At 62.5% G+C, this 54,425-nt stretch carries 57 protein-coding genes, 1 tRNA gene and 1 pseudogene (2 of these 59 running past the window's edge); 28 read left to right on the top strand and 31 right to left on the bottom strand.

Annotated elements, in window-relative coordinates:
• From secY to AC07R0_RS16610, 8 genes are all read left to right on the top strand, one after another.
• Positions 1–227: the 3' portion of a preprotein translocase subunit SecY gene (secY, locus tag AC07R0_RS16575; RefSeq protein WP_495076791.1), read on the top strand. 1,090 nt of this gene lie to the left of the window's left edge; only the last 227 of its 1,317 coding nucleotides appear in the window; its start codon lies off the left edge, out of view; its stop codon occupies positions 225–227.
• Between the two features lie 99 nt (positions 228–326).
• Entirely contained in the window at positions 327–440 is a 114-nt protein-coding gene (gene rpmJ / locus AC07R0_RS16580) for a 50S ribosomal protein L36 (protein ID WP_028820150.1), read from the top strand.
• Positions 441–463: 23 nt separating this feature from the next.
• Complete coding sequence (rpsM, locus tag AC07R0_RS16585; RefSeq protein WP_483302262.1) at positions 464–829, top strand: 30S ribosomal protein S13; 366 nt, start codon at positions 464–466, stop codon at positions 827–829.
• 18 nt (positions 830–847) lie between these two features.
• Positions 848–1,252: a 30S ribosomal protein S11 gene (rpsK, locus tag AC07R0_RS16590; RefSeq protein WP_092757621.1), complete on the top strand. Its 405-nt coding sequence runs from the start codon at positions 848–850 to the stop codon at positions 1,250–1,252.
• Positions 1,253–1,361: 109 nt separating this feature from the next.
• The gene (rpsD, locus tag AC07R0_RS16595) at positions 1,362–1,985 is read left to right on the top strand and encodes a 30S ribosomal protein S4 (protein WP_495076790.1); all 624 of its coding nucleotides are present in this window, start codon (positions 1,362–1,364) and stop codon (positions 1,983–1,985) included.
• A 108-nt stretch (positions 1,986–2,093) separates the two neighbouring features.
• Complete coding sequence (locus AC07R0_RS16600) at positions 2,094–3,086, top strand: DNA-directed RNA polymerase subunit alpha (RefSeq protein ID WP_490591325.1); 993 nt, start codon at positions 2,094–2,096, stop codon at positions 3,084–3,086.
• Between the two features lie 83 nt (positions 3,087–3,169).
• Positions 3,170–3,568 carry a 50S ribosomal protein L17 gene (gene rplQ, locus AC07R0_RS16605; RefSeq protein ID WP_490591324.1) on the top strand — a complete coding sequence of 133 codons (399 nt, stop codon included), beginning with the start codon at positions 3,170–3,172 and terminating at the stop codon, positions 3,566–3,568.
• A 21-nt stretch (positions 3,569–3,589) separates the two neighbouring features.
• Positions 3,590–3,666, top strand: a tRNA-Met gene (locus tag AC07R0_RS16610).
• Positions 3,667–3,814: 148 nt separating this feature from the next.
• On the opposite strand, the gene AC07R0_RS16615 is transcribed toward AC07R0_RS16610, so the two are convergent.
• Complete coding sequence (locus AC07R0_RS16615; RefSeq protein ID WP_495105669.1) at positions 3,815–4,495, bottom strand: ProQ/FinO family protein; 681 nt, start codon at positions 4,493–4,495, stop codon at positions 3,815–3,817.
• Positions 4,496–4,746: 251 nt separating this feature from the next.
• On the opposite strand from AC07R0_RS16615, the gene AC07R0_RS16620 reads away from it, so the two are divergent.
• A complete protein-coding gene (locus AC07R0_RS16620; protein ID WP_495105670.1) occupies positions 4,747–4,911 on the top strand; it encodes a hypothetical protein in 165 nt (54 codons plus the stop codon).
• Here AC07R0_RS16620 and AC07R0_RS16625 read toward each other — a convergent pair.
• Positions 4,908–6,992 (bottom strand): molybdopterin-containing oxidoreductase family protein, encoded by a 2,085-nt coding sequence (locus AC07R0_RS16625; protein ID WP_495105671.1) that lies wholly within the window; start codon positions 6,990–6,992, stop codon positions 4,908–4,910. The genes AC07R0_RS16620 and AC07R0_RS16625 overlap by 4 nt on opposite strands.
• 32 nt (positions 6,993–7,024) lie before the next feature.
• On the opposite strand from AC07R0_RS16625, the gene AC07R0_RS16630 reads away from it, so the two are divergent.
• Both AC07R0_RS16630 and AC07R0_RS16635 read left to right on the top strand, forming a co-directional pair.
• Complete coding sequence (locus AC07R0_RS16630) at positions 7,025–8,161, top strand: ABC transporter substrate-binding protein (RefSeq protein ID WP_495076787.1); 1,137 nt, start codon at positions 7,025–7,027, stop codon at positions 8,159–8,161.
• 12 nt (positions 8,162–8,173) lie between these two features.
• Positions 8,174–9,382 (top strand): M20 aminoacylase family protein, encoded by a 1,209-nt coding sequence (locus AC07R0_RS16635; protein WP_495099274.1) that lies wholly within the window; start codon positions 8,174–8,176, stop codon positions 9,380–9,382.
• 47 nt (positions 9,383–9,429) lie between these two features.
• Here the strand turns inward: AC07R0_RS16635 and AC07R0_RS16640 are convergent, their stop codons facing one another.
• From AC07R0_RS16640 to AC07R0_RS16650, 3 genes and pseudogenes are all read right to left on the bottom strand, one after another.
• Positions 9,430–10,203 (bottom strand): type III pantothenate kinase, encoded by a 774-nt coding sequence (locus AC07R0_RS16640; RefSeq protein ID WP_495105672.1) that lies wholly within the window; start codon positions 10,201–10,203, stop codon positions 9,430–9,432.
• A 63-nt stretch (positions 10,204–10,266) separates the two neighbouring features.
• Positions 10,267–10,743: a rhodanese-like domain-containing protein gene (locus AC07R0_RS16645; RefSeq protein WP_495105778.1), complete on the bottom strand. Its 477-nt coding sequence runs from the start codon at positions 10,741–10,743 to the stop codon at positions 10,267–10,269.
• A gap of 138 nt (positions 10,744–10,881) precedes the next feature.
• A pseudogene (locus AC07R0_RS16650) lies at positions 10,882–11,382 on the bottom strand (MBL fold metallo-hydrolase); the annotation flags it as partial.
• Between the two features lie 353 nt (positions 11,383–11,735).
• Here AC07R0_RS16650 and AC07R0_RS16655 point away from each other — a divergent pair.
• Genes AC07R0_RS16655 through AC07R0_RS16665 form a run of 3 tightly spaced genes read left to right on the top strand, consistent with a single transcriptional unit; the run spans position 11,736 to position 15,309 of the window.
• Entirely contained in the window at positions 11,736–13,544 is a 1,809-nt protein-coding gene (locus tag AC07R0_RS16655) for a TonB-dependent receptor plug domain-containing protein (protein WP_495105673.1), read from the top strand.
• Positions 13,544–14,068, top strand: coding sequence for a YfiR family protein (locus tag AC07R0_RS16660; RefSeq protein WP_495099271.1), 525 nt, complete (start codon positions 13,544–13,546; stop codon positions 14,066–14,068). The genes AC07R0_RS16655 and AC07R0_RS16660 overlap by 1 nt, the downstream gene beginning before the upstream one ends.
• 59 nt (positions 14,069–14,127) lie before the next feature.
• On the top strand, positions 14,128–15,309 hold the full coding sequence (locus tag AC07R0_RS16665) for a diguanylate cyclase domain-containing protein (RefSeq protein WP_495105674.1): 1,182 nt from the start codon (positions 14,128–14,130) through the stop codon (positions 15,307–15,309).
• 6 nt (positions 15,310–15,315) lie between these two features.
• Here the strand turns inward: AC07R0_RS16665 and AC07R0_RS16670 are convergent, their stop codons facing one another.
• From AC07R0_RS16670 to AC07R0_RS16685, 4 genes are all read right to left on the bottom strand, one after another.
• On the bottom strand, positions 15,316–16,977 hold the full coding sequence (locus tag AC07R0_RS16670; RefSeq protein ID WP_495105675.1) for a hypothetical protein: 1,662 nt from the start codon (positions 16,975–16,977) through the stop codon (positions 15,316–15,318).
• Positions 16,978–17,135: 158 nt separating this feature from the next.
• Positions 17,136–18,842 carry an NAD(P)/FAD-dependent oxidoreductase gene (locus AC07R0_RS16675; RefSeq protein WP_495105676.1) on the bottom strand — a complete coding sequence of 569 codons (1,707 nt, stop codon included), beginning with the start codon at positions 18,840–18,842 and terminating at the stop codon, positions 17,136–17,138.
• 63 nt (positions 18,843–18,905) lie between these two features.
• On the bottom strand, positions 18,906–19,250 hold the full coding sequence (locus tag AC07R0_RS16680) for an antibiotic biosynthesis monooxygenase family protein (RefSeq protein WP_495105677.1): 345 nt from the start codon (positions 19,248–19,250) through the stop codon (positions 18,906–18,908).
• Positions 19,247–19,594, bottom strand: coding sequence for an NIPSNAP family protein (locus AC07R0_RS16685; protein ID WP_495105678.1), 348 nt, complete (start codon positions 19,592–19,594; stop codon positions 19,247–19,249). The genes AC07R0_RS16680 and AC07R0_RS16685 overlap by 4 nt, the downstream gene beginning before the upstream one ends.
• Before the next feature lie 73 nt (positions 19,595–19,667).
• On the opposite strand from AC07R0_RS16685, the gene AC07R0_RS16690 reads away from it, so the two are divergent.
• Positions 19,668–20,345: an ArsR/SmtB family transcription factor gene (locus AC07R0_RS16690; protein ID WP_495076777.1), complete on the top strand. Its 678-nt coding sequence runs from the start codon at positions 19,668–19,670 to the stop codon at positions 20,343–20,345.
• A gap of 15 nt (positions 20,346–20,360) precedes the next feature.
• On the opposite strand, the gene AC07R0_RS16695 is transcribed toward AC07R0_RS16690, so the two are convergent.
• The 3 genes from AC07R0_RS16695 to AC07R0_RS16705 form a co-directional block, all read right to left on the bottom strand.
• Positions 20,361–20,879 carry a superoxide dismutase family protein gene (locus AC07R0_RS16695; RefSeq protein ID WP_495105679.1) on the bottom strand — a complete coding sequence of 173 codons (519 nt, stop codon included), beginning with the start codon at positions 20,877–20,879 and terminating at the stop codon, positions 20,361–20,363.
• A 129-nt stretch (positions 20,880–21,008) separates the two neighbouring features.
• Positions 21,009–22,763: a chloride channel protein gene (locus AC07R0_RS16700; RefSeq protein ID WP_495105680.1), complete on the bottom strand. Its 1,755-nt coding sequence runs from the start codon at positions 22,761–22,763 to the stop codon at positions 21,009–21,011.
• Position 22,764: 1 nt separating this feature from the next.
• On the bottom strand, positions 22,765–23,958 hold the full coding sequence (locus AC07R0_RS16705) for an HPP family protein (protein ID WP_495105681.1): 1,194 nt from the start codon (positions 23,956–23,958) through the stop codon (positions 22,765–22,767).
• A 70-nt stretch (positions 23,959–24,028) separates the two neighbouring features.
• Between AC07R0_RS16705 and AC07R0_RS16710 the strand changes: the two genes are divergently transcribed.
• A complete protein-coding gene (locus AC07R0_RS16710) occupies positions 24,029–24,457 on the top strand; it encodes a MarR family winged helix-turn-helix transcriptional regulator (protein ID WP_495076773.1) in 429 nt (142 codons plus the stop codon).
• 202 nt (positions 24,458–24,659) lie between these two features.
• Positions 24,660–24,932 (top strand): hypothetical protein, encoded by a 273-nt coding sequence (locus AC07R0_RS16715; protein ID WP_495105682.1) that lies wholly within the window; start codon positions 24,660–24,662, stop codon positions 24,930–24,932.
• Positions 24,933–24,963: 31 nt separating this feature from the next.
• Here AC07R0_RS16715 and acnA read toward each other — a convergent pair whose 3' ends face one another.
• The 11 genes from acnA to AC07R0_RS16770 form a co-directional block, all read right to left on the bottom strand.
• On the bottom strand, positions 24,964–27,702 hold the full coding sequence (gene acnA / locus AC07R0_RS16720) for an aconitate hydratase AcnA (RefSeq protein ID WP_495105683.1): 2,739 nt from the start codon (positions 27,700–27,702) through the stop codon (positions 24,964–24,966).
• A 142-nt stretch (positions 27,703–27,844) separates the two neighbouring features.
• A complete protein-coding gene (locus tag AC07R0_RS16725) occupies positions 27,845–29,212 on the bottom strand; it encodes a lactonase family protein (RefSeq protein WP_495105684.1) in 1,368 nt (455 codons plus the stop codon).
• Positions 29,213–29,328: 116 nt separating this feature from the next.
• A complete protein-coding gene (locus AC07R0_RS16730) occupies positions 29,329–29,853 on the bottom strand; it encodes a 2'-5' RNA ligase family protein (RefSeq protein WP_495105685.1) in 525 nt (174 codons plus the stop codon).
• Positions 29,854–29,857: 4 nt separating this feature from the next.
• A complete protein-coding gene (locus AC07R0_RS16735) occupies positions 29,858–30,685 on the bottom strand; it encodes an ABC transporter permease (RefSeq protein WP_495105686.1) in 828 nt (275 codons plus the stop codon).
• A complete protein-coding gene (locus AC07R0_RS16740; protein WP_495105687.1) occupies positions 30,682–31,530 on the bottom strand; it encodes an ABC transporter permease in 849 nt (282 codons plus the stop codon). The genes AC07R0_RS16735 and AC07R0_RS16740 overlap by 4 nt, the downstream gene beginning before the upstream one ends.
• A 12-nt stretch (positions 31,531–31,542) precedes the next feature.
• Positions 31,543–32,697, bottom strand: coding sequence for an ABC transporter substrate-binding protein (locus tag AC07R0_RS16745; RefSeq protein ID WP_495105688.1), 1,155 nt, complete (start codon positions 32,695–32,697; stop codon positions 31,543–31,545).
• 35 nt (positions 32,698–32,732) lie between these two features.
• Positions 32,733–33,809, bottom strand: coding sequence for an ABC transporter ATP-binding protein (locus tag AC07R0_RS16750; RefSeq protein WP_495105689.1), 1,077 nt, complete (start codon positions 33,807–33,809; stop codon positions 32,733–32,735).
• Positions 33,810–33,933: 124 nt separating this feature from the next.
• Positions 33,934–36,057 carry a protein-disulfide reductase DsbD family protein gene (locus tag AC07R0_RS16755; RefSeq protein ID WP_495105690.1) on the bottom strand — a complete coding sequence of 708 codons (2,124 nt, stop codon included), beginning with the start codon at positions 36,055–36,057 and terminating at the stop codon, positions 33,934–33,936.
• Between the two features lie 55 nt (positions 36,058–36,112).
• On the bottom strand, positions 36,113–36,424 hold the full coding sequence (locus AC07R0_RS16760) for a DUF167 domain-containing protein (RefSeq protein WP_495076763.1): 312 nt from the start codon (positions 36,422–36,424) through the stop codon (positions 36,113–36,115).
• A gap of 40 nt (positions 36,425–36,464) precedes the next feature.
• Positions 36,465–37,472, bottom strand: a complete 1,008-nt coding sequence (locus AC07R0_RS16765) for a CE1 family esterase (protein ID WP_495105691.1) — start codon at positions 37,470–37,472, stop codon at positions 36,465–36,467.
• A 133-nt stretch (positions 37,473–37,605) separates the two neighbouring features.
• Positions 37,606–38,244, bottom strand: coding sequence for a LysE family translocator (locus tag AC07R0_RS16770; RefSeq protein WP_495076761.1), 639 nt, complete (start codon positions 38,242–38,244; stop codon positions 37,606–37,608).
• Positions 38,245–38,522: 278 nt separating this feature from the next.
• On the opposite strand from AC07R0_RS16770, the gene AC07R0_RS16775 reads away from it, so the two are divergent.
• Positions 38,523–39,110 (top strand): CBS domain-containing protein, encoded by a 588-nt coding sequence (locus AC07R0_RS16775; RefSeq protein ID WP_495105692.1) that lies wholly within the window; start codon positions 38,523–38,525, stop codon positions 39,108–39,110.
• Between the two features lie 29 nt (positions 39,111–39,139).
• Here AC07R0_RS16775 and AC07R0_RS16780 read toward each other — a convergent pair whose 3' ends face one another.
• Positions 39,140–39,745, bottom strand: a complete 606-nt coding sequence (locus AC07R0_RS16780; protein ID WP_495105693.1) for an isochorismatase family protein — start codon at positions 39,743–39,745, stop codon at positions 39,140–39,142.
• A gap of 69 nt (positions 39,746–39,814) precedes the next feature.
• Positions 39,815–40,642, bottom strand: coding sequence for a pirin family protein (locus AC07R0_RS16785; RefSeq protein ID WP_495105694.1), 828 nt, complete (start codon positions 40,640–40,642; stop codon positions 39,815–39,817).
• A gap of 107 nt (positions 40,643–40,749) precedes the next feature.
• Between AC07R0_RS16785 and AC07R0_RS16790 the strand changes: the two genes are divergently transcribed.
• The gene (locus tag AC07R0_RS16790; protein WP_495105695.1) at positions 40,750–41,640 is read left to right on the top strand and encodes a LysR family transcriptional regulator; all 891 of its coding nucleotides are present in this window, start codon (positions 40,750–40,752) and stop codon (positions 41,638–41,640) included.
• 195 nt (positions 41,641–41,835) lie between these two features.
• Here the strand turns inward: AC07R0_RS16790 and AC07R0_RS16795 are convergent, their stop codons facing one another.
• A complete protein-coding gene (locus tag AC07R0_RS16795; RefSeq protein ID WP_495076756.1) occupies positions 41,836–42,240 on the bottom strand; it encodes a RidA family protein in 405 nt (134 codons plus the stop codon).
• A gap of 130 nt (positions 42,241–42,370) precedes the next feature.
• Between AC07R0_RS16795 and AC07R0_RS16800 the strand changes: the two genes are divergently transcribed.
• Positions 42,371–43,297 (top strand): LysR family transcriptional regulator, encoded by a 927-nt coding sequence (locus tag AC07R0_RS16800; RefSeq protein WP_495105696.1) that lies wholly within the window; start codon positions 42,371–42,373, stop codon positions 43,295–43,297.
• A gap of 186 nt (positions 43,298–43,483) precedes the next feature.
• Here the strand turns inward: AC07R0_RS16800 and AC07R0_RS16805 are convergent, their stop codons facing one another.
• From AC07R0_RS16805 to AC07R0_RS16815, 3 genes are read right to left on the bottom strand one after another with little or no spacing between them, the layout of a single operon-like run.
• The gene (locus AC07R0_RS16805) at positions 43,484–44,206 is read right to left on the bottom strand and encodes an alpha/beta fold hydrolase (protein WP_495105779.1); all 723 of its coding nucleotides are present in this window, start codon (positions 44,204–44,206) and stop codon (positions 43,484–43,486) included.
• Between the two features lie 10 nt (positions 44,207–44,216).
• The gene (locus AC07R0_RS16810) at positions 44,217–44,747 is read right to left on the bottom strand and encodes a CBS domain-containing protein (protein ID WP_495105697.1); all 531 of its coding nucleotides are present in this window, start codon (positions 44,745–44,747) and stop codon (positions 44,217–44,219) included.
• A complete protein-coding gene (locus AC07R0_RS16815) occupies positions 44,744–45,070 on the bottom strand; it encodes a plasmid stabilization protein (protein ID WP_495098556.1) in 327 nt (108 codons plus the stop codon). The genes AC07R0_RS16810 and AC07R0_RS16815 overlap by 4 nt, the downstream gene beginning before the upstream one ends.
• 337 nt (positions 45,071–45,407) lie before the next feature.
• On the opposite strand from AC07R0_RS16815, the gene argG reads away from it, so the two are divergent.
• Positions 45,408–46,757, top strand: coding sequence for an argininosuccinate synthase (gene argG / locus AC07R0_RS16820; protein ID WP_495105698.1), 1,350 nt, complete (start codon positions 45,408–45,410; stop codon positions 46,755–46,757).
• A 40-nt stretch (positions 46,758–46,797) separates the two neighbouring features.
• Here argG and AC07R0_RS16825 read toward each other — a convergent pair whose 3' ends face one another.
• Together AC07R0_RS16825 and AC07R0_RS16830 are read right to left on the bottom strand one after the other, a co-directional pair.
• Positions 46,798–47,178: a hypothetical protein gene (locus AC07R0_RS16825; protein WP_495076750.1), complete on the bottom strand. Its 381-nt coding sequence runs from the start codon at positions 47,176–47,178 to the stop codon at positions 46,798–46,800.
• 159 nt (positions 47,179–47,337) lie between these two features.
• Complete coding sequence (locus AC07R0_RS16830; RefSeq protein ID WP_495076749.1) at positions 47,338–47,775, bottom strand: universal stress protein; 438 nt, start codon at positions 47,773–47,775, stop codon at positions 47,338–47,340.
• Between the two features lie 104 nt (positions 47,776–47,879).
• On the opposite strand from AC07R0_RS16830, the gene AC07R0_RS16835 reads away from it, so the two are divergent.
• The 7 genes from AC07R0_RS16835 to ccoG form a co-directional block, all read left to right on the top strand.
• Positions 47,880–50,162 (top strand): heavy metal translocating P-type ATPase, encoded by a 2,283-nt coding sequence (locus tag AC07R0_RS16835; RefSeq protein WP_495105699.1) that lies wholly within the window; start codon positions 47,880–47,882, stop codon positions 50,160–50,162.
• Positions 50,163–50,393: 231 nt separating this feature from the next.
• Complete coding sequence (gene ccoS, locus AC07R0_RS16840) at positions 50,394–50,531, top strand: cbb3-type cytochrome oxidase assembly protein CcoS (protein WP_495076747.1); 138 nt, start codon at positions 50,394–50,396, stop codon at positions 50,529–50,531.
• A gap of 222 nt (positions 50,532–50,753) precedes the next feature.
• Positions 50,754–52,202 (top strand): cytochrome-c oxidase, cbb3-type subunit I, encoded by a 1,449-nt coding sequence (gene ccoN / locus AC07R0_RS16845; protein ID WP_495076906.1) that lies wholly within the window; start codon positions 50,754–50,756, stop codon positions 52,200–52,202.
• 12 nt (positions 52,203–52,214) lie between these two features.
• Positions 52,215–52,925: a cytochrome-c oxidase, cbb3-type subunit II gene (gene ccoO, locus AC07R0_RS16850; protein WP_495098553.1), complete on the top strand. Its 711-nt coding sequence runs from the start codon at positions 52,215–52,217 to the stop codon at positions 52,923–52,925.
• Positions 52,926–52,940: 15 nt separating this feature from the next.
• Positions 52,941–53,078: a cbb3-type cytochrome oxidase subunit 3 gene (locus tag AC07R0_RS16855; protein ID WP_490591282.1), complete on the top strand. Its 138-nt coding sequence runs from the start codon at positions 52,941–52,943 to the stop codon at positions 53,076–53,078.
• Between the two features lie 18 nt (positions 53,079–53,096).
• Positions 53,097–54,011 carry a cytochrome-c oxidase, cbb3-type subunit III gene (gene ccoP / locus AC07R0_RS16860; protein ID WP_495105700.1) on the top strand — a complete coding sequence of 305 codons (915 nt, stop codon included), beginning with the start codon at positions 53,097–53,099 and terminating at the stop codon, positions 54,009–54,011.
• Between the two features lie 9 nt (positions 54,012–54,020).
• Positions 54,021–54,425, top strand: the beginning of a protein-coding gene (gene ccoG, locus AC07R0_RS16865) for a cytochrome c oxidase accessory protein CcoG (RefSeq protein ID WP_495105701.1). The gene runs 1,035 nt beyond the window's last position; 405 of the gene's 1,440 nt are visible here — the first part of the coding sequence; its start codon is at positions 54,021–54,023; the stop codon falls past the right edge of the window.

The raw sequence follows: 54,425 nt of genomic DNA on the forward strand, positions 1-54,425 counted from the left end.
TGCTCCGCCTGACTTTGGCTGGCGCTGTCTATATCACCTTTGTTTGTTTGATCCCTGAAATACTGGTGCTTAAATACAATGTGCCGTTTAATTTTGGTGGTACTTCGCTGTTGATTATTGTTGTAGTGACCATGGATTTCATGGCCCAAGTGCAGAACTACATGATGTCGCAGCAATATGAGTCATTGCTGAAAAAGGCAAATTTCAAATCTTCAGCAGGTACTTGATAAGAGTATTTGTAGGTGATGCCCTACGATTTTTCGCAGGCTCGTATTGTGTTCTGCCCGATATAGGTAGGACTGGCAAAAAAGTTTTAGGAGAGTTATATGAGAGTTTCAGCTTCGGTTAAGAAAATATGCCGTAACTGTAAAGTCATCCGCCGCAAGGGTGTGGTTCGTGTGATCTGTACAGATCCCCGTCACAAACAGCGTCAAGGTTGATAGAAAAGTTTTAGAGGACGCACATGGCACGTATCGCTGGTATTAATATTCCGCCGCAACAGCATGCAGAAATTGGCTTGACGGCCATTTTCGGCATCGGTCGCACACGCGCTCGCAAGATTTGCGAAGCATGCGACATTGCATATTCCAAGAAGGTCAAGGACTTGACCGACGCAGATCTGGAAAAGATCCGCGACCAGATCGCTCAATTCACCATTGAAGGCGATTTGCGTAGAGAAACCACGATGAACATCAAGCGATTGATGGACATCGGTTGCTACCGTGGTTTCCGCCACCGTCGCGGTTTGCCTATGCGTGGTCAGCGTACCCGTACCAACGCCCGCACCCGTAAGGGTCCGCGTAAGGCTGCGGCGTCCCTGAAGAAATAAAGAGATTGAGAGATCACTATGGCAAAAGCTCAGCAAAGTAATGCATCGCAGCGCGTGCGTAAGAAAGTTCGCAAGAACGTTTCCGATGGCGTGGCCCACGTGCATGCTTCTTTCAATAACACCATCATCACGATTACCGATCGCCAAGGCAATGCCTTGTCCTGGGCTTCGTCCGGTGGTCAGGGTTTCAAGGGTTCGCGTAAATCTACACCGTTTGCTGCCCAGGTTGCATCGGAAGTGGCTGGTCGTGCTGCCATTGAGCAAGGTATCAAGAACCTGGATGTAGAAATCAAGGGTCCTGGACCTGGTCGTGAATCGTCTGTCCGTGCATTGGGTGCCCTCGGTATCCGTATCACGTCCATCGCGGATGTGACGCCTGTGCCGCACAACGGTTGCCGCCCTCAAAAGCGTCGTCGGATCTAATTCCAGATCAACATTTCTGGGTACGTTTCTAAATAAGCCCACCGCCGTCTGTATTGATCAGACGGCTCCCGCGGATTTTTCGCGGAAGATAATATAAAAGGAAGCTCAAGTGGCACGCTATCTCGGCCCCAAGGCCAAACTCTCTCGCCGTGAAGGCACCGATCTGTTCCTGAAGAGCGCACGCCGTTCGATCAGCGACAAGGCTAAGTTCGACTCCAAACCTGGTCAGCACGGTCGTACCTCTGGTGCGCGTACTTCTGACTTCGGTCTCCAACTGCGCGAAAAACAAAAAGTAAAGCGCATGTATGGTGTTCTGGAGCGCCAGTTCCGTCGCTATTTCGAAGAAGCAGATCGTCGCAAGGGCAATACCGGTGCAAACCTGTTGTTCCTGCTGGAGTCCCGTTTGGACAACGTCGTGTATCGCATGGGTTTTGGTTCCACGCGTGCTGAAGCACGTCAGTTGGTGTCCCATAAGGCTATCACGGTAAATGGTCAGTCGGTGAACATCCCTTCTTACATGGTTAAGACTGGCGACATCGTCTCCGTTCGCGACAAGTCCAAGAAGCAGAACCGTATTGTTGAAGCCCTGCAATTGGCACAACAAGTTGGTTTGCCTGCCTGGGTGGAAGTGAGTGTCGAGAAAGCTGAAGGTACCTTCAAGAAGGTTCCTGATCGCGACGAGTTTGCTGCTGACATCAACGAATCTCTGATCGTTGAGTTGTATTCGCGTTAATTCCGCATTTTTCGTTTGATTTTGTTCCTAGGCTGCGGGGCACTGCAGTCTAGAACCAACACTTGCCTTACCGGTGTAACGAGCTGGGGGTATTGAGAGGAAGCATGCATGCAAACTAATTTGCTGAAACCCAAAGCCATCAATGTTGAGCAATTGGGACACAACCGTGCCAAAGTAGCGCTGGAGCCATTTGAACGTGGTTACGGGCACACGCTGGGCAATGCGTTGCGTCGTGTGCTGTTGTCGTCTATGGTGGGCTATTCAGCGACTGAGGTGACGATTGCAGGTGTTTTGCATGAGTATTCTTCGATCGATGGCGTTCAAGAAGACGTTGTCAACATTCTGTTGAATCTCAAGGGCGTGGTTTTCAAATTGCACAACCGTGATGAGGTTACGCTGAGTCTGCGCAAGGACGGTGACGGTGTTGTTACCGCTGCCGACATCCAAACTCCGCATGACGTGGAAATCATCAATCCAGAACATGTCATTGCGCACCTGTCGCAGGGCGGCAAGCTGGACATGCAAATCAAGGTTGAAAAAGGCCGTGGTTATGTTCCAGGTAGCATGCGCCGTTATGCGGATGAGCAGACTAAGTCGATTGGCCGCATTGTTCTGGATGCATCTTTCTCCCCAGTGAAGCGCGTAAGCTACACGGTGGAAAGCGCCCGCGTTGAACAACGTACCGATCTGGATAAGCTGGTGGTTGAGATCGAAACCAATGGTGCGATCTCTGCAGAAGATGCTGTGCGCGCATCGGCTAAAATCTTGGTCGAACAACTCGCGGTGTTTGCGCAGTTGGAAGGTAGCGAGTTGGCCGGCGTATTTGAACAGCCTGCACCACGCGGTAGCACTCAATTCGATCCTATCTTGTTGCGTCCTGTAGACGAGCTGGAATTGACGGTTCGCTCTGCAAACTGCCTGAAAGCTGAAAACATCTACTACATCGGTGATCTGATTCAGCGCACCGAGAATGAGTTGTTGAAGACTCCCAATCTGGGGCGTAAGTCCTTGAATGAGATCAAGGAAGTTTTGGCTTCCCGCGGTCTGACTTTGGGAATGAAGCTTGAAAGCTGGCCACCTGCTGGCCTCGACAAGCGTTAATTTAAAAATGTCCTGCAAAGGACAACGTGCAACGCGCAGTACCTGATCCGGCTGCGCGTCAAAATAATTGAAAGGAATGCACCATGCGCCACGGACACGGACTTCGTAAACTTAACCGCACTAGCTCGCACCGCCTAGCTATGCTGCGCAACATGATGAATTCGTTGATTGAACACGAAGTCATCAAGACCACTTTGCCCAAGGCCAAGGAATTGCGCCGCGTGATCGAACCCATGATCACTTTGGCCAAGGAAGCAACTGTTGCGAACCGCCGTCTGGCGTTCGACCGCCTGCGCGATCGCGATAGCGTGACCAAGCTGTTCAATGATCTGGGCCCGCGTTTCAACGCCCGTCCAGGTGGTTACACCCGTATCTTGAAGATGGGTTTCCGTGTGGGCGATAACGCGCCTATGGCATTGGTCGAGCTGGTCGATCGTGCTGAGACAAAAGAAGTTGTAGAAATATCAGCTGACCAAGAATAAGCTGCTATAATAGAAAAATACCGCGCGATGGAGCAGCCTGGTAGCTCGTTGGGCTCATAACCCAAAGGTCGTAGGTTCAAATCCTACTCGCGCAACCAGTTTCGACAAGTATTTGTCGTGAATGAAAAAACCCACCTTGAGTGGGTTTTTTCATTTCTGGATCTTTCAGTTTCTAACGCCATCCAGCAGCGATTTGTAGTCTCAAAAGTACAGAGCTCACAGCAGGGAATGTCCCGCTGCATGCTTTTAATTACCTTGTTTGCATGCACGCTCTTGCTGCGCAAGCTCCAAAGACTTTTCTGTAGTTTGGGCATCCATGCCGTAGCTGTCCGCAAATTGTGCAGGGGTTTGGCCGCTACCTTCAAATGCTTTCAGCAAAGCTTCTCGTTTGGCGGCTTCAGCGCCATGCTCTGTGTAAGCCTCATCTAACAATGCATTCCAGGCTTCCAGCGGTGGCTTGACGCGCTCTGCATAGTCGCCACGGCTGAGTCCTGATGCTTCAAAGGCATTTCGTAGCCGTAAGCGCAGTTTGGCTTGGGAGGCCGCGCTCTGGCTGTTGCGGTCCCGGCGAGCGACTTCCATGATGGCCTGGTGCACGTGTTCTGGAGCCATCTCTTCCACAGCTTGGCCATCCAGGCCGTGGCGTGGTAGGCCGCTAGCCATCCGGTCCAGATAACGCGTGGAACGTGTGTGTTGGCCCAAGGCCTCACGTAAGGCCTTGGCTTCCAAGGCCTCAGGATGGGCTGCGACCAATTCATGGAAGATGCCTAGCTTGAGGGGCACTACGCGGTCGCCAAAAACCTGGGGATACAGATTGCGCAGTACATCCAGCAGTGGGTGCACGGTGCGGCTGGGTTGTGGGGCACGTGCGGGGCGTGGCTTTCGTGCGATCTTGGAGGCAGGCGACGGAGCGAGGGGAGTGGTCACAGGAAATGGAGTGTTCTGAAAGTGGAAGGGCGCCAGTCTGCGTGCCCCGAGGCCCCTTATTTTCAACCATAAGCTGGATAGTCGCAGGCGACCGTTTGGTGAGGTCCATCGGTAGGGCTCAGATATATGTTGCATGGGGGCAACATTTATGCTCGGCGAGTGGGTGTTGTCATGGTTTTCAGATGCCCCGCAATGCGGAACGTCGCTCCGTAGCTGCGACAATCGGCGCTCTCGAAAATTTGAAAGTATTCATGGCTAAGAAAGCACCCGTGGTTCCCGCAGCGCCCGTAGAGGCAGAACGTACCCAACCCCTGCCCATTCCTGAAACCAAGTTCAAGACTATTTGGCAGGTAGTCGGTGCACCAGCTGCCACTGCGGCTAAAAGCAAGTCGGAGAAGAACGCCGTCGCTGCCTAAGCGATTGGGGTTTCAGGCATTTCAGCTGGGATGTCCAACGCGACTTCCACCCAGCAATCGTAAAACGTTGGCGCGCGTCCCAGGTCGGTCAGCTTTTGGCTGGTGAGCTGGTTCACGTTGCTGCCGTCCAGGCCTAGTTTGCGCCACCAGATACCCAGCCCGTTGACGACTCCGTGACGGGCTCGGGGCGATACCTTCGCCTTGCAGCGGTACATCCCACGCTGGTTGAAGACACGGACGACCGCTCCGTTGCTGATGCCGCGTGCCCGTGCGTCATCCGCATGGATTTCCAGCAAGGGTTCGCCTTCGATGTCGCGCAGGCTGGTGACGTTGACGAAGCTGGAGTTGAGAAAATTGCGTGCCGGCGGCGAAATCATGGCCAGCGGATAGTCTGCAGAGGCGCCTGCAGCCTCGTAGTTCGGCAGGTAATCGGGCAGGCCATCCAGGCCCTGCGCGGCCAGGCGTGCGCTGTAGAACTCGCATTTGCCCGAAGGCGTGGGGAATTGCCCTTGCGTAAACGGCGCGTCCGGTAGCGCGATGGTGGCAAAACCTTGCTCCAGCAAGAGCTGAAAATCAAGCTGCTCGCCGTAGGCGGTGCGGCACAAGGTTTCGTCGCTGTCGCTGAAGCAGGGCTCGTCAAAGCCCATGCGGGCCGCCAGCTCGCGAAAGATTTGTGTATTGGGTTTGGACTGCCCCACGGGTGCGATGGCCGGCCGGTTCAGCAGCGCATCGGTATGGCCGTAGCCGCTGTGTACGTCCCAGTGCTCCAGCTGCGTGGTGGCTGGCAGGATGTAGTCGGCGTAGTCGGCCGTGTCCGTCTGGAAGTGTTCCAGCACCACGGTAAACAGGTCCTCGCGCGCGAAGCCTTGCACCACCTTGCCGGATTCGGGGGCCACGGCCACCGGGTTGCTGTTGTAGACCAGCAGGGCCTCGATGGGTGCTGCAGACGTGTCTAGCAAGGCGTCGCCAATCGTGCTCATATTGATGGTCCGGGGTTGCCGGCCGGCCAGTAGGTCAGGGCGTTGCAACGCGGTGCGTTGTACCGGGAACAGCCCCGAGCTGCTCATCAGCACGCCGCCGGCTCGATGCCGCCAGGCGCCAATCAACGCGGGCAGACTGACCACGGCCCGCGTGGCATTGCCACCGCCCCGGGTGCGCTGCATGCCGTAATTCAGGCGGATAGCGGCGGGCTGCCCGTCCAGAAAGCATTGGCCGTAATCACGGGCCAGCGCCTGGATTTGCTCCACAGGTATGCCGCAGACTTCGGCGGCGCGCTCTGGCGGCCATTGCAGTGCGCGTTCGCGCAGCCCCGGCCAGCCCAACGTGTGGTCGGCCAGATAGGCGTGGTCCAACCAGTCGTGGGTGATCAGCTGGTGCATTAAGGCCAGGGCCAGGGCCGCGTCGGTACCCGGGCGCAGGGCAATGTGTTCATGGCACTTTTCTGCGGTTTCGGTTTTGCGTGGGTCTATGCAGACCAGGCGTGCGCCGTTGCGTTTGGCTTGCTGCACATAGCGCCAGAAATGCAGGTTGCTGCCGATAGAGTTGCTGCCCCAGATTAGGATCAGCTTGGACTCGGCAAAGAACTCCACCCTCATACCCACCTTGCCGCCCAGCGTCTGCAGCAACCCTTCGCCGCCGGCGGATGCGCAGATGGTGCGGTCCAGCAGCGAGGCGCCCAGTTTGTGGAAAAAGCGTGCGGCAATGCTTTCGCCTTGTACCAGGCCCATGGTGCCGGCGTAGCTATAGGGCAATATGGCCTCGGGGTTGCGGGCGGCGATGGACTGCAGGCGTGCGGCGATGTCCGCCAGCGCCTCGTCCCAGCTGACGGGGGCAAACTGGCCCGATCCCTTGGGGCCCGTGCGCTTGAGCGGTTGCAGCAGGCGTTCGGGGTGGTAGGTGCGCTCGGTATAGCGCGACACCTTGGCGCACAGCACTCCGTCGGTGTGCGGGTGCGCCGGATTACCCTGTACCTTGAGGGCGATGCCATCCTGCACCGTGGTTAGCAGGGAGCAGGTGTCCGGGCAGTCGTGGGGGCAGGCGCCGCGCACCTGGTGGGTGCTGCTGGATTCGGGTACGTGCATGATGGTTAATTCGCTTCTGACAGAATGGACCCATGATAAATCGCCGACATTTTTCTATTGCCGCTGGGGTTGCTGCCATGGCGGGCAGCCCCATGGTGCGTGCCCAGTCCAGCGGGAAAATCGTGTTGGGCCAATCTGCAGCACTCAGCGGGCCTGCAGCCCAGCTGGGTATCCAGTATGCGCAGGGTGCCCAGCTGTACTTTGACCACGTGAATGCCCAAGGGGGGATTGCCCAGCGGCAGATCGAGCTGCGCTCGCTGGATGACGGCTACGAGCCTGACCGCTGCCTGGAAAACACCCGCAAACTATTGGCTGCCGACGTGCTGTCTCTGTTTGGCTACGTAGGTACGCCCACCAGCCTGATGGCGTTGCCGCTGGCGATCCAGGCCAAAACGCCTTTCGTGGCGCCGCTGACCGGCGCCATGTCGCTGCGTGATCCATTCAGCAGATATGCTTTCCATGTGCGGGCCTCGTACCAGGACGAAACCGCCCGCATCGTCAAGCAGCTGACCCAGCTGGGCCTGGACCGTATCGCGGTGTTTTACCAAAACGACGCTTACGGCAAGGCCGGGTTGGACGGCGTGAATCTGGCCCTGTCCAAGCTGGGCCGCAAGCCGGTGGCTACCGCCACGGTGGAGCGCAATTCCGTCGATGTGGCGCGTTCGGTGGAGATACTGCGCGCCGCCACACCGCATGCGATTGTGCAGATCAGTGCCTACAAATCCTGTGCCGCTTTTATTCGTGGGGCACGCAAGGCAGGCTATGGCGGGCAGTTTTTCAATGTGTCCTTTGTCGGAACCCAGGCCCTGGCCGACGAGCTGGGCCGCGACGCCGCGGGCGTGGTGGTAAGCCAGGTGGTGCCGTCGCCGTACAGCGCGAGCACGCCACTGGCCCACGGCTTCGTGGAGGCGGTCAAGGCCGCGGGCGGCGATGCCAAGGCCAACTTCTCCAGCATGGAAGGTTACCTGGCCGCCATGGTGATGGTGGACGGCCTGAAGCGCGCAGCGGCCGGCAAGGGCCTGTCCCGTGAGTCGGTGGTGAGCGGGCTGGAATCGCTGGGCGCACAGTCCTATGGGGGCTTCTCCGTCACCTTTTCCTCCACCGACCACGTGGGGTCGAGCTATGTAGACCTGTCCATGCTGACCGGCGATGGGCGGGTACGCACCTGAAGGAGCCAAGCCATGTCCATCATTGAAGCCATTGCCGAGCAGGCCCCCGGCATCGCAGCACTGCGCCGCGACCTGCACGCCCACCCGGAGCTGAGCTTTCAGGAGGTACGCACCGCCGACCTCGTGGCGCGCCAGCTGACCGAGTGGGGCATACCTTTCCACCGCGGCTTGGCCGGTACAGGCGTAGTGGGCATGGTGCAGAACGGCACGTCCAAACGTGCCATCGGCCTGCGCGCCGACATGGACGCGCTGCCGCTGCAAGAGTTCAACACTTTTGCGCATGCCAGCCAGTACCCCGGCAAGATGCATGCTTGTGGCCATGACGGTCATACCGCCATGCTTCTGGGCGCGGCCCAGTACCTGGCCGAGCACCGCAACTTTGACGGCGCGGTTTACCTGATTTTCCAGCCGGCCGAGGAAGGCGGCGGCGGCGCCCGCGACATGGTGCAAGAGGGGCTGTTCGAGCGCTTCCCCATGGAAGCCGTGTTCGGCATGCATAACTGGCCGGGCATGGGGGAGGGGCAGTTTGCCGTCAGCCCCGGGCCGGTGATGGCGTCCAGCAATGAATTCAAGATCACCATCCACGGCAAGGGCAGCCATGCCGCCATGCCGCAGATGGGGGTGGACCCGGTGCCCATTGCCTGCCAGATGGTGCTGGCCTTCCAGACTATCATCAGCCGCAATAAAAAACCCATAGACGCCGGGGTGATCTCGGTCACCATGGTGCATGGTGGTTCGGCCACCAATATCGTGCCCGACAGCGTCGAGCTGCAGGGCACGGTGCGCACCTTCAGCATCGAGGTGCTGGATTTGATCGAGGCGCGCATGCGCCAGATTGCCGATAACCTGTGCAGTGCCTTTGACGCGCGCTGTGAATTCGAATTTGTGCGGAACTACCCGCCCACCATCAACCACCCGATGGAGGCCGGGTTCGCCCGCAAGGTGATGGAGAGCATCGTCGGCCCCGAAAATGTGGTGAAGCAGGAGCCCACCATGGGCGCCGAGGACTTCGCCTTCATGTTGCTGGCCAAGCCGGGCGCTTACTGCTTTATTGGTAATGGCGACGGCGACCATCGTTCCATGGGCCATGGCGAAGGGCCTTGCACCTTGCACAACCCTAGTTACGACTTCAACGACAGGCTGCTGCCCCTGGGCGCCACCTACTGGGTGCGATTGGCCGAGATGTGGCTGGCATCCGCGGATTCGACTGCTTCAAAATAGATAGCTGCTCGCGCAGGTATTTCCTGCGCTAGAGGCCTAAAAAGCCCTTAACTTTCAGTGTTGAAACGCAGCGCCGCCAAGGCTAGCAGGCCGTCGAAAATCAGGTTGTCCACCAGCTCGAATTGCACTGACATGCTGGGCGCCATCTTCCAGCCGGCACCGCCGGTCATGTAGCAGGCCGGCTCCATGCCACAGTGCTGGCGCACGTGCTGCACCATGCGCTCTACCGCGCCGGCGATGGCGTAGGTGCCGCCGCTGGTCAGTGCGTCGCTGGTATTGGTGGGGAACAGGCGCACCTCGCCGGTGGGCACGTGCAGGCCGGCCGTACCGGACTCCAGCGCGCGCAGCATGATGCCGTGGCCCGGCAGGATCAGGCCGCCCAGGAACTTGCCGTGTTCGTCGATGGCCTCCACCGTGACCGCGGTGCCCACCATCACCACCACCATGGGTCGGGTCTGCCCCTGGGCCAGCATGCGGTGGCGGGCACCCACCATGGCGACCCAGCGGTCGGCGCCCAGGCGGGTGGGGTGGTCATAGCCATTCGTCAGGCCGGCCTCGGCCGCACTGGCCACGACCCACTGCGGGGCGACGTCCCACAGTTCCATCTGCTCATGGACGCGGCGCTTGACGGCGTCGCCAGCGACGATGCAGCCCAGCATTCTGTCGGGGGCACTCAGCCCGGCCCAGGGGCCTTCGGCCAGTTTGTCTATGTTCTCCAGGAATTCCGCGCCGTGGGCCAGCAAGGTCGCGCCGGGGTGGGGGACTTCGTACAGCGACCACTTGAGTCGGGTGTTGCCAATGTCGATGGCGAGAAAACTCATCCTGCGGTCTCCGTATTCTTTGCGCGCATTATCGGCGCCCTCCCGTCGGTGGTTTGCGGGCGCTCAGCCCTGGCGCCAGGGCAGGCCGTGGAAGCGCCAGCCGCCTTTGTGGCCGCGCTGGGCGTCGCCGTCCGGGTCGCCTTCAAAGCCTTCCAGGATGTTGTAGGCCTGTAGGCCCAGCTCGGTGGCGCGCTTGGCGGCGGCTACGGAGCGCACGCCGCTGCGGCACAGGAACACCGCCTTCTGGCCACCGGCCAATGCCGCTTGCAGGCCGGCGTCGAAGCCGGGGTTCAGGGCCATGCCCGGCCATTGCTTCCAGGCCAGGGCCACGGCGCCGGGCACAAAGCCTACCCATTCGCGCTCGGCATCGGTGCGCACATCGATCAGCACGGCCTGGCCGGCCTGCCACCAGGCGCAGGCCTGCTGGGGCGTGACGTCGCCGGCATAGCCCTGGGCGGCGCGTACGCCGTCGGCCTGGGCGGGTGCGCCGGCGTCGTGGCGCAGTCCGGAGTGCAGGTTGGCGGGCACGGCTTCGTCCATGCGTTGCGGGCGGGGGAGGTTCAGGGCGTCCATGGTGGCGGTAAATTCTTCCAGGGTTTTATGCGCAATACGCGGGTTGTGGGCTTTCTCGGCGCCAATCGTCGAATGGCTTTGGCCGCGGTAGTCGTGGCCGGGCCAGACCACGGTGTCGTCGGACAGGGTAAACAGAATCTGCGTGATGCTGTGGTACAGGGCTTCGGCACTGCCGGACTGGAAGTCGGTGCGGCCGCAGCCGTTGATCAGCAGGGTGTCACCGGTGAACACGTGGTTGCGCCACACAAAGCCCATGCTGCCGGCGGTGTGGCCGGGCGTGTGCAGAGCCTGCAGGGTTTCGCTGCCAAAGCTGAGGAAGTCGCCATGCTGCAGCTGCACTGCCGCGCCGGTGATGCCGCAGCCAGCGGGTGCGGCGGTCTTGGCGCCGGCATGCTCGGCCAGCAGGCCGGCGCTGGTGATGTGGTCGGCATGGGCATGGGTTTCCAGCGTCCAGACCAGGCTCAGGCCTTGCGCGGCCAGCAGGGCCAGGTCGCGCTCCAGCTGGGTATCTACCGGGTCGATGATGGCGGCGGCCTTGCTGGCCGGGTCGACCAGCACATAGGTGTAGGTGCTGGACGCGGGGTCGAAGAGTTGTATGGGTTGCATGGCTTGGAGTGGGTGCGAGCCGGATAGGAGCTATCAGCATAACGCCGAACCTGCATAGTGTTGTAGTTGTGTGAAAAGCGACCTATGCGGCAAAATCTCACGTAACAAACGGATACATGGGCAGCCCAATTCATACAATGGCCCTGTTGATGGAGATGAGATCGGCCGAGACAGCAATTGGATCAAATGAAAGCAAATAGTTCTTTGCGCTCCGATGTGGCGCCTCGCGGATGGTTTGCCCAGTCAGGCGGATTGCAGCGATGGGTCGCTCAGGAGCGTGCGTGCGCGTGAAGTTATTTGGCCGGCGCCTGGGCGCTGTTTGGGCCGTTGCGGCGCTGGTGTCGGGCGCTTGCATGTCGCGCGCCAATGCAGAGGACAGTGTTGGCGTTTTGGATGTGACGCAACGGCCGTTTGAAGAGCTGCTAGACACCGAAATTGTCACCGCTGCCAAGCTTGCCAGGCAGGTCAGCGATGCGGCTTCTGCGGTGTCCATTGTGACGGCGCAAGACATCCGGGACTATGGCTACCGTACGTTGGACGACATATTGAGCAGCATGCGGGGGCTCTACATGGCGCATGACTTCCGTTATGCCTATCTGGGCGGTCGGGGCTATGGCGATCCTGGCGATTACGCTGGGCGCATTACCTTGCTGATTGACGGCTATGCAGCCCCCGAGAATTATTTCGGCCAAACCTATTTTGGTGAGGATGGTTTTCTTGACGTGGAGTTGATTGACCGCGTGGAGTACATCCCCGGAACCGGCTCCAGCAGCTATGGCGGCGGCGCATTCCTTGGGGTCATCAACGTAATTACCAAGAAGGGCGGGGACTTCGCGGGGGCCCAGGTTGCGCTGGATTTCGGCAGTCATCATCTGCAAAAGCAGCGCGTGACGATGGGGCGTCGATTTGAGAACGGCGGGGACTTGCTGCTCTCCATCTCAAATTACCGCAGCAATGGTTATGACATTCCGATTGACCCCGACTCTGACGCCAAAGGCCTGGGGCAGAAAGAGAGCAACCAGCGTCTATTTATCAAAGGCAGCGTCCAGGGCTGGACACTGACGGCAGCTATGGTGCGGCGCCCGGTTGCGATACCGGGCAGCCCCGAAGACGTCTCCACCGACTCCAGCGGCTTTACCAGTTTGAAGAAGGATTCTGACCTGAGCCCAGGACTCAAATTGTCCAGCCATGTCTATCTGGGCCAGTACCTTTACCATTCCAATTTTGATGGAGGGGGCACGGAGTCCAGTGATGGCCGGTGGTGGGGCGTGGATAACAAGCTTGTCAGCAACGCGTTCAAAGGGCACACCGTGGTTGTGGGTGCAGAACTGCGCAACGACTATCGGCAGCTCTACCAATTCAGTACCCCAGACTCTGATCCCTATGTGGACGACCAGCAGCGCAAAACAGTTAGTTTGTACGCTTATGACGACATTGCGTTAGCGGCCAATTGGCAGCTTAACCTGGGGTTGCGCCACGATCACCGAAATAACGGTACAGGCTTTACCAGCCCCCGGATTGCCCTAATTTGGACTCCTACCCAAGGTAGCGTTCTCAAACTATCTACGGGGATTGCCCATTTGCAACCCACGCCGAATGTGGAGTCGTTTGTACCGGATGCACCTATCGAGCGCCTGCATAACACCGAGCTGGTGTGGGAACAGCAACTGGCCCCCACCACGCGGCTCATTACCTCGGTGTATAGCTACAACATAGACCAGCGAACCATTGTTTCGCCCATTTCCACCCATGGCGTGGAAGCCGAGCTGGAGCACCAATGGAGCAACGGCACGCGTCTGCGCACCAGCTATGCGTGGCAGCGGGCACGCAAAGATGACGGTACTTGGCCGGTTGATTCGCCCTACCACAACGCGAAGTTCAACTTCACCGTACCCCTGGTGGGCGAAAAGCTAAGACTCGGCACGGAGGTACAGGTTCTGGGCCGACGTTTGCGGTATGACCACGAAGAGATACCCACCTCGGTCATGACCAACCTGGCTTTGACGTCGCGAGATTGGTGGCCGAACTGGCAAGTCAGCCTGAGTGTGCGCAATGCCTTCAACAGCAGCTACACCGACGTGAAAAACCCAGGTAACGGCCTGCAGGTGTATCACCGGGATGGCCGCAATATTTGGCTGCAGATCAGCCGGGACTTCAAATGATGGGCCGTATCCTGCTATGGCTTGTCCTGAGTTTGCCGCTTGGGCTGGTGGCCCATGCGCAAACAACGCCGGCCGTGCCTGAATACACCATGAAGGCGGCATATATCTATAACTTCGCCTTGCTGACGACCTGGCCCGCATCTCCGTCCAACACCTTTAATTTGTGTTTGTATGGGCAGGACTCTTTTGGTCCTGCGCTGGATGCGCTGAATGGCAAAGAGGTCAGCGGTCAGAAAATCCAGGTGCGGCGTATCGAGCATATTGAAGATGCCTTGCAATGCAGGCTGATTTTTATCAGCGAAACCAGTAACACCCGCGTGGCCCTGCTGGTGAACACCATTGGTCGAGCCCCCATATTGACCGTGGCCGACGACGGTTTGCCGTGGACTTCGGGGGCCATGATCAGTCTGGCGCCTGAGAATCGTAGGCTGGTTTTTGAAGTCAATGCGGCTGCTACCAAATTGGCTAATCTTCAGCTCAGTTCCAAGCTATTGAGGTTGGCTTCACGGGTCGTTTCTCCATGAAATTTTGGGATTGGTTTCACGATCAATCTATACAGCGCAAGCTCAGCGGGATCACAGTCATGGTGATCTTGGCCGCCATGTTGCCCATTGTCAGTGTCACCCTGGGGTACGAATACCTGGCAGTACGTCAGGCTGCGCTGAAAGAGTTGCAGGTGCAGGCGGACATCATTCGGGACAATGTTGCAGCCGCGTTGGCCTTTCGGGATCTTTCGGCTGCTAAGGAGGTTCTGGACACCTTGCGTGCATCGCCCAATATTTCCCGTGCCGTGTTGCTGCTGCCTGATGGCAGCTTCTATGCCCAATATATGGTGAATGGCAAGGCTCCCCAGGCGTTGTCGGTGGCGAATCTGGCGGACGGCGAAACCATTTCCTGGAACGGGATGGGGGTGGTGCGCCGCGCATACCTCAAGCACGAGGCCGTTGGTTGGCTGCTGATAGAAAGCAGCTTGGATGCTTTTTATATGCGCATCCAGTGGTATGCGATGGTCATTTTCATCAGCACGCTGGCCGGTGTGGGGTGCGCGCTGTGGCTGGCGCGCCGCCTTATTGCGCGCATCATTGACCCCCTGTCGCGCCTGGTCGCGCTGACCCACCACGTGGCCAATAAAGAGGACTACACCCTGCGTGAAATCGTCGAGAGCAAGGACGAAATTGGCGACCTGTCGCAGGCGTTCAATACCATGCTTTCGCATATCCATGAGCGCGATGTGCGGCTCAACCAGCTGGCCTACTATGACAACGTGACCCGCCTGGCCAATCGGCATTATTTCAAGGAGCGGGCCGAACAGGCTGTGGGAAATGCATTGCGTTATGGCGGTCGCAGCTGCCTTATGTTCATTGACCTGGATCGGTTCAAGGCGGTGAACGACACCTTGGGGCACGACATGGGCGATGAATTGCTGCGGTCTGTGGCGCAGCGGTTGACCCATACTTTGCGCAACAACGACGTGGTCTGCCGCATCGGCGGAGATGAGTTCGCCGTCATTCTGGAAAACGTCAAAAGCCTGAACGATGTTGCGCTTCTGGCGCAGAAAATGGTCCATGCATTGGCGCAGCCATTTGTGCTGGACGGCCATGAGGCCCTGATCGGCGGCAGCATTGGTATCAGCGCCTGCCCGGACCATTCCCACACCATGGCCGAACTGCTGCGCTGTGCAGATATCGCCATGTACCAGGCCAAGTCACTGGGGCGCGGGCAGTTCTGCATCTACCGCGCGGATTTCGAGGCTACGGAACAGTAACCCGGCTCAATCGTCCTTGCGCGTCCAGACCGCGAACAGCGCCTTGGCTTTGAACCAGGCGCTGGTGCGTTCGTCCGACAACACGTCCAGAAAGTCCGACAGGCGCTTGGATTTGACCATGGTGTAGACCGTGAGCACGGTGGTCAGCACAAAGGTGATGGCGAAGATCCACAGCCGCCGGTCCAGCGGGGCGTCGGCTTCGGCCAGCAGGTTCATGCCCAGGAAGCCGGTAGTAACGGTGCCGATCAGGCCGAAGATGGTGACTACGGTGAGGCGCACCACGGTGTTGGCCTGGCGGCGCAGGCTGTCGGCCTCCAGGTACTGGTTCATCTCGGCAATGCGCTCCTTCACCTCGGCATACAGCGGGTCCAGCCCCAGGTGCTGGGCGCACATCTTGAACAGCGCACGCACCTGGGCCTGTTCGGACACCTCGTGGAACCAGTAGCGGTGGGTGAAGCGCAGAAAGCTGGAGAAGCCGTAACGAATGGCCCGCTTGAAGTGGCGCACGCTGTCGGCGTTGCTGATGTCCAGGTTCTTCAGCGCCTCGGCCATGCGGTCGGAATACATCAGCAGCGCAGCCTTCTGGAAGTGCGCGATCAGAAACACCAGGAAATGCTGGTGCCGGAACTGCGCCAGCACACCCCGGTCGCGGCATGTGTAGAAGCTGCTGCCCGCCTCGCCCAGAACCACCATGGCGTGGCCGTTGCACAGATAGCGGGTATTGGGCGCAGCACCACCCTCGGCCCAGAAGCGGTCGTAGCAGTACTTTTGCTCGAAGTCGGCCAGGTGCTGCTCGCCGTAAGGCAGCTCGCAACTGCCCGCAGGCTCGTGTGCCCCGGAGCCGGTAACCAGGCCCAGGCGGATGAAATCGCTGCGGCTGAGGTCGCGTGGCCGGTCCAGTGCCAGGTAGGCCATCAAGGGCATGCGGTAATACTCGATCTGGCGAAAGCGCAGCGGCCCTTCGTGGTCGGAATGGTCACCCACCAGGGGCTGCATCACATAGTCCCAGTGGGCCGACAGGCGCGGCGCACGGCGCGTGCTGACGTGGGACAAAAACGCGTCGCGCTCGTGGGCATCGGAGGCGGCCAGCACCTGGCCCTGGGCGTCCAGCCATTCGGCGCGGGCCAGGCAGTGCAGGGCCTGGCCTTGCGCGTCCCAGCCAGCCGGGTAGGCGCGGCCAAAGCGGTACAGCAGCTCCTGGGCCTGGGCCAGTTCCAGGTGCTGGGCCGTCACTTCTACGTTCAGTAGCACCAGGTCCACGTCCAGAAAGAAATACAGGTCCACATGCACGATGTCCAGCGTGATGGGGGCGTCGCCGGGGCGCGGTACCACGCGTACGGCGGCGATGTCGTGGCGGCGGAACACCCGCATCGGCGAGCCGTGGGCCACGCCGTGCGCGCCGTGCTTGGGCCGGCCTTCACCGTATAGAAAGCGCTGCACATAGGGCAGAAAGCTGACGAACTCGTTGTAGTGCCGCTCGTGGAAGCGGCTGCTGTCGCCGGTGAACTCGTCCACCACCTCCCGCCAGGGCGATGTGTCGCCCATGCTGGCCAGCAGCTCCCAGGGCTTGGCCACACCACCTTCTTGGCCCCGCACCGGCATCAGGCGCACGGGCCAGAGCAGGGCCTGCTGTAAATGTTCTACGCGGGGGGCTGGGATAGCGGGCATGGTGTGTGCTGCAACGTGGATGCGTTGCACACAGTGTAGGCCGCCGCGCAGCCTGCGGGGCTGGGAAATTCCAGGCTTGCAGTTGGCGCCTGTTTGCTATATAAAAAATAGCTGCTAGCGCACGTGATATCTGCGCTAGCGGCCTATTTTTTATAAATTTAGCTGCTGGCCAGCAGGCTGCGCGCCACGGCCTCTGCGACCTTGATGCCGTCCACCCCGGCCGACAAGATGCCTCCAGCGTAGCTGGCGCCTTCGCCCGCCGGGTACAGGCCGCGCACGTTCAGGCTTTGGAAGTCTTCGTCGCGGGTCATTTTGAGGGGTGAGGAGGTGCGTGTTTCCACGCCGGTCAGCACCGCGTCGGGCAGGTCAAAGCCTTTGATCTTGCGGCCAAACACCGGCAGCGCCTCGCGGATGGCGGCAATCGCATAGTCGGGCAGGGCTGCATGCAGGTCGCCCAGCAGCACGCCGGGCTTGTAGGACGGTTCCACGCTGCCCAGCTGGGTAGACGCGCGTCCGGCGATGAAGTCGCCGACCAACTGGCCCGGCGCTTGGTAGCTACTGCCGCCCAGCACATAGGCGTTGGATTCCAGCTGGCGCTGCAGCACGATGCCGGCCAGCGGGTGCACTTGTTGGCCGGGGCCGGGCGCGGGCGGTGCCACATCGCCCAGCGTGGCGGCCCAGGCTGCCGGGTCGAGCGGATAGTCTTCTGGCGTGATGCCGACCACGATGCCGGCATTCGCATTGCGCTCGTTGCGGGAATATTGGCTCATGCCGTTGGTGACCACGCGGCCCGGCTCGCTGGTGGCGGCCACCACCGTGCCGCCGGGGCACATGCAGAAACTGTAGACAGCGCGGCCGCGTCCTTCACCATGTTGTGCGTGGTGCACCAGCTTGTAGTCGGCCGCACCCAGCAGTGGGTGGCCGGCATGCTGGCCCCAGCGCGCGCGGTCGATCAGGCCCTGCGGGTGTTCGATGCGAAAGCCGATGGAGAACGGCTTGGCCTCCATGTAGACGCCGCGCGCGTGCAGCATCTGGAAGGTGTCGCGCGAGCTGTGGCCTAGGGCCAGCACCACCTGGTCGGCGCGCAGCTGGTAGCTCTGGCCGGTGGCCTGGTCCAACACGGTGAGGCCGCGCATGTGTCCATCTTCGATCTGCACGTCGGTCACGCGTTGCTCGAAACGGATTTCGCCGCCCAGGGCGATGATCTGCTCGCGCAGGTTCTCCACCACTTTCACCAGTTTGAAGGTGCCGATGTGCGGGTGCGCGGCGATCAGGATTTCCTCTGGTGCGCCGGCTTTGACGAACTCGCGCATCACCTTGCGGCCCAGATGGCGCGGGTCCTTGATCTGGCTGTACAGCTTGCCGTCCGAAAAGGTGCCCGCACCGCCCTCGCCAAACTGCACATTGCTCTCGGGCTTGAGCACGCTCTTGCGCCACAGGCCCCAGGTATCCTGGGTGCGCTGGCGCACCGTGGTGCCGCGCTCCAGCACGATGGGTTTGAAGCCCATCTGCGCCAGCACCAGGGCCGCAAAGATGCCGCAGGGGCCAAAGCCCACCACCACTGGGCGTACGGGCAGATCGGCGGGGGCCTGGCCTACCGGGTAGTAGGCCATGTCGGGCGCGGGGCGCAGGTGCGGGTTGTCCGGGTGGCGGTGCAGCAGGTCGGCTTCTTGAGCGGCATCCACCAGCGCCACGTCCACGATGTAGACCTGCATCAGCGTGGCTTTGCGCGCGTCGAAGCTGCGCTTGTGGATGGTGAAGTGGGCAATTTGCGCCGGAGCCAGGCCCAGGGTGTGAGCCACCAGGGCAGGCAGCGCGTCCTCGGCGTGGTCGAGGGGGAGTTTGAGTTCGGAAATGCGGATCATGGGGTGCCTAAAGGCTTGTAGTTATCAAGCAAGAGGGGGCGATTTTACGAGAGCAGGGTGGATTCAGCCATGTACTGTGCGCGAGTCTGGAGGGGCCTGCTCCCGGTCGTGCATGCCGTAGTCGCGCACCACCTGGGCCACGCGCAACCGGTAGCCGGTAAATATCTTTTGCCGCCCGGCCTGCTGCGCCTGGCGGTGGTTGTCCAGGGCGCGCCACTGCTTGACGGCCTCCTCGTCGCGCCAGAAGGACAGCGACAGCAGCTTACCGGGCTGGCTGAGGCTGCTGAAGCGCTCGACGGAGATGAAGCCGTCCATCGCCTCCAGCTGCGGGCGCAAGGCTGCGGCGGTGTCCAGGTAGGCATCGAGCTGGCCGTCGCGCGGTTCGACCTCGAAAATCACCGCTATCATGCTGCGCCCTCCACGGCCTGGGCCGGCACGCCCAGGGTGCCGTCCACCACTTCGACAAAGCTGCGTTCCTCGCGCAGGATGAACTTGTGGGCCTGGGCGAAGGCGAAGTTGGCGCGGCCCTCGGCGTCGGTCCTCAGCCGGGCACGGTAGCGCTCGTAGGCGGCCAGCGAGTCGAAGGCGATTAGGCCCCAGGCCTCGTAGTTACTGCCTTCCAGTGGCAGGAAGTAGCCCACCAGGTGGCCGCCGCAGCGGGGGATGATGCGGCCCCAGTTTTCGGCGTATTGCTGGAAGGCATCGCGTTGGAACGGGTCGATTTCATAGCGTATGCAGCAGGTGATGGTCATGGGAGTGCTTTCAGTGGTGATGCTCCAAAGATAGTGGCTTGACGCCATGAAACGGTTCGCTGAAGATCGAACCATGAAAGACGGACCCAGCATTGCCCGCGTCGCCGCGCTCATCGGCGACCACGCCCGCGCCGAGGTGCTCACTGCCCTGATGGCAGACCGCGCGCTCACCGCCACCGAGCTTGCCGGCATTGCCGGCGTGACCAAACAGACCATCAGCGCGCATCTGGCCAAGCTGGTGGAGGCCGGTCTGGTGGCCGTGGACAGCCAGGGCCGGCACCGCTACTTCCGCCTGGCGGACCACGACGTTGCGCATTTGCTGGAGTCGCTGATGGGCGTGGCTTTCCGTACCGGCGCGGTGCGCCTGCGCTCCAGCCCGCGCGAGCCGGCCCTGCGTAAGGCGCGCATCTGCTACGACCATCTTGCCGGTGAAATGGGTGTGCTGGCCTACGAGGCCTTGTTGGGCCGGCAGCTGTTGCAGGCCCAGGCCAGTGGTGTGCAGCTCACAAAGTCAGGCTACGGCTGGTTTACCGCGCTGGGTGTGGATGCGGCGGCTGCTCAGGCGCAAAAGCGCGCTTTTTGCCGGCCCTGTCTGGACTGGGGCGAGCGTCGCCACCATCTGGGTGGCGCCTTGGGGGCGGCATTGCTGCAGCGCATTTATGCACTGGGCTGGGCTCGGCGCGATGCAGATTCACGTGTGATCCGCTTCACACCGCCGGGCGAACAGGCGTTTCGTGCGCTGATGGCCTAATTAGGCCGCCAGCGCTTAGCCGGCGCGTACGACACCGCAGGCGATGCGCGGGCCGGAGTTGCCTGTGGGTTGGGTGGTGTAGTCGTCCGCATCGCGGTGCACGATCAGGCCGTGGCCCACAACGTCGTGTGGGCCGCTGCCCACCGATAGGCTGGTGGACTCAAAACTGAATTTCGCCACGCCTTGGGCATCGGCTTGCAGGCTGGGCAAGTCGCCCGCGTGGTGCATTGCACTGCTGGCTGCCCCGTGGGCGTGGCCGTCAGGATTGAAATGGCCGCCAGCGCTCATGCCGTCACCGCTGGAGCAGTCACCCTTTTCGTGCAGGTGAAAGCCCAGCGTGGCGTTGGGCGCCAGGCCGCTGATGTTGCCGCTGACCAGCACCTTGCCTGGCAACTGCTTGAATTGCACAGTGCCGGTGGCGGTATTGCCTTTGGTGGGCTGCAAGGGGGCGCTGGCCATGGGCGCCGGTGGCGTGCTGGCGCAGGCGGCGAGCAGGCCGATGGAGGCAAGAGCGTAAAACAGGTGGTGGCGCATGGCGGACTCCTTAGGCATTGCGGGTTGACAAGCAGCCTGCATGCTAAACCCAATGCGTCGGCCTCAGGAAGCTGTCAGGGCTTCTGAGGAGGATATTGACCGCGTCTCAAATGGGCGCACGGCTGGGCGTCAGGAGGCGTGTCGCCGCCACACCAAGAGCCGCTCCCGGATATCTTCTTCATCCTGTTGGGCTTGCAATGGTTTGACCAAATCGCTGCGGCTGACGATGCCTACCAGGCGCTGTGATCGGTGATCGGCCAGCACGGGCAGGCGCTCCAGCCCGTGCGCTGCCATGCGCCGGGCTGCCGTGCGGCAGGTTTCCTCCGGCAAGGCGGATACAGGTGTCGCCTGGGGGAACAGATCACTTGCAAGCTGTGCCGCGGGGGCTGGGTTTGCCAAGGTATGGATGTCCAGCATGCCTACGTAGCGGCCATCGGCCTGGACTACGGCAAAGGCGCGGTGCTGCTGTTGGGCGCCAAACCAGCGTTCTGGAATGTCGGTTAGCGGCGTGCTGGCCGGTATGGTCTGCACCTGGCGGGTCATGGCTTCATCGACGCGGGTACGTTCCAGCGGGTCCATCCCGTATTCCCGGTGCACGTGGCGGCCCCGGCGGTCCAGGCGCTCGGTCATGATGGAGCGGCGCATCAGCAGCACGCTCAGGCCGTGCGACACCGTGCATGCCAGCAGCAGCGGCAGCAGGGCGTTCACGTCGCCCGTCAAGCCGACAGCAAAGACTGTGGCCGTCAGCGGTGCACCCAGCGCACAGGCCAGCATGGCTGCCATGCCCACCAAGGGCCACACCGCGGCGTCCGTGCCTGTCCAACCGTATGCCAGCACCGCGCCCATACCCGCTCCCAGCATTAGCAGCGGCGCCAGCACGCCACCCGAAGTGCCCGAGGCCAGGGCGATCACCCAGATGATGGCCTTGACTGCCAGCAGGGCCAGTATGCTGGCCAGCAGCAGGCGCTGGTTCAGCAGGTCGCTGATCACGTCGTAACCCACACCCAGGGCCCGGGGCTGCAGCCAGCCGCCCATACCCACGGCCAGACCCCCGATGGCCGGCCACCACATCCAATGCAGGGGCAGGCGGTGGAAGGCGTCCTCCATCGCATACAGCGCGTTGGACAGGCCGGCCGCCAGCACTGCGGCCAGCAGCCCCAGCAGCACGCAGGCGAGTAGGGTCGGCCAGCTGGCGACCTGGGTTTGCAGTGGAAACAAGGGCCCGGCCTCCAGCAGCAGTGGCCGCACAAAGCCCGCCACGGCGCATGCGATGGAGACGGCTAGCAGGCTGCGCGGGCGCAGCTCAAACAGCAGCAGCTCCACGCCCAGCAGAACGGCGGCCACAGGGGTTCCAAACACGGCCGTCATGCCCGCCGTAGCGCCCGCGACCAGCAGGGTCTTGCGTTCCGATGCCGACAGGTGGAAGAGCTGGGCCAGCAGCGAGCCCAGGGCGCCGCCGGTCATGATGATGGGGCCTTCGGCGCCGAAGGGGCCGCCCGAGCCTATAACGATGCCCGACGCCAGCGGCTTGAGTACGGCGACCTTGGCCGACATGCGGCTGCGGGCAAACAAGATGACTTCAATCGCTTCAGGAATGCCGTGGCCGCGGATTTTTTCCGAGCCAAACCTGGCCATCAGGCCGACCAGCAAACCACCGACCACCGGGGGCAGGATGCTCCATGCACCGAGGTGGTTTGCTGCGGGTGACTGGTCTGCAGTGGATAGCGTCTGGAAGAAAAATAGATTGGTGCAGGTGTGGATCAGCGTCAGCAGCAGCCAGGCCGCCAAGGCGCCCAACACGCCTACGGGAACGGCCAGGCCGGCGGTCAGCAGCATGCGCCGGTCTGCGGCGTAATCACGGTTGGGGGTCGCGGTGTGGTCCATATCAGTTTGCTGTTGTGCTGGCCGGGCCCAGGTGGGCCAGGCTGGTTTCGTACAGGGCGGCCATCACATCGGTTTGCGTGACCATGCCCACCAGGCGGCGCTGGGCGTTGACTACCGGTATGTGGTGCAGGCCCGCATCGGCCATCAGCGACACCAGCTCACCCAGCGGCGTGGTGTCAAAGGCCGTGGTGACCGGTGTGGTCATGATCTGGCCCACCACCTCGGCCTTGCTGGAGTGCGTGTGCGGGGTGCGCAGCAGCAGGGCACGCAGTCGCGTGGATAGGCCTGGATAGCCATGGTCATCAATCTGGCGCAAAAAGCTGGAGCGCGTGACGATGCCGATAACCCGTCGCGCCCGGTCCAGCACAGGCAGGGCTTGCACCTGGTGGGTGTGCATGCTGTCCCAGGCTTCGGCCAGCTCGGTGGCGAACTCGGCGGACAGCACATCCTTGGACATGATGTCGCTGCATTGTTTGGCACCAAAGCGCCGGCGAAAGGCCTGTGTTTCCGTGCGGTGGAACAGCGCTTCCAGGTCGTCAAAGCTCACGTCCAGCACCTGGTTGTAGTCCTTCAGCACGGTCTGCAGGTCTTCAGGCGTGAAGCCCAGGCGAGCGGTGGGTACGGCATCGCTGGTTTGGTGCGGATGCGGGGCGTCGGCGCGCTGGGTGTGTGGGTAGCGGCGGCCGGTGGCTTTGTTGTAGAGCAACGCCGCCAGCAGCAGGAGTGCCGTGTTCAGCGCCACCGGATTGGCAACGAAGCCATAGCCTGCTGCTTGGATTTGTGGCCCACCCAGTACGGCGGTCAGTGCCACCGCACCGCTGGGCGGATGCAGGCATCTCAGCCAGAACATGGCTGCGATGGACAGGCTGATGGCAAGGGCTGCAGCCGCCACCGGCATGGGGATGAGCTTGGCGCAGCTGACGCCGATGACAGCTGCGAGCAGATTACCCCCGGTAATGGACCAGGGTTGTGCCAACGGGCTGGCCGGCTGGGCAAACAGCAGCACGGCTGATGCGCCCATGGGCGCGATCAGCCAGGCGGCGGCCAGGGTCAGACCCATGGCCTGGGTGCTGAGCCAGCCGGTCAGTGCGATGCCGATCAATGCACCCAGGCTGGCCCGCAGCCGCTCGGCGTTGTTGACCGAGGTGGTCGCGGGGTAGAGGTTCAACAGCCACAATGGAGGGGAGAGCTTCATGCGATATGGATGCCACACAAAACTGCAATTACATCACATTGTGATGTAATTGCCTGCCTTGAGCGAACCTATGCCCCCACGCCCCAAGACCCTTGCCAAAGCCGACTACGAGGCTCTATCGGAATTCCGCTACCAGCTGCGCCGGTTTCTGCGTTTCAGTGAGGACGCCGCCCAGTCCGAAGGGCTGACTCCGCTGCAGTACCAGTTGCTATTGCATATCAAGGGCTATCCAGGGCGCGAATGGGCTACGGTGGGCGAGCTGGCCGAGCGGTTGCAGACCCAGCAGCATGGTGTGGTGGCACTGGTGTCGCGCTGTGAGGCTGCCGAGCTGGTGACCCGCTCAGCCAGCGCTGTGGACCGGCGGCAAGTGGAGGTGCGGCTGACGTCCAAGGGCGATACCTGCTTGCGCCGCTTGGCCGAGCTGCACCACAAGGAGCTGCAGTCACTCAGCGGTGGCTTTCAGGTGGCAAATATTTCGGCGTTCAACGACCAGTTGTGAAGCTGGCGTATGCATTTTTACGCTACCTGGTGCCTGAGTAGCAACTTGTAAAGGCTGTGTGATCGGCTTGCGTGTCTTTGTATGTGACGGGTAAACTTCCATTCACGCCTGCGCAGCCACGCAGAGGCCGCTTCCTTATCTACCAACCAGCCGGGGACGTATGAGTATTCAGCGTACAAATGGCGTATCCAGATATGCCCAAGTGCTTGCAGCACGCGCCTCCGGCAGCAATATCGACAAGTATGGGGTGGTGGGGGCTGCGGCCATTGGTGTGACCGATGCCGTCGCGCAAGGCGTGCAGAGCCTGGGGAACGGCATCAAGTCGGTGGCGCAAAGCACCGTCAATCTCGAAAACGCAGTGCAGTCGGTATACAAGGGTGTGACCCGTGGGGGACTCGCATCTGCCAGTGCCATTGCGGCCTATTCCACCGGAGCCGCTGCAGCGGTCAAGAACACGCTCAGCAAATTAGTGTGACCGCAGGGGAGGGCGCCCCTGCTTCTTTTGATCAATTGGCCAGCAACTGGCGCAGCACAAATGGCAGGATGCCGCCGTGTTGGTAGTAGTCCACCTCAATAGGTGTATCGATGCGCAGGCGTACGGCTACGTTTTGCTGCGTGCCATTGGCGCGGTGGATCACCAGTTGCACATCCATTTGTGGCTGCAGCGCGCCGTCTACCAGCACGTCAATGGTTTCGTCGCCGCGCAGGCCCAGGCTTTGCCAGCTGTCGTCTCCTTTGAACTGCAGCGGCAGTACGCCCATGCCCACCAGGTTGGCGCGGTGGATGCGCTCAAAGCTGCGGGCAATCACGGCTTTGATGCCCAGCAGCTGCGTGCCCTTGGCCGCCCAGTCGCGGGACGAACCCGTGCCGTATTCCTCGCCGCCAAACACCACGGTGGGCACACCTGCCGCCATGTACTTTTGCGCCGCGTCGTAGATAAACAGCTTCTCGCCGCTGGGTTGGTGCAGCGTCAGCCCGCCTTCGACCTGTGAGCCGTTGGCGTCTAGTGGCAGCATCAGATTCTTGATGCGCACGTTGGCGAAGGTGCCGCGCACCATCACGTCGTGGTTGCCGCGGCGCGAGCCGTAGCTGTTGAAGTCGGCTTTGGGTACCCCGTTGGCCAGCAGCCACTGGCCGGCCGGTGATTTCTCGGCAATCGAGCCAGCCGGCGAGATGTGGTCGGTGGTGATGGAGTCGCCAAACAGTGCCATGGGGCGCGCACCGGTAAAGCCCGCAGCTGCTACGGCGGGCTGTTGGGTGAAGCCGCCAAAGAAGGGCGGTTCGGCAATGTAGGTGGACTGCGGCCAGTTGTAGACCTGGCCGGTGACGCCCTGGATGCTGCTCCACAGCGCACCGGGTTCGGCCTTGACCTTGTCGTAGTTGGTGCGGAAGGACTGGGCGTTCATGGCGTAGTGCAGCTTTTCGTCGATCTCAGCCATGCTGGGCCAGATGTCGCGCAGGTACACGTCTTGGCCCTTGTTGCCCTTGCCCAGCGGCTGGGTAGCCAGGTCGGTCATCACATTGCCCGCGATGGCATAGGCCACCACCAGCGGAGGCGAGGCCAGGAAGTTGGCCTTCAGGTTGGGGTGGATGCGGGCTTCGAAGTTGCGGTTGCCCGACAGCACGGCAGCACACACCAGCTTGTTGCCAGTGATGGCAGCATTGATTTCGGGCGTGAGGTCACCTGCATTGCCAATGCAGGTGGTGCAGCCATAGCCCGCCAGGTAGAAGCCCAGCTTTTCCAGGTAGGGCAGCAGGCCGGCTTTTTCCAGGTATTCGGTGACGATGCGTGAGCCGGGTGCCAACGAGGTCTTGATGTGCGGCAGCACTGTCAGGCCGGCTTCTACGGCTTTTTGGGCCAGCAGGCCTGCGGCCAGCATGACGCTGGGGTTGGAGGTGTTGGTGCAAGAGGTGATGGCGGCAATCAGCACGTCGCCGTTGCCGATGTCCACGCCGCCGCCGGATGGCAGTGGGTAGCGCGACAGCAGGGTTTCGGCCGCTTGGTTGAAGCCGTTAGCTTCGTTGGGTTGGCTGTACAGCGTGCTGAAGGTGCTTGAGAGCTTGTCCAGATCAATGCGGTCCTGCGGACGCTTGGGGCCGGCCAGGCTGGGGACGACGGTGCCCAGGTCTAATCGCACGACTTTGCTGTAGTCGATATCGCCCGGGTTGGGCATGCCGAATAGGCCTTGCGCCTTGTAGTAGGCCTCGAACAAGGCAATTTCGGCATCGATGCGGCCCGTACCCTTGAAGTAGGCCACGGTCTTGTCATCCACGGGGAAGAAGCCCATGGTGGCGCCATATTCCGGCGCCATATTGCCAATGGTGGCGCGGTCCGGCACAGGAATGGACGCCGCGCCAGGGCCGAAGAATTCGACAAACTTGCCCACCACTTTTTCGGCGCGCAGGATATTGGTGACAAACAGCACCAGGTCGGTGGCGGTTACGCCCTCGCGCAGCGTGCCGGTCAGCTCGAAGCCCACCACATCGGGTGTCAGCATGTACACCGGCTGGCCCAGCATGGCGGCTTCAGCCTCGATGCCGCCCACACCCCAACCCACCACGCCGATGCCGTTGATCATGGTGGTGTGGCTGTCGGTGCCGACCAGCGAGTCGGGGTAGTACACCGGTGCGGCAGCTGTGTCCTTGGGGTTTTTGTAGACACCGCGCGCCAGGTATTCCAGGTTTACCTGGTGCACGATGCCAAAGCCGGGCGGCACCACGCGGAAGGTGTCAAAAGCCTGCATGCCCCATTTCATGAACTGGTAGCGCTCATGGTTGCGCTGGAATTCCAGCCTCATGTTCAGGTCCAGCGCCTGGGGGGTGCCGTAGTAGTCCACCATCACCGAGTGGTCTACCACCAGGTCTACCGGCACCAGCGGCTCTATGGTCTTGGGGCTTTGTCCCAGCGATGCGGCCACGCTGCGCATAGCGGCCAGGTCGGCCAGCAGGGGGATGCCGGTGAAGTCCTGCAGCACCACTCGGGTCACGACAAAGGGGATTTCATCGGTGCGCTCGGCAGTGGGGGACCAGTGCGCCAATTGCGCCACGTGCTCGGGCGTCACCTTTTTGCCGTCGCAGTTGCGCAGCACCGATTCGAGCACGATGCGTACAGATACCGGAAGTCGATTCACGCTGGGGAGCCGCTTGGCCAGCTCCGGCAGCGACCAGTACTGGCCGGACTCACCCGTAGCGGTGGTGAATGTTTGCAGGGCGGGCGCGAACGCGTGGGGAGATGGGGCTGTCATGGAGGCTCCTGTTTTTTTGACACAGGTTCCAACATAGCAGGCTTCGATGAACCTGGTTGTCAGCAGGGATGCCGTTTACCGACGGCGGTGGTCGGTGCGGGATAGGCCATCGGCAGCGGCATGTCGCCGATGGCCTGGTCTGCTACTGCGTGGTGGCTACGGCAGCCGCTCCCGTGCCTGCGGCATAACTTCCGGTCTGCGTCAGGGCGCCTGTGCTGCTATTGATGCTGTAGGTCGAGACAGTGGCGGCGTTGGAATTGGCTACGTAGACAAATTGGCCCGTGGGGTCGGCGGCCACTGCATACGGTTTACTACCGGTGGCAAAGCTTTCTACCGTGGTCAGTGCCCCTGTGCTGGTGTTGATGCTGTAGGCGGTCACGGTGTCGGCCTCCGAGTTGGCCACATAGAGGAACTTGCCCCGCGGGTCTACCGCTACCGAGCGGGGTGCCGTGCCTGCGGTGTATGTTCCCACGGTGGTCAATACTCCGGTGCTGGTGTTGATGCTATAGGCCGAAACCGTGTTGTTGAAGCTGCCGGAACCGAAGTTCGCCACATAGGCGAATTTACCGGTGGGGTCTATAGCGATTGAGCGGGGGCCTGAACCGGTTGCCACCGTGCCAATGGCCGTCAGCGTGCCGGTGCTGCTATCCACTGTGTAGGCGGAAACCGTGCCGTCGCTGTAATTGCTGGCGTAGGCGAATTTACCCGAGGGATCCACTGTGACGGAGCGCGGACTGGCTCCCGTTGCGACCGTTCCAAGTGTTGTCAAGGCGCCAGTGGTCGTGTCCACGGTGTAGCTGGAAACCGTGTTGTCGATGGAGTTGGCCACATAAGCGAATTTGCCCGAGGGAGCGAGGGCAACGGTGGTTGGGTTATTGCCGGTCGCGGAGCTGCTGCCAACAGTACTCAAGGCGCCGGTGCTGGTGTCAATGGCGTAAGTCCACAGGGTGTTGTCATTGAAGTTCACCACATAGGCAAATTTGCCCGACGGCGCAACCACGACCGAGTCAGGAGCCACGCCTGTCGCATAGGCGGTGCCTACCGAGGTCAAAGCCCCCGTGTTGGTATCGACCGTGTAGGCCGACACTGTATTTGCACCGCTATTCGCTACGTAGGCAAATCGCACTGAAGGTGTGGTGCAAGTCACCGCGATATTGGTGACGGACGCACTGGCCGTACCGCTACCGTTACTGACGGTGCAGGTCTGGCTGGGCAAGCTTGGCTGGCTACTGACTGTGACGCTATAGCTGGCCCCCACGGCCAGGGCCGTGGCCATGGTGAAACTGCCGTTTGCGGAGATGGCGAGGTTGTCGCCCGCGTTGTTTTGCAGCACCAGGCCTGAACCCGTGAGGCCGCTGACGGTGCCACCTATGCTTACGGTGCCAGAGGTACCGCTGCTACTGCCACCGCCGCCACTGCCGCAGGCGGCCAAGCTAATGGCAAGAGCTAGCGCAAAAGTAGTTGGCGCGCATGCGCGAAAGAAGCTTGTTGAGATGAGGGAGTTTTTCATGGCCTGTCTTTTTGCACAGGCAACAATTGCCGGCTTTTTAGAATACCGTGAAATTGGAATTCTTTGCGTTTGTATATGTAAACTTTACGTATTCGACGTGGTCAAAACCCCGGTTTTTAGCGGGTCAGTACATAGTCCGCCAGGTAGCGCCAGTCTGGTACGGGTACTTTTTTGGACGAGTGACAGATGCTGAGCCGGTCCAGCACGATCTCACGCCCCACGTATTCATCGGCCAGTTCCTGGCACAGCCGGGCGTTGTCCGGTTGCGCTTCGCCATAGGCCAGGCTCAGGTGGGGAAAGGGTGACAAGCCTAGCTTTGTCTGGCTGAAGGCTTGTGCCGCAGCCTGCATTCCCTTGAAGGCGGTGCAGGGGGCAAAGCGCAACACCATACAGCGGAAGAAATGCGGGCTGCATTCCACTGCCTCCACCCGCCAGCGCTGTGCCGGTATTTTGCGTGCCAGGGGCGCCAGCATGTGGCGTAGTGCGTCCAGCGGCTGGGCCAGGTCGCCCTGCACCGTCACGTGCGGGGCGAAGCGCTCGCTGCCGCGCAGGGCCGCCAGGCGATCAATCGTCTGCAGCAGCGCGGCTTCATCCGGTGCTGCGGGGCGTAGCCAGATGGAGTATTCAGCGGGCACCACCATGGGCTTATTTCCCCACGCCCGCCAGCACATCGGCCTTCAGGAAACGCTCCACAAACAGCATGAACAGTACCGATGGCACCAGCAGCAAGAGTGCGGTGATGGATGCGATCTGGTAGTTGCCTTCCATGGCCGCGTTCAGCATGGTCAGCGGCAGGGTGTGCACATCCGGCACGCCGACGAAGAAGGTGCCCGAGAACTCGTCCAGCGAGATCAGGAATACGAAGATGGCGCTGGCCATCAGCCCGGGTGCCGCCAGAGGCAGGGTCACAGTCAGGAAGGCGCGCAGCGGAGATGCACCCAGGTTGCGCGCGGCTTCCACCTGTTCCTGGTGGATGGCGGCGAATGAGGCCGAGGCGATCCACACGGCGAAGACCAGACCCTGTATGGCATGCACCAGCATGACGCCCCAGATGGTGCCGGTCAGGCCCAGGCCGTAAAAGATGCGCGCGATATTCATGTGCACCGCCACCGTAGGGAAGGCCTGCGGCAGCAGAAAGAACAGCAAAAACAGGTTGCGAAACGGCAGCGTGCGTTTGGACAAGGCGTAACCGGCGGGAATGGCCACCGCCAGGCTCAGTAGCACCGTCAGCACCGCTATCAGCAGGCTGGTGGTCAGCGCACGCATGGCGCCGGCTTCGGGGCGGAACACCTTGTTCCAGAAGGCGAAGCCCCAGCGCACCGGCAGCTTGGCCGGGAAGTACCAGGCTTCGGTGACGGTCCAGATCAGCATGTTCAGCAGCGGGCCAAAGACGGCGATGGCTAACAGGCCAATGAGCAGTACCTGCAGCAGCGAGCCCACGAAGTCCGGGGTGCGGGAATGGCTGAGCTTCATTTGGGTTGCCCGCCCGTGCGCAGACCTTGGCGCAGATAGAACCACGCGGCCACTCCGCTCATCGCAAACGCCACAAAGCCCAGCGCGTTGGCTACGCCGTAGTCGCCATAGGAGTTGACGCGCCAGGCCATGTCCACAGTCAGCAGCGTGGGCGAGCCGGCGATGATCATCATCGGCACCGACAGCGCCGACAGCATGGTCACAAAAGACAAGATCAGACTGACCCACACGGTGGCCATCACCTGCGGCAGCACGATTTCCAGCAGGATGCGCAGCCGCCCCGCACCCAGGCCACGCGCCGATTCGATCATGGAGCGGTCCATGGAGGCCATGGCTCCGCTGATCAGCAGCGCGGCAAACGGCAGCTGCTTCCACACAAAGGTGACCGCCACGCCACGCCAGTCCAGCAGGCTCATGGCATTTAGCGGCTCCACCAGGCCCGCCGCCATCAGTGCGTTGTTCAGCATGCCGTTCTTGGCCAGAAAGGTGCGCATCAGCTGGGCCGCCACCACAAAGGGAATGAACAGTGGCCAGCGGTAAATCCAGCGCAGCGCAGCTACCGCGCGCTGGTTTTCACCCAGAGTGAGATAGCCCGCAATGGCCACCGCCAGCACGCCCACCAGCGCGGTAGACAGCACGGTGACGATCGCTGTCAGTGTGATATCGCCACCATACAGTGCGAAGGCCTTGGAGAAATTACCCAGGTCCCAGCCGCCCGTGCCTTCATTACGGAAGGCATAGGTGAGTGAAAACACCAGCGGGTAGACAAACAGCAGACCCACCATCACCAAGGCGGGTAGCAGCAGGGCCAGGGCGGACAAAAGTTCGGAAGGTCTGCGGTGCATCGCTTAGCGTGCTTAGTTCTGTACCTGGGCTTCGTACTGCTCGCGCAGGTCCTTGAAATAAGGCGCCAGCGGGAAGGGCTTGCCATTGCGTGCCAGGTCGGCCGGGGTTACGTCCACGAACAGCTGGTTCCAGATCTTGGGGTCCAGTACGGGTTTGACCACATTAGCGTCAATGCCCGGGTACCAGTTGAAGCGCCGCACAATGCCGTCGGCCTGCACTTGCGGGCTGGTGGCCAGGGCGATGAATTTCTTGGCCAGTTCCACGTTCTTCGCCTTGGCCGGGATGGCGTAGTAGTAGGGCTGGCCAGGCATGCCGGGCGACAGGATTTTCAGCTTCATGTTGGGTGCCAGACGGCCCTCGGCCTTCCAGCTTTGGAACATGTCTACCCACACCGGGCCCATGGCGATTTCGCCGCGGTTCAGCATGTCCAGCGTGCCGGCGTTGCCGGGGGTGAAGACCACCTGCTGGTTGAAGCTTTTCAGGTCGGCGAAAGCCTTCTTCCAGCCGGCAGGCGACTTGCCGTCGTACGGGCCCTGCTGCACGGTCTCGGGATTGCCGCCGTAGGCATACATCCAGCCCACCACAAAGGCCACGCCCGACATGCCGCCCTTTAGACCGTTGTAGCCAAAGCTCTTGGGGTTCTTGGCCACAAAGGCACGCAGCTCGTCATAGGAAGCGGGCGGGGTCTTGATCAGGTCGGGGTTGTAGGCCAGCGCAGTCTGGCTTTCAAACATGGGCATCACGTAGCCGTCCACATTCACGCCCAGGGCCTGCTTGGCAGATTGGCTGACGGCGTACTTGCCGGTGGGGATGCTGTCTCGGTATTTCAGCAGCAGGCCGTCGCGCACCATTTCGCCGGTTTTTTGCTGATTGGGCACGATCACGTCGGTGTCCCAGGTGGCGGCGCCAGCAGCTTTCTGGGCCTGCAGTTTTTCCATCATCTTTTGCGAACCGGCATCGTCCGGGCCGGTGCCGACGACACTGACCTTGACGCCCGGGTTCAGCTTCTCGAACAGCGGGCCCAGGTAGTCGGTCACGTAGTCCACCATGTTCTGCGAGCCGCCGCTGATCACATGCAGCGTGGTGGTCTGGGCCTGTGCGCCCAGGGACAGAGTGCCCAGCGCCAGGGCAATGGAGGCAGCGAGTGTGCGGCGAAGTAGTGGCATGGAGTGCTCCTGTGTAGCAATTAAAAAAAAGGGACTCAGGCCTGTGCCGAGGCACGTGGGTAGATGTGCAGCGCGTGGGCGGGAATGCAGACGGTAACGGTGTCGCCGTTCGCCATGGGGCGCGGGTGGTCGATGAAGAATGCGCCGCATTCGGTCGTGATTTCGCAGCGGTAGCCGCCGCCCAGGTAGCTCACCTGGTGGATGCGGCCGGGTATCTGCAGGCTGTCATCGGTCTGCGCGTCGGGCGCGCCGAGACTCGCCATTTCGCTGCGGAAATGCACTTGCGCCGGGCCCTGCACCGGCGTGCTGGCGGCGCACCACACCTGGGCCTGCGGTACGCGCGGCACACGCAGCTGTACGCCGCTGTTGTCGGCCTGGGCTTCACAGTGGATGGTGTTGTCGGCCCCCATGAAGGTCGCCACGTACGGTGTTTGCGGGCGCTGGTATACGTCTTCCGGGGCGCCGATCTGGGCAATGCGGCCCTGCTCTAGTATCACCACCTGGTCGGCCATCACCATGGCTTCTTCGCGGTCGTGCGTGACCAGGATGGCGGTGACGCCCAGCGCGCGCTGGATGGATCGGATCTCGTGGCGCATCTGCAGGCGTATGCCGGCGTCCAGATTGGACAGCGGCTCGTCCAGCAGCAAGATTTCAGGCTCCACCGCCAGGGCGCGGCCCAGGGCCACGCGCTGGCGCTGCCCGCCGGACAGCTCGCCTACGCCGCGCGCACCAAAGCCTTGCAGGCCCAGCATCTGCAGCAGCTTGTCTACGCGTTGCTGGATCTCGGCGCGCGGCACGCGGCGCAGCTTCAGGCCGTAGCCAATGTTTTGCGCCACGCTCATGTGTGACCACAGCGCGTACGACTGGAACACCATCGCCATGCCACGGCGCTCGGGCGGTTCGTGCAGGATGTCCTGGCCCTTGACTGTGATGCTGCCCGCCTTGACGGGGTTGAAGCCCGACAGGGTGCGCAACAGCGTGGTCTTGCCGCAGCCCGACGCGCCCAGCAGGGCCACGAAACTGCCCGGTTCAATATCCAGGTCAATGCCTTTGAGCACTTCGTTCGCGCCATAGGCTACGCGCAGGCCGCGCACGGAAATAATCGGGTTCACAGCGGGCTTCTTTGTCGGACGTCGTTTGACTACAGCAAACGATATCCACAAAACATGACTCTTGCGTGACGGGAAAACCCTTTATCAGTGACAGTCTTGCGACAAGGCCTGCCAGGTGCTGCAGCTACAGCTGGGCGATGGCCGCGCGCAAGTCGTCCACGTTCAGCACCTCGGACAGCACCTGCGGCGCGCTGCCGGGCTTGTACAGCACATACACCGGCACACCGTTGCGGCCCAGCTGGCCCAGGGCGGCGGTGATGGCCGGGTCGCGCCGGGTCCAGTCGGCGCGCAGCAGCTGCACGTTTTTGGCGTCCAGGTCGGCCAGTACGGCGGGGTGGGCCAGGGTGGTGCGCTCGTTGTATTGGCAGGTAATACACCAGGCGGCGCTGAAGTCCACCATCACGGGCTGGCCGGCGGCCAGGGTCTGCTCGACCTGGCCCGGCTCCCAGGCTTGCCAGCGGCCATCGGCAAGGGCGCGGACAGGCGGCGCCAGTTGTGTAATGTTATGGCCGATGGCGAAGGCCAATACTGCGGTGGCCGCTATCGAAACAATAGCGTATGTGGTGTTTTTCTGGCGCAGCGTCCACAGCACCACCGCCACCCCGGCCAGTAGCGCCAGCAGGCTGGCGGCTCCCGACATGCCGCTTTGCTGGGCCAGCACCCAGACCAGCCAGGCCACCGTGGCCAGCATGGGAATCGCCAGCAGCCTGCGCAGGGTTTGCATCCAGGCGCCGGGGCGTGGCAGCAGCCGCGCGACGGCCGGGCTCAGGCTGGCGGCCAGGTAGGGCAGGGCCATGCCCATGCCCATGATGGCAAACACCGGCAGCGCCTGCACGGCGGGCAGGCCCACGGCAAAACCCAGCGAAGCCCCCATGAAGGGAGCGGTGCAGGGCGAGGCCACGGCCACCGCCAGCACGCCGGACAAAAATGCGTTCAGCGCCGGATTGCGCGCCTGCAGCGTCACCACGCGGCTGGGCAGGAACTGGCCAAATTCGAAGAGCCCGGCCAGGTTCAGCCCCACCACGGTGAACAGCACGGCCAGCCCCGCCACCACGGCCGGTGACTGCAGCTGAAAGCCCCAGCCCAGCTGTTCACCGCCCGCGCGCAGGGCCAGCATCAGCCCGCCCAGCGCCAGAAAGGACAGCACCACGCCTGCGCTGTAGGCCATGCCGTCCACGCGGTGGCCCCGGCGGTCACCGGCATGCTGCGCAAAGCCCATGACCTTGATGGCCAGCACCGGGAACACGCAGGGCATCAGGTTCAGTATCAAGCCACCCAGCAGCGCACCCAGCAGGGCTGCGCCCCAGGTCAGGCTGGGGGCTGTGGGGATTTGCGATGCCGCGCTGTTCGCCTGCAAGGCGGCGGCCAGGGCGGGCGACACCGTGGGTACGGCGGCCACGGCCGGCCAGCGGCCGCTCACATTGGCCAGCGTGCGAAAGCCCCGACGGGGCTCGCCATCGGCCGTCACCAGTACCAGCGGCATTTCGTCCGGGCTTTGACTGCGCTGGGCGGACAGAGGCACGTCGGCAGTCCACACATCGCCTTCCCAGTTCTGGGTGGGTTCGGCCGCGGTTTCGGTGATTTCTGGGGTTTCGGGGAACAGTTGCAGTGTTTTGCCGCGTATTTCGGGCGGCAGGTCGGTCACGCTGACGCGCAGGGTGTTGCCCTTGAGCACCACATTGCTGCGCGCCACCAGCGGTTCGGGCTGGGCAGCTTGTGCGGCGTTAAAGGCGGCAGCGTTCAGTCCGGTGGAGCTTTTCACCGAGATCTTCAGTACAAAGTCGCCTTCTTGCGGAATGCATTCCTTGCGGCAGACCAGCCAGGCGGCGTGCAGCTTGACCTCCAGGTCGCTGGCCAGCAGCGAGGGCTTGAAGGCCGGGGTGATGGTCAGTGGCACGGGTAGCAGCACCGTACCCTCGTAGCCGTAGTTGGCCAGTGTGCCCACCGGAATCTTGTGCGGCAGCGGCCAGGCGATGTCGCCGGCGGTGACGCCAGGCGGCAGGGTCCAGCTCAACGTGGTGGGCAGGCCGGAGTCGCCGGCGTTCTTCCAGTAGGTGTGCCACTCGGGCTGGTGGCTGATCTGCAAGCCCACCCAGACCGGCTGGCCGGGCACCGCACCCTGTGGTGCGTGGGCCACCAGCTCGGCGTGCACCTGTTCGGTGTTGACTGTGGATTTTTGGGCGTTTGCGCTGATGGATATTGCGCTGGCAGCTATGAAAACGAGAGCGGTAAGGAGGCGATGCAGCATGGTGGGGCCAGAGTATGCCGGGTCGGAGCCTGTGCGCCCGGCAAAGTTCCGGAGTCTAGCCCGCGTCGAATACCGGCGGCAGCTTCTTTGGTGCCTTGATACGCAACTGCTTGTGCACACTTTCCCGGCCAAACACCACTTCGATATCGGCCACTGCCACGCCAAAAAGCGGTGCCAGAAAGCGCACCATGTGGTCAGTGGCCTTGCCGTTTTTTGGCGTGGCCGTCACGCTGACCTTCAGTTGCGTGCCCATGGGCTTGGCGATCGCGTCACAGCAGGCCGAGGGCTTGCCCAGGATGTTGACGATCAGTACATCACCGTCCCAGGCGAAGAAGCTGTCACCGGTGGCGTTACGGGGCTGTTGCATGGCCAGATTTTAGGCCGGCCCGTTTCCTGGCTCGGGCCGCTCAGAGCCCTTCCACAAAGTTGGCCACGGTGTCCATCACTTGGGTGGGGTTGCTGCTGTTCATTTGGGTATTGATGGATGCCACGCCATGCTCCGCGCCGTGTACCCGCTTCAGTACCAGCCGGCCACCGCAACTGGTCCAGCTGTCGATATTGCCGCTGGTGCTGTAGTTGTTGGCATCCAGCGTCTGCCCGCATAGCAGCGTTGTGCGGGTCTGCTGCTGCAGCATTTCGGCGATGACGGTGTTGTTGTCCCACGCCGGGAGCGAGGCGAGCACGACCGCCGGGTTGATGGTCCAGCTGGGCGCGGCCCAGGCGCCGGTGGTCTGCATCACCTCGTCGCTGTCGCCGATGATGCCCATATAGGGTTTTGCCGCGCTGCCCGGCTGGCAAGGAGTGGCCGGCCGGTTGAAGGTGGTGGACGCCGGGCCGGCCAGCGACACATAGCTGGAAAAGGTGCTGGGTGATTCGCACCACATGCGGTTGGTCATCACCCCGCCCATGGAGTGCCCCATCAGCGTGATGGTGTCGATGCCGTAGTCGCTGCGTATCTGCGCCGCCAGGGCCTGCAGAAAAGCCTTGTCATCCTGGCCTGACCGCATGGCGTAGTTGGTCCAGGTGGTGGCGCCCTCCTGTCCGTCTATGTGCTGGCCCTGGGGCAGCACCAACATGACATGGTGGGCTTGCAGCCAGGCCCAGTTGATGGTGGTGTTGCTGGCGCTGTCTGCCGTGCTGTTCAACCCCAGCTGGTAGGCGATGGCCGTCTTGTTGCCGCCGCCACCATGCAGCGCCACGATGGCCCGGGTGGCGCCCACCGGCTTGTAGATGTCCACAGCATGCGGAAAGCCACTGACTGTGGTCTGCTGCAGCTTCTCTGCGTCTACCGTGGTGGGGCTGCTGGATGTATCTCCGCTGCCACCGCCGCAGGCCGCGAGGGTGGTCAGCGTGGCCAGCACCGTGCTGCGCCCCGCTGACAGGAGCCGGATGTGGGAGAAGAGGGGTTTGGGCATGGTCGTCAATCCGTGGTCACGAGTGGAACCACGATTGTGCAAATGCCGGCCAGCCCGCGACGCTACGTTGCGTGACGAAATATGACACGCTTGTAGCATGCACGGCCCGCTGTGCGGCCCGCAGCCAGCCTGCTCAGTTCGGGTTCTTCAGCCTTAGCAGCCCCAGACCCAGCAGGCCAAAGGCGCCGCCGGTGACGCGGTTGAACACCTGGGCGCGGCGAGGGGTGGAAAACCAGCCCTGCAAGCGTGTGGCCATTAGCGAATAGACCACGTGTGAAGACAAAGCGCAGGCGGTAAATACGCTGGTCAGCTCCAGAAATTGCGGCAGCATGGGGGCGTCCAGGCGCAGGAATTGTGGAAACAGCGCGGTGAAGAACAAAATGCTCTTGGGGTTGGTCAGCGACACCAGCAGGCCCTGGCGGGCCAGCGCAAAGCGGGACTTGTGTTGCTGTGCCTGGGCCTGGGCGGCTTTGCTGAACACCGAGCCGGGATTAGTCCATTGGCGGTAGCCCAGGTACATCAGATATAGCGCGCCGGCGGTCTTCAACCCGGCAAACAGCCAAGCCGAGGTATGCAGCAAGGTGCCCAGCCCTGCCATGGCAATGCCAGACACCGTAAAAACCCCGATCGCGCTACCCACCGAGCTGCCTAGCAGCGTCTTGCGCAAGCCCCAGGCGATGGTGTTGGACACCGCCAATAACACGGCCGGGCCGGGAGTGAAGGCGGTAACCAGGGAAATGGTGATGAAAAGGAGCCAGGTGGTCGTGGTCATGGTGGGCTTGAGCGAACATGCGGGAGCATGGAATCTACCCGATTTGGTTGTTTGGTAGGGTCCCGCGCTGTGTATTAGTTGCCTGAAAAGCCAGGTTTCGGGAGGGCATTGCAAAGCGCAGGTAAATTGAGGGTTAACCCTAGTAAAACCCCTTGTGGCCCTGCAGAGACAGGCCTATAACGGAGTCGGTTGCAGCTTTATGGCACCCGTAGCAACCAGCATCTGGCAGACGTACAGCGCCGCAGACACAACACAGGGTGCGGTTTTGAAAGGTTCCCATGTCAGACGGCTCTCTCCCCACATTCCGCTTCCCCGCAGGTACGCATATCGTTCAGGTCCAGCCCCCGCAGCACGGCCCGGTGACGTTGGAGTCGCCCGCCATGGAAGTGTTTACCGACTTGGCGCAGATCCGCGCCGCCACGGTGCAGCCGCAAACCTCGCTGGACCAGTCCGAACTGAAAATGATCTACCAGGGCGTGCGCCTGCTGTTCGTGGTGTCCGACATGCCCTCGGTGGACGGCATCCTGACATCGGCCGATATCGCCGGTGACAAACCCATGCGCCTGGTGCACCAACGCCAGATCAAGCACGAAGACCTGACCGCCTCCGACGTGATGACGCCGCTGGCCGAGATTGACGCCATCACCTTCGCTGCGCTGCAGCGCTCCACCGTGGCGGAGGTTGTTGCTACCCTGGTGCAGCGCGGTCGCCCGCACCTGCTGGTGATCGACACTGCCGACGGTGCGCCGCGTATCCGTGGTCTGGTGTCGCAAACCCAGGTGGAGCGCCAACTGGGCCATCCCTTGCCAGTGACGGCCATGGCGCAGACCTTCTCCGAGCTGGAGCAGGTGCTGGCGGGGCATTGATAGTCGCGCGTCGCAGCGCGACGCGAACCTTAGACGATGCCTGCACCCAGGGCTGGGAACACATCGGTGAACAGCAGGGTGATCAGTTGCTGCCCGGCCGGTGTGGACCAGTCCTGCGCAATCTCCGCCATCAGCGTGTTGGTGGCGGTCAGCACCACGCCTGCGTCGTGCATGCGCTGGCGCGAAAACTCTTCGGACAAGTCGCTGGGGGAGCCAGACGCATCCATCACGGCCTGCACGTTGAAGCCTTCTAGCGCGGCATCAATGGCTGGGAAGATCAGGCACACGTCGGTGGTGACGCCAGCCATGATCAGGTTTTTGCGGCCGGTCGCCAGCACCGCGTTGCGGAAGTCGGCGTAGGCCCAGGCATTCACTACGCCGGGGCGCTTGACGCGGGCTGCATGCGCTTCGGGCAGGATGTTGGCGATTTCCGGCAGGATCGGGCCTTGGGCGTTGGTTTCCTGGCTGGACGTGATGACCACCGGCATATTGAGTATCTTGGCCATCTTGGCCAGAGCAATCGACTGCTTGGCGGCCAGCTCCTTGTCAATGTTCTTGATCAGTTGCATGGTGCCGACCTGGTGGTCGATCAGCAGCAAGGCAGTGTTGTCGGCGGTGAATCGTTCAACTTTCATGGTGTAACTCCTAGGTAGTGAATGGAACGGGGCGCGTGGAATACCCGCCCCGGGAAGGGTGGCGAGCTGTTACAGCTTTCCCATATCGCCACGGTGGTAAGCGGCGGTAGCCGCGACAAGGTCCTGTTGGCTCGCAAAAGCCATGGGCCCGTTGGAAAAAATAGCTTGGTGCAGTGGTGCGCCGATGAACACGGCGACCTGGGCGCGCGCAGCCGGGGCGGCTAGCGTGTGCGTCCTGGCCTCGGCGTAGACGGGCAGGATCGGGGCGCCGAGATCGTCCAGACCGAAGCCTTGGCCATCCAGCGCTGCGCTGCCCGCGATCGGCATGAAAAAGGCGCGCTGCCCTGCAGGCACCGGCAGCACCAGCTCAGCGCCCGCCTCCAGCGTGATGTCCAGCAAAGTGGCTGCGGTGGGCGGCGCCAGCGGCGAGTGCAGACCGCCAAAGCTGCCCAAGGGCACGCGAACCTGGACGCCGGGGCGCTGCACCACGGGTACGTTTTGCGGGGCCAGCGTCAACGCGAACGGCGCTGCGTTCTGCCGGTCCTGCGGCAGGTTGACGAAGATTTGCAGCAGGTGCGCGGTGCGCCCTGGCACTGCAGGGTTTTCTTCGTGCACCACGCCGCTGCCAGCGGCGGTCCAATGCAGGCCGCCTGGCTCGATCAATGTGCGATTGCCCTGCGAGTCGCGGTTGGCAATACCGGTTTCCGAGTCGAGGAACAAGTACGTCACCGCCGAAAAGCCAGCGTGCGGATGCGGCGGAAACGTGGGTGCGCCCATCCAGGCGTGGTCTATGCCCATGAAAGGGTCCAGCGGTGCAGCTCCAGAGGCATGCAGGCGGTAGGCCTGGAAATGCGGGCCCCGGTGGGCGTGCTGCATGCGGGCGATGGGGATAGTCATGGTGGATTTCTTCTGGTGCGGATGCGATGGGTGTATCTTCGATTAATCCTCCTAAGAGATAAATACGTAAAAATGGCAATCATTGATCCATAAATGGCGTAATCAAGATGGAAATGCTGAACGACATGGCCTTGTTTGTGGAGGTCGCCCAGGCGCGCAGCTTTCGCCGCGCGGCCGACGCCACGGGGGTGCCGAACTCCACGTTGTCCAGGCGCATCAGCGCCCTGGAGAGGGCGATTGGCCTGCGCCTGCTGCACCGCACCACCCGCAAGGTGGAGTTGACCGAAGCCGGGCAGCTGTACTACGAGCGCTGCCGGCGCATCGTGGACGAGGCGCGCATCGCCCACGAGCAATTGGGCGAAATGCTGGCGCAGCCCAGCGGCGTGCTGCGCGCGTCGCTGCCGGTGGACTTTGCAACCATCTACCTGGCGCCGCTGATTGCCGAATTTGCGCGTCGCTACCCCGGCATCCGCTTTGATTTAGACCTCACGCACCGCCGCGTGGACCTGGTCGCTGAACCCTTCGACGTGGCCATTCGCATGGGCGAGCTGAAGGACTCGGGCCTGGTTGCCCGCCTGCTGGCCCGCCTGTTGGTGCAGGCCTATGCCTCGCCGCGCTACCTGGAGATATCTGGCGAGCCCATGCACCCCAGCGACCTGGCGCGGCACGCGTGCTTGGGCTTTCCCAAGGTCGGCACATGGACGCTGCACCAGGGGGCAGAAAGCGTCGAGGTGGAGGTCGGCGGGCGCTTGCAGATCAACAGCATCGGCATGCTGCGCCGGCTGGCCACACTGGACCAGGGCGTGATCCTGCTGCCTGGGGAGATCGCTGCGGACGAGCTGGCGGCAGGCCGCCTGCGCCGGGTTTTGCCGCAGTGGCAGAGCAACCCGATACCGGTCTACGCGTTGACCGAAACCCGCTTGCTGCCGGCCAAGACGCAGCGCTTTATTGAATTCCTGCAGGAGCAGCTGGGCTCGCGGGCTGAAGGGCGGGCGTAGCCGCGGTTCTCATTGGGAGAAAGCAATTTCGCGATCGGAGGTAACCGTAGCGACGAAGTTTCGCCCGTATGTCATAACCTTCTTACGGGTACTATGGCCGGTATTGGCCCCAACCGCCTGCCGGCTTCTCGCTACGGCAGACCCAAACGGTGGGCACTCCGTTCGCGCGCACCGTTCCGACTCCGCCGCGCCAGATCAGCCTGCATTGGGCTCCGGCAGCTTGGCAATCACCTTGATCTCGAAGTCGAAGCCATACAGCCAAGTCACGCCGACACCGGTCAGTGTCGGGTGCGGCGCCTGGCCCCAGTAGTCGGGGAACACCTTCCAGATGGTCTCGAACTTGGACGCCGGATCGACGATGAAGACGGTGACGTCCACCACGTCGTCAAAAGTGCAGCCGGCGGCTTTCAGGATGGCGTTCAGGTTGTCGAAGGCTAGGCGGGTCTGTGCTTCCAGGTCGGGCTCGGGCGAACCGTCTTCGCGGCTGCCCACTTGGCCTGAAACGAATAAAAAGCCGTTGGAGCGGACTGCTGGCGAGTAGCGGTTGCGCTCGTAGAGCGCCTGGCGGCCGGGTGGGAAAACAACGTCGCGTTGGGTCATGGCTGTCCTTGTAAGGAGTAAAAGATGGAGCAACTTTAGGGCGCCATGGCCGGCGGATAAACCGGCAAGTCCACCCATCACTGTTTGTAAAATCCAAACAATCGACAGCGTCAACGTAGGGGGAGCCGCGATGGACCGTTTTGATGCCATGCAGGCCTTCGCCCGGGTGGTGGAAACCGGCAGCTTTACCAAGGCTGCCGAGACCCTGCACATGAGCAAGACCAGCGTGACGCAGCTGGTGCAGCAGCTGGAGGCGCGGCTGCGCGTGCGCCTGCTGAACCGCACCACGCGCAAGGTCAACGTCACCGCCGATGGCGCGGCTTATTACGAACGTGTGCTGCGCATCCTGGCCGACGTGGACGATGCCGAGACCAGCCTGTCCAGCGCCGCCGCCTTGCCGCGTGGCCGGCTGCGGGTCGATGTGCCCAGCCCCCTGGCCCGCATGGTGTTGGTGCCGGCATTGCCGGCCTTCCACGCCCAGTACCCCGACATCCAGATCGACATGGGCGTCAGCGACCGTATGGTGGACATGATCGACGAGAGCGTGGACTGCGTGGTGCGCGGCGGCGAACTCACCGACCAGTCGCTGGTGGCCCGCCACGTTGGCGACCTGCAACTCGGCGTGTACGCCGCACCCAGCTACTTGGCTCAGGTCGGTACACCGCTGCACCCGCAGGAGCTGGAGGACACGCAGCACCGTGTGGTTGGCTTCCTGTGGGTGCGCAGCGGCAAGACCTATCCCTATGCAATGCGCCGCGACGGCGAGAGTGTCAAGGTGCAAGGCCGCTACGTGTTCTCGGTGGATGATGGCAATGCCTACTTGGCGGCCGGTCTGGCCGGTGTGGGCGTGCTATGGCTACCGGACTACATGGCCAAGCCGCACCTGACAAGTGGGGAACTGGTGCCCCTGTTTGTGGGCTGGCGCCTGGACCCGATGCCGCTCTACCTGGCTTTCCCGCCGAACCGGTATGTCAGTAGCAAGCTGCGGGTGTTTATCGACTGGGTCGTCGGGCTAATGCAACAGCATGCGCCTGTTGCCGAGCGGCAGGTTGCGTGAGCATGGCGCTGGGGGCTGGTTTTTAGATAAATCAGCCTTTAGCGCAATATCCACCTGTGGAAGATGCTACTAAAAATGTAGTGTTTTATGGCAATTGTGGTCACGTGCCAAAGCTATCCACGGCTATGCGATCACAACCGCAGGAACGCCAGCAGCGCATCGTTGAACGCTTGCGCGTGCGAAACGTTAAAGCCATTGCGGTGCACCGCTCGCTTTTACCAACTGGCTATGGTGCACCGCGTGGTGGGTGCGCAGGCCCGAGCCTTCGATGGGTACGATAGCATCTGCCTCGCCATGGATGACGAGCGTTGGCACGGTTATGCGCTGCAGGTCTGCGCGGAAGTCGGTGGTGCCGAAGGCGTCCATGCACGCTAAGGCCGCATACTGCGCCGACTGGTGGCACAGGGCGATGGCGTTGCTGCGCTGCGACTCTGTGACCTGCAGCACACCGTGGGCCGAGAAGAAGTCCTGGGTGACATGCGCGAAGAAGGCGTCGCGGTCTCGCTCCAGCGCATTCCTGCTTTGTTGTGCTTTGTGCGTGAGCGGACCATCGGGGGGGCGGCCGTTTGCATCAGGTAGGGCGGCACGGCAGCGGCAAACACCTGGCTGTGCAGGCGTGATTCGCCATGCCGCGCGATGTAGCGGGCCACCTCGCCCCCCGCCCATCGAGAAGCCCACCAGCGTCACGTCCTGCAACTCGCAGTGGTCCAGGACCCGCTGCAGATCGTCGGCCAGCAGGGACTTGACTTCGCGCTCCGATTCCTCGGGGTCCAGCGCGGTTTGTGTTGCAGGGTCCGGGTCTTGCGAGGGAATGCCGTGACCTGGACGGGCTTGCGTGGCGAGTTGTTGGCTGTATGCATGAATGTCTCCTGGGTGGTGGAGCGCGCATGCGTACCGCGCGAGGGCGATGGAGACAGACTTATTGGTAGCCGACGCCCATCACGTAGTCGCGCAGCAGCGCCTCTTCGTGGTTGCCTGCGGCCAGTAGCGCACGCAGTCCGTCGCGGGAGTTCACGACCCCCAGCAGCTTGCCGTCCGAGCGCACCAGCAGCACGTGGATGAGCCCGCGGGCATGCATCATGGTCAGAACATCGGACAGCAAGTCTTCTGGTGCGCAAGTGGTGAACCCACGCGTCATCACTTCACCTGCGCGGGTGGTGAAAAAGTTCGCTTGGCCCAAGCCCAGATGCTTGATCAGGATGGTCTCCGTGATCGTGCCCAGGGGGGCTCCCCCGGCATCGCACACCACCACGGTGCTGATTTGCGCCTCGGACAACAGCGCGGCCACTTCGACCAGTTGGCTGTCCGGTGATACGGTCAGCAGCCGCGAGCGGGCCACCGATTCGATGCTGCCGACCAGCAAGGGGGCCACGGTACGGGCCTCTGCCACCGCCGCAGGCGGGCTCTCGGGGGCGGTGCTTGCGGCCATAACGGACGCTAGTGTTTTCATGGGGCCAACGCAGCTTCAAGTTGCGCCTTGTTCATTGTCGAGCGGCCTTTGATGCCGCGTTGTCGGGCCTCATTGCGCAGCTGCAGCAGCGTACGTCCGCCCGGCCCCTTATGCGAGCGCAAGCCACCGCGCCGGCCCGCCGGCATATCGTTGAGTGACGAGGCGCTGGCCTCCACGGATTCGCCGTGTTGCGCGCGTTCCTTGTTGACGACGCGTGCGGCAATTTCCTCGGCCAGGGGCTGGGGTTTGCCGCGTTTCAGCAGGCTCTCCTTGATGTGCATGTATTGGCGCTCACGTTTTGCGCTCCAGGTCTTTTGCGGCATGGCGAATCCTTGGTGTGTGGGGCAAGTGGCTTGGGGCCGGGTCTCGGAGAGTGCTGCCCTTGCGCGCTGCGTTGGACCATGGTAGTGACGAAACACCACTGTGTTTGTATGTGAATGTACAGAGCCAGCGCACTGGTGCACCGAGCCCCCAGATGCCAAACACCAGGCGGGTGGCACGGGGTTCAAATATGCCGTTGGCGTAATATTTATCTGCGCTGAATGCTGCAAAAAATATAGCAATACATGCCCATCCAGATCCAACTGCAATGGCGTCCTGGCAAGTGGAATCCCCCGCGTCAATTAACATCGAAGGTTTCGCACTGACACAGAGAACACCATGGCTGCCAATATTTTGCAAAAACTCCCCGCTGGCGAACGTGTCGGCATCGCGTTTTCGGGGGGGCTGGACACCAGCGCCGCCGTGCACTGGATGCGCGCCAAGGGCGCCATTCCCTGCGCCTACACCGCGAATCTGGGCCAGCCCGACGAGTCCGATTACGACGAAATTCCCCGCAAGGCCCTGGCCTACGGCGCCGAAATGGCCCGCTTGGTCGATTGCCGCCCACAGCTGGTGGCCGAGGGCATTGCCGCTATCCAGTCCGGCGCCTTCCATATCAGCACCGGTGGCGCCACCTACTTCAACACCACGCCGCTGGGCCGTGCTGTTACCGGCACCGCGCTGGTGGTGGCCATGCGCGACGACGGAGTGAACATCTGGGGCGACGGCAGCACCTACAAGGGCAACGACATCGAGCGCTTCTACCGCTACGGCCTGCTGTGCAACCCCGAGCTGCGCATCTACAAGCCCTGGCTGGACCAGCTGTTCATCGATGAGCTCGGTGGCCGCAAGGAAATGAGCGAGTACCTGGTGGCCAACGGTTTCGACTACAAGATGAGCGTAGAGAAGGCCTATTCGACTGACTCCAACATCCTGGGCGCGACCCACGAAGCCAAGGACCTGGAGTTCCTGAACGCCGGCATGCACATCGTCAAGCCCATCATGGGCGTGCCGTTCTGGCGTGAGGACTGCGTGGTCAAGGCCGAGTCGGTCACCGTGCGCTTCGAGGAAGGCCAGCCGGTCGCCCTGAACGGCCAAACCTACCCCGATGCTGTGGCGCTGATGTACGCCGCCAATGAAATCGGTGGCCGCCACGGCCTGGGCATGTGCGACCAGATCGAAAACCGCATCATCGAAGCCAAGAGCCGCGGCATCTACGAAGCCCCCGGCATGGCGCTGCTGCATATCGCCTACGAGCGCCTGGTCACCGGCATCCACAACGAAGACACCATCGAGCAGTACCGCAGCAATGGCCGCCGCCTGGGCCGCCTGCTGTACCAAGGCCGCTGGTTCGACTCGCAAGCCCTGATGCTGCGCGAAACCGCCCAGCGCTGGATCGCCCGCGCCATCACCGGCGAAGTGACCTTGGAACTGCGCCGCGGCAACGACTATTCCATCATGGACACCAGCAGCCCGAACCTGACCTATGCGCCCGAGCGCCTGTCGATGGAAAAGGTGGAAGACGCGGCCTTCACGCCGGCCGACCGCATTGGCCAGCTGACCATGCGCAATCTGGACATCGCCGACACCCGCGAGAAGCTGGGCGTCTACACCCGTGCCGGCCTGCTGGGCAGCGGCTCGGACGCAGCTGGCGTGGCGTTGATCGCCAACCCCGGCGGCAAGGTCTAAGCGACGGCCCTTCTGGCCCTTCTTACAGGGCTTCAGGGCTTTAGCGTGTCGCCAGCCAGGCGACCGCCAGCACCAGGGCAACTATGCCGGTGCTGGCCCAGAGCAGGCGCACGCGGTGCGCCTCCACCCTTTGCACCAGCTCCTTGTTCTGTTCGGCCAGTGACTGGATAAGCTCGGACGATACGCGCAGCTGGGCGCGCATTTCTTCGGCTCCCAGCTCCAGCGCGGCCACGCGTGCTTGCAACTGGGCTAGTGATGTGGGCTCGCCAGCTACCGCCGTCGGCACCGGGGTGGGCACTACCGGTGGCTTTTTGGCCATGCTTTTCCACAGCCGTTTGGCGCCGTCTGCTACCACCGGGGCTGTGGCGATCACGTCGGACCAGGGTACGGTTTTGAGCAGCGAGAACCAGCCTAAAGCCATGGCATCAGCCTTTGAGAGCACAACAAGCCCCCAGTGTCGCCGCATCTGGCGCATGGCGTAGCCGGGGACCAGGAATTCCCCGACTCCGTGTTTGCTATATCTTTGGTAGCTACTGACGCAGGTAGTACCTGCGCTGGATGGCTATTCAATGCAGTGTCTTCAACGCAGAATCAGCACCGGGGTGTGCGAGTGCGTCAGCACCTGCTGGGTTTCGCTGCCCAGCAGCAGGCGTTTCAGACCGCGTCGGCCGTGCGAGGCCATCACGATCAGATCGGCATTGTGCTCGGTGGCTGCGGCAATCAGACCCTCGGCCACCAGGTCCGAACGCACCACCACGGCCTTGGTATTGACGCCATCGGCCAGGGCCTTGGCGGCATCCACCACGGCCTGGGCTTCATCGGCCCATTGCTGTTCGATGCGGGCGCTTTCGTCCAGGCTCACCGGGATGGAGCCTTCGAAATAGGTGCGGGCATAGGTTGGCACGACCTTCGCGATGACCAGTTGGGCTCCGGTCAGTCTGGCCAGGTCAATGCCGCTGGTAACGGCCAGTTGGGACAGTTCGGACCCATCGGTTGCGACAAGAATGCAGCGGTACATGGCGTTCTCCGGTAGTGGAATGGCTTCAGCATAAGTCTTATGTGGGGACTGGGGTGTTGATCTAGGTCAAACGCGGCGCCGTCCTACAGCGCTAGTCTCGTGGCATGCCTGCCAGCCTTGAGATCGCCCCGCCGTCCCTGTCCCTGCCTACGCCTTCCGCGCAGGCAGAGCAGACCGCGTGGCTGGACGAACCGTCCGAATGGGCGGCCTTCAGCCGGCCTTCCACGCAGTGGCCCCACTGCCAGGAGTCGCAGCTGCTGGTGGAGGGCATGCGCTGCGCGGCCTGTGCCTTGTCGGTGGAAGACGCGCTGCGCAAGCTGCCCGGCGTGGTGCAGGTCGAGGTGGGGGCGGCATCCCAACGCGCACGTGTGGTCTGGCTGGACGATGTGGGCCGGCCCTCGCAGTGGTTGGCCGCCGTGCAACGCGCGGGTTACCGTGCAGTGCCCGCGCTGGACGCCACCGAGCGGGCCTTGCGCCAGCAGGCCCAGCGACGCGCCCTGTGGCGCTGGCTGGTGGCCGGCTTTTGCATGCTGCAGGTGATGATGTATGCCATGCCTGCCTATGTGGCCGGGCCGGGCGAGTTGACGCCCGACATGGCCCAACTGCTGCGCTGGGCCTCCTGGGTACTGACCCTGCCGGTGGTGGTGTTTTCCTGCGGACCGTTCTTTAGTGCCGCCTGGCGTGACCTGTGGCACCGCCGCGCCAGCATGGACCTGCCGGCCGCGCTGGGCATGGCGGTGGCGTTTGCGGTCAGCACCGCCGGTACCTTCGACCCCACCGGGCCGCTGGGCCGTGAGGTGTATTTCGACTCGCTCACCATGTTCGTCTTCTTTCTGCTCACCGGCCGCTGGCTGGAGCTGCGCCTGCGCGACCGCACCGCCGGCGCGCTGGAGGCACTGATCAGCCGCCTGCCCGACAGCGTGCAGCGCTGGGACGCCAGCGCCGCCGTGCCGGCCTTTGTACGCGTGGCGGTGCGGCGCCTGCAGCTGGGCGACCGCATCCGCGTGCTGCCAGGCGAGGCCTTTCCGGCAGACGGCAGCCTGTTGCTGGGCCGCACCCAGGTGGACGAGGCCCTGCTAACCGGCGAATCCACGCCGCTGGGCCGTGGCCCCGGCGACGCCGTGCTGGCCGGCAGCTACAACCTGAGCGCCCCGGTGGAGCTGCATGTGGAGTGCCTGGGTAGCGACACCCGCTTCGCCCAGATCGTGGCGCTGATGGCCGAGGCCGCCAGCCAGAAGCCGCGCCTGGCCCAACTGGCCGACCGCATGGCACGCCCGTTTCTGTGGTGTGTGCTGATGGCTGCTGCGCTGGCGGGCGCGTTCTGGTGGCCGTCCGGCCCCGGCCATGCGCTGATGGTGGCGGTGGCCGTGCTGGTGGTGACTTGCCCTTGCGCCCTGTCGCTGGCCACACCGGCGGCGCTGCTGGCCGCCGCCGGCAAGCTGGCCAAATCGGGCGTGCTGGTGCGCCGCCTGCAGGCACTGGAAAACCTGGCCCAGGTGGACACCGTAGTATTTGACAAGACCGGCACGCTGACCTTGGATGGCATGGCGGTATCGGCCATCCATACCTGCGCCGGCCTGTCCGACGACGAGGCTCTGGCCCTGGCGGCGGCGCTGGCCGCACCCTCTCTGCACCCGGTGGCGCGGGCGGTGGCCGCGGCCGCGCAGGCCCGGGGGCTGCAGTTGCCGTCCGATGTGGTGGAAGTGGAGGAAGCCGTCGGCCTGGGCATGCATGGCCAGAGCCGCCACGGCGCCTTGCGCTTTGGCTCGGCCCGCTTTTGCGGCACGCCGGGCGACCCGGCGCAGCAGCAGGTGCATCTCAGCGATGCCCAGGGTTGGCTGGCCAGTTTTGATGTGTCGGAAGACCTGCGGCCGGATGCGGCGCAGGCGGTGCAGGCCCTGCGCGAGGCGGGCGTGCGCGTGGAGTTGCTGTCTGGCGACCAGCCGGTCGCGGCCCAGCGCGTGGCTGCGCAACTGGGCATAGAGCAGGCGCGCGGGGGCTGCGCGCCGCAGGACAAGTTGGCCCATTTGCGCGCCCTGCAGGCCGGTGGCCACCGGGTGGCCATGGTGGGCGACGGACTGAACGACGGGCCGGTGCTGGCCGGAGCCCATGTGTCGTTTGCCTTTGGCCAGGCCGTGCCTCTGGCCCAGCGACAGGCGGATTTCGTGGTGACCGGTGGCGCTTTGCTGGCCCTGCCGCAGGCATTGCGCACCGCCCGCCGCACGCTGCGTGTGGTGCGGCAAAACCTGGCTTGGGCCGCGGCCTACAACGCGCTGTGCGTGCCGCTGGCCTTGGTGGGCTGGCTGCCCGCCTGGGCGGCGGGCCTGGGCATGGCGCTGAGTTCCCTGCTGGTGGTGCTGAACGCCGCTAGATTGTCCAAAGCATGATGTGTCATTGCTCACCCCCAGGCTACACGCTGCGCGTTTTCGCCAACCCCCTTGCAGGGGGCGAACCCAGTGGCCCGGCGGAGCCGGTTCCACGGGTTCCTGGCTTGAGGTCCGTTGTGCCCGTTGTCGGGTGGCGAGTATTTGCATGATTTACATAAAAAGACCTGCCTGGGCAGGTGTTGTCTGCGCAAGCAGCTATGGAATGCATAGCAAACAAGGTGCGAGACCCTGATGGACATCCTGTACCTGTTGATTCCCTTGTCGGTGGTGCTGGTGCTGGCCATTCTGGGCGGGCTGTGGTGGGCTATTTACCAGGGCCAGTTCGAATCGGTGGAGCAAGAAGGCGAGCGCATTCTGCACAACGACTAGCTTGGCGGCTCCCCCAGGCTTCGCGCGCTTCCCGGAATCGGCCCGTTGGGCCGAGAACGCATGTCGCCACTCCAACCCCCCTTGCAAAGCCGGTTCTGCGGTGTTCTTGAAAGATGCGGGGCGGCTGGTTGCAAGGGCGCTAAGTGACTTTCGGTTGACTTGCATCAAAGTGTGTCCGGCCTGTCGCCGGGACACTGCATGCCATACACAGAAGAGGTGCCCATGGCTATCACGCATTCACAATCCGCAGGACCGGAGGTCTACAGCGACACCGCCGTCCGGCAGTTTTCCATCATGGCCGTCGTGTGGGGTGTGGTGGGCATGACGGTAGGTTTGCTTATCGCATCCCAGCTGGCATGGCCAGACCTTACCAACGGCATTCCCTGGCTCAGCTACGGCCGGATTCGCCCCCTGCACACCAATGCGGTGATCTTTGCCTTTGGCGGTTGCGCACTGATGGCGACCAGCTTCTACGTGGTGCAGCGTACCTGCCAGGTGCGCTTGTTCTGCCCGCCGCTGGCGTCCTTTGTGTTCTGGGGCTGGCAGGCTGTCATTGTGGGCGCGGCCATCAGCCTGCCCCTGGGCTACACCACCGGCAAGGAATACGCCGAGCTGGAATGGCCCATCGACATCCTCATCACCCTGGTGTGGGTGGCTTACGCCATTGTTTTCTTCGGCACCGTGGGTCGGCGCCGCGTGCGCCACATCTACGTGGCCAACTGGTTCTACGGGGCCTTCATCATCGCCGTGGCCTTGCTGCATGTGGTGAACAGCGCCGAGGTGCCTGCGGGCTGGATGAAGTCCTACTCGGCCTATGCCGGTGTGCAAGACGCCATGGTGCAGTGGTGGTATGGCCACAATGCCGTGGGGTTCTTCCTGACGGCCGGCTTCCTGGGCATGATGTACTACTTCATCCCCAAGCAGGCTGAGCGGCCGGTGTACTCGTACCGCCTGTCCATCGTGCACTTTTGGGCGCTGATCTTCACCTATATGTGGGCCGGCCCACACCATTTGCACTACACGGCCTTGCCTGACTGGACCCAGTCGCTGGGCATGGTGTTCTCGCTGATCCTGCTGGCGCCTAGCTGGGGCGGCATGATCAACGGCGTGATGACCTTGTCGGGCGCCTGGCACAAGCTGCGCGACGACCCGATCCTGCGCTTCCTGATCGTGTCACTGTCCTTCTACGGCATGAGTACGTTTGAAGGTCCGATGATGGCCATCAAGACGGTGAACGCCTTGAGCCACTACACCGACTGGACCATTGGCCACGTGCATTCCGGTGCGCTGGGCTGGGTCGGCTTTGTGTCCATGGGCTCTCTGTACTACCTGATCCCGCGTATGTTTGGCGGCAAGAAGATGCACAGCGTGCCGGCCATCGAGCTGCACTTCTGGATGGCCACCATTGGCGTGGTGCTGTACATCGCCGCTATGTGGATTGCCGGTGTGATGCAGGGCCTGATGTGGCGTGCCATCAATGCCGACGGCACCCTGACCTACACCTTTGTGGAAAGCGTGAAGGCCACCTTCCCGTTCTATGTGGTGCGTGTGGCCGGTGGCGTTCTGTACCTGGGCGGCATGCTGGTCATGGCCTGGAATGTGTGGATGACCGCCATCTCCGGACGCTCGCAACTGGTGCCGGTCCCCAACACGTCGGTGGCCCACGCCTGAGGAATACAACCCATGTCTGACAACAACAAACCCGTGCCCTTCTTCTCGCACGAGAAGATCGAGACCAATAACTTCTTGATGATCGTGCTGATCCTGCTGGTGGTCGCCGTGGGCGGCATGGTGGAGATCGTGCCGCTGTTCTTCCAGAAGTCCACCACCGAGCCGGTCACCGGCCTGAAGCCCTACACACCCTTGCAACTGATGGGCCGCGACATCTACCTGCGCGAAGGCTGCTACGGCTGCCATTCGCAGATGATCCGCCCGTTCCGCGCCGAGACACTGCGCTACGGCCACTACTCGGTGGCGGGTGAATTTGTCTACGACCACCCGTTCCAGTGGGGCAGCAAGCGCACCGGCCCGGACCTGCACCGCGTGGGCGGCAAGTACAGCGACGAATGGCATCGCATCCACCTGCACAACCCGCGCGACGTGGTGCCCGAGTCGAACATGCCGGCCTACCCCTGGTTGGAAAAGGCCCTGCTGGACCCGACCGATGTGGCGCCGCGCATGAAGGCCTTGCGCACCGTGGGCGTGCCCTATACCGACGCCGAAATTGCCGGCGCAGCGGCCGAGGTGAAAGACAAGACCGAACAGGAAGCCCTGATCGCCTACCTGCAGGTGCTGGGCCGTGCGCTGTCTGATCAGTTGGCCGCGCAGGCCGCTGCCACGGCGCCCGCTGCTCCAGCGTCCGCCACGCCCGTTACCCCAGTTAACGCACCTTGATACAGAAAGCCCGCTATGGACGTCACCACCTTGCGCATCGCCGCCACGGTTGTCAGCTTCATCACTTTTGTTGGCATTTTGGTCTGGGCTTTTTCCAGCCGCAACAAAGCCCAGTTTGACGAGGCAGCACAACTGCCTTTCCAGCAAGACTGATTCCCAAGAGGATTTTGTATGAGCGATTTCACAAACAATCTCTGGTCGGTATGTATCGCGGCCATCTCGGTCGTCAGCATTGCTGCCTGCCTGCTGCTGCTTTGGATCACGGCCCGTAAAAAAGTGGCCTTCCAGAGTGACAACACCACCGGCCACGTGTGGGACGGCGACCTGCGCGAGATGAACAACCCCTTGCCCCGCTGGTGGGTGGGCTTGTTCATCTTGACCATCGTGTTCTCGATCGGCTACCTGGCCTTTTATCCCGGCCTGGGCGATTTTGCGGGCAAGCTGGGCTGGACCTCGGCCAACGAATACAGCGACGAAGTGAAGACCGCAGATGCGGCGCTGCAGCCCTTGTATGCCGATTTTGTGGCTCTGCCGCCCGAGCAACTGGCGGGTCGCGCGCCCGCCATGGCGATTGGCGAGCGCCTGTTCATGAACAACTGCGCCCAGTGCCACGGCTCGGACGCCCGTGGCAGCAAAGGCTTCCCCAACCTGACCGATGCCGACTGGCTGCACGGTGGTACGCCGGACAAGATCAAGGAAACCATCACCCATGGCCGCATCGGCCAAATGCCCCCGATGGCCGCCGCAGTGGGCACGCCGGACGACGTGAAGAACGTGGCCAACTATGTGCTGAGCCTGTCGGGCAGCCCGCATGACTCGGTGCGCGCCGGTCTGGGCAAGGCCAAGTTTGGTGTCTGCGCGGCCTGCCACGGGGTGGGCGGCAAGGGCAACCAGGCGCTGGGCGCCCCGAATCTGTCGGACGACATCTGGCTGCACGGTTGGGGCGAGGCCGCCATCATGGAGATGGTCAATAAGGGCAAGATCAACCAGATGCCGGCCCAGCAAGGCAAGCTGACCGAGGCCCAGATCCATGTGTTGACGGCTTACATCTGGGGCATGTCCAACAAGCCCGTGGCCAGCAAGTAGGAGCATGGTGTGAACACCGCCGCGCCCCGCAAGACCATTCCCATCGTGCCTGTGCCCGGAGCAGATGCCGATGAGGTGATGGTGTCGCTGTACGCGGCCAGCAAGAAGATCTACCCACGTTCGGTGCAGGGCCTGTTTGCGCGCTGGCGCTGGGCCATGGTGTTGCTGACGCAGCTGGTGTTCTACGGCCTGCCCTGGCTGCAATGGGGCCAGCGCCAGGCGGTACTGTTTGACCTGGAGGCGCGCCGCTTCTACATCTTTTCACTGGTGTTGTACCCGCAGGATTTCATCTACCTGACCGGGCTGCTGGTGGTGTCTGCGCTGTCCCTGTTTCTGTTCACCGCTGTTGCAGGGCGCCTATGGTGTGGCTTTGCCTGCCCGCAGACGGTGTACAGCGAAATCTTCATGTGGATA

The sequence above is a fragment of the Rhodoferax sp. GW821-FHT07F03 genome (genome assembly GCF_059418745.1).

Bases quoted from the DNA above. Each gene is read 5' to 3' on its own strand.
- rpmJ (WP_028820150.1), top strand. From the start codon at position 327: ATGAGAGTTTCAGCTTCGGTTAAGAAAATATGCCGTAACTGTAAAGTC.
- rpsM (WP_483302262.1), top strand. From the start codon at position 464: ATGGCACGTATCGCTGGTATTAATATTCCGCCGCAACAGCATGCAGAA.
- rpsK (WP_092757621.1), top strand. From the start codon at position 848: ATGGCAAAAGCTCAGCAAAGTAATGCATCGCAGCGCGTGCGTAAGAAA.
- AC07R0_RS16600 (WP_490591325.1), top strand. From the start codon at position 2,094: ATGCAAACTAATTTGCTGAAACCCAAAGCCATCAATGTTGAGCAATTG.
- rplQ (WP_490591324.1), top strand. From the start codon at position 3,170: ATGCGCCACGGACACGGACTTCGTAAACTTAACCGCACTAGCTCGCAC.
- AC07R0_RS16620 (WP_495105670.1), top strand. From the start codon at position 4,747: ATGGCTAAGAAAGCACCCGTGGTTCCCGCAGCGCCCGTAGAGGCAGAA.
- AC07R0_RS16625 (WP_495105671.1), bottom strand. From the start codon at position 6,992: ATGCACGTACCCGAATCCAGCAGCACCCACCAGGTGCGCGGCGCCTGC.
- AC07R0_RS16630 (WP_495076787.1), top strand. From the start codon at position 7,025: ATGATAAATCGCCGACATTTTTCTATTGCCGCTGGGGTTGCTGCCATG.
- AC07R0_RS16635 (WP_495099274.1), top strand. From the start codon at position 8,174: ATGTCCATCATTGAAGCCATTGCCGAGCAGGCCCCCGGCATCGCAGCA.
- AC07R0_RS16640 (WP_495105672.1), bottom strand. From the start codon at position 10,203: ATGAGTTTTCTCGCCATCGACATTGGCAACACCCGACTCAAGTGGTCG.
- AC07R0_RS16645 (WP_495105778.1), bottom strand. From the start codon at position 10,743: ATGGACGAAGCCGTGCCCGCCAACCTGCACTCCGGACTGCGCCACGAC.
- AC07R0_RS16655 (WP_495105673.1), top strand. From the start codon at position 11,736: ATGTCGCGCGCCAATGCAGAGGACAGTGTTGGCGTTTTGGATGTGACG.
- AC07R0_RS16660 (WP_495099271.1), top strand. From the start codon at position 13,544: ATGGGCCGTATCCTGCTATGGCTTGTCCTGAGTTTGCCGCTTGGGCTG.
- AC07R0_RS16665 (WP_495105674.1), top strand. From the start codon at position 14,128: ATGGTGATCTTGGCCGCCATGTTGCCCATTGTCAGTGTCACCCTGGGG.
- AC07R0_RS16670 (WP_495105675.1), bottom strand. From the start codon at position 16,977: ATGCCCGCTATCCCAGCCCCCCGCGTAGAACATTTACAGCAGGCCCTG.
- AC07R0_RS16675 (WP_495105676.1), bottom strand. From the start codon at position 18,842: ATGATCCGCATTTCCGAACTCAAACTCCCCCTCGACCACGCCGAGGAC.
- AC07R0_RS16680 (WP_495105677.1), bottom strand. From the start codon at position 19,250: ATGATAGCGGTGATTTTCGAGGTCGAACCGCGCGACGGCCAGCTCGAT.
- AC07R0_RS16685 (WP_495105678.1), bottom strand. From the start codon at position 19,594: ATGACCATCACCTGCTGCATACGCTATGAAATCGACCCGTTCCAACGC.
- AC07R0_RS16690 (WP_495076777.1), top strand. From the start codon at position 19,668: ATGAAAGACGGACCCAGCATTGCCCGCGTCGCCGCGCTCATCGGCGAC.
- AC07R0_RS16695 (WP_495105679.1), bottom strand. From the start codon at position 20,879: ATGCGCCACCACCTGTTTTACGCTCTTGCCTCCATCGGCCTGCTCGCC.
- AC07R0_RS16700 (WP_495105680.1), bottom strand. From the start codon at position 22,763: ATGGACCACACCGCGACCCCCAACCGTGATTACGCCGCAGACCGGCGC.
- AC07R0_RS16705 (WP_495105681.1), bottom strand. From the start codon at position 23,958: ATGAAGCTCTCCCCTCCATTGTGGCTGTTGAACCTCTACCCCGCGACC.
- AC07R0_RS16710 (WP_495076773.1), top strand. From the start codon at position 24,029: ATGCCCCCACGCCCCAAGACCCTTGCCAAAGCCGACTACGAGGCTCTA.
- acnA (WP_495105683.1), bottom strand. From the start codon at position 27,702: ATGACAGCCCCATCTCCCCACGCGTTCGCGCCCGCCCTGCAAACATTC.
- AC07R0_RS16725 (WP_495105684.1), bottom strand. From the start codon at position 29,212: ATGAAAAACTCCCTCATCTCAACAAGCTTCTTTCGCGCATGCGCGCCA.
- AC07R0_RS16730 (WP_495105685.1), bottom strand. From the start codon at position 29,853: ATGGTGGTGCCCGCTGAATACTCCATCTGGCTACGCCCCGCAGCACCG.
- AC07R0_RS16735 (WP_495105686.1), bottom strand. From the start codon at position 30,685: ATGAAGCTCAGCCATTCCCGCACCCCGGACTTCGTGGGCTCGCTGCTG.
- AC07R0_RS16740 (WP_495105687.1), bottom strand. From the start codon at position 31,530: ATGCACCGCAGACCTTCCGAACTTTTGTCCGCCCTGGCCCTGCTGCTA.
- AC07R0_RS16745 (WP_495105688.1), bottom strand. From the start codon at position 32,697: ATGCCACTACTTCGCCGCACACTCGCTGCCTCCATTGCCCTGGCGCTG.
- AC07R0_RS16755 (WP_495105690.1), bottom strand. From the start codon at position 36,057: ATGCTGCATCGCCTCCTTACCGCTCTCGTTTTCATAGCTGCCAGCGCA.
- AC07R0_RS16760 (WP_495076763.1), bottom strand. From the start codon at position 36,424: ATGCAACAGCCCCGTAACGCCACCGGTGACAGCTTCTTCGCCTGGGAC.
- AC07R0_RS16765 (WP_495105691.1), bottom strand. From the start codon at position 37,472: ATGCCCAAACCCCTCTTCTCCCACATCCGGCTCCTGTCAGCGGGGCGC.
- AC07R0_RS16770 (WP_495076761.1), bottom strand. From the start codon at position 38,244: ATGACCACGACCACCTGGCTCCTTTTCATCACCATTTCCCTGGTTACC.
- AC07R0_RS16775 (WP_495105692.1), top strand. From the start codon at position 38,523: ATGTCAGACGGCTCTCTCCCCACATTCCGCTTCCCCGCAGGTACGCAT.
- AC07R0_RS16780 (WP_495105693.1), bottom strand. From the start codon at position 39,745: ATGAAAGTTGAACGATTCACCGCCGACAACACTGCCTTGCTGCTGATC.
- AC07R0_RS16785 (WP_495105694.1), bottom strand. From the start codon at position 40,642: ATGACTATCCCCATCGCCCGCATGCAGCACGCCCACCGGGGCCCGCAT.
- AC07R0_RS16790 (WP_495105695.1), top strand. From the start codon at position 40,750: ATGGAAATGCTGAACGACATGGCCTTGTTTGTGGAGGTCGCCCAGGCG.
- AC07R0_RS16795 (WP_495076756.1), bottom strand. From the start codon at position 42,240: ATGACCCAACGCGACGTTGTTTTCCCACCCGGCCGCCAGGCGCTCTAC.
- AC07R0_RS16800 (WP_495105696.1), top strand. From the start codon at position 42,371: ATGGACCGTTTTGATGCCATGCAGGCCTTCGCCCGGGTGGTGGAAACC.
- AC07R0_RS16810 (WP_495105697.1), bottom strand. From the start codon at position 44,747: ATGAAAACACTAGCGTCCGTTATGGCCGCAAGCACCGCCCCCGAGAGC.
- AC07R0_RS16815 (WP_495098556.1), bottom strand. From the start codon at position 45,070: ATGCCGCAAAAGACCTGGAGCGCAAAACGTGAGCGCCAATACATGCAC.
- argG (WP_495105698.1), top strand. From the start codon at position 45,408: ATGGCTGCCAATATTTTGCAAAAACTCCCCGCTGGCGAACGTGTCGGC.
- AC07R0_RS16825 (WP_495076750.1), bottom strand. From the start codon at position 47,178: ATGGCTTTAGGCTGGTTCTCGCTGCTCAAAACCGTACCCTGGTCCGAC.
- AC07R0_RS16830 (WP_495076749.1), bottom strand. From the start codon at position 47,775: ATGTACCGCTGCATTCTTGTCGCAACCGATGGGTCCGAACTGTCCCAA.
- AC07R0_RS16835 (WP_495105699.1), top strand. From the start codon at position 47,880: ATGCCTGCCAGCCTTGAGATCGCCCCGCCGTCCCTGTCCCTGCCTACG.
- ccoS (WP_495076747.1), top strand. From the start codon at position 50,394: ATGGACATCCTGTACCTGTTGATTCCCTTGTCGGTGGTGCTGGTGCTG.
- ccoN (WP_495076906.1), top strand. From the start codon at position 50,754: ATGGCTATCACGCATTCACAATCCGCAGGACCGGAGGTCTACAGCGAC.
- ccoO (WP_495098553.1), top strand. From the start codon at position 52,215: ATGTCTGACAACAACAAACCCGTGCCCTTCTTCTCGCACGAGAAGATC.
- AC07R0_RS16855 (WP_490591282.1), top strand. From the start codon at position 52,941: ATGGACGTCACCACCTTGCGCATCGCCGCCACGGTTGTCAGCTTCATC.
- ccoP (WP_495105700.1), top strand. From the start codon at position 53,097: ATGAGCGATTTCACAAACAATCTCTGGTCGGTATGTATCGCGGCCATC.